57 protein-coding genes (2 of these 57 only partly in view) are annotated in these 56166 nt (G+C 60.2%); 31 read left to right on the top strand and 26 right to left on the bottom strand.

Translation table 11 applies throughout. The features are described 5' to 3' along the window. Together JOE29_RS23745 and JOE29_RS23740 are read left to right on the top strand one after the other, a co-directional pair. On the top strand, positions 1-1071 hold the 3' portion of the coding sequence (locus JOE29_RS23745) for a GspE/PulE family protein (RefSeq protein WP_003347463.1). Its footprint begins 714 nt before the window's first position; the window shows 1071 of its 1785 coding nt (coding positions 715-1785); its start codon lies beyond the left edge, outside the window; the stop codon is at positions 1069-1071. Between the two features lie 140 nt (positions 1072-1211). Beyond that, positions 1212-1532 carry a DUF2388 domain-containing protein gene (locus JOE29_RS23740; protein WP_002551535.1) on the top strand — a complete coding sequence of 107 codons (321 nt, stop codon included), beginning with the start codon at positions 1212-1214 and terminating at the stop codon, positions 1530-1532. A gap of 69 nt (positions 1533-1601) precedes the next feature. Here the strand turns inward: JOE29_RS23740 and gcvH are convergent, their stop codons facing one another. The 5 genes from gcvH to JOE29_RS23715 all read right to left on the bottom strand — a co-directional run bounded on the left by gcvH (position 1602) and on the right by JOE29_RS23715 (position 6980). Beyond that, positions 1602-1988, bottom strand: coding sequence for a glycine cleavage system protein GcvH (gcvH, locus tag JOE29_RS23735; protein WP_003425956.1), 387 nt, complete (start codon positions 1986-1988; stop codon positions 1602-1604). A 44-nt stretch (positions 1989-2032) separates the two neighbouring features. Then, positions 2033-3115, bottom strand: coding sequence for a glycine cleavage system aminomethyltransferase GcvT (gcvT, locus tag JOE29_RS23730; RefSeq protein WP_017278613.1), 1083 nt, complete (start codon positions 3113-3115; stop codon positions 2033-2035). A 154-nt stretch (positions 3116-3269) separates the two neighbouring features. After that, a complete protein-coding gene (locus tag JOE29_RS23725; protein WP_003347474.1) occupies positions 3270-4886 on the bottom strand; it encodes an iron ABC transporter permease in 1617 nt (538 codons plus the stop codon). A gap of 265 nt (positions 4887-5151) precedes the next feature. After that, positions 5152-6153, bottom strand: a complete 1002-nt coding sequence (locus JOE29_RS23720; RefSeq protein WP_057406514.1) for an extracellular solute-binding protein — start codon at positions 6151-6153, stop codon at positions 5152-5154. 116 nt (positions 6154-6269) lie between these two features. Next, complete coding sequence (locus JOE29_RS23715) at positions 6270-6980, bottom strand: Crp/Fnr family transcriptional regulator (RefSeq protein ID WP_137983708.1); 711 nt, start codon at positions 6978-6980, stop codon at positions 6270-6272. Positions 6981-7061: 81 nt separating this feature from the next. Here JOE29_RS23715 and JOE29_RS23710 point away from each other — a divergent pair, with 81 nt between their 5' ends. Further along, the gene (locus tag JOE29_RS23710) at positions 7062-7586 is read left to right on the top strand and encodes an Mpo1-like protein (protein WP_058445457.1); all 525 of its coding nucleotides are present in this window, start codon (positions 7062-7064) and stop codon (positions 7584-7586) included. 54 nt (positions 7587-7640) lie between these two features. Here the strand turns inward: JOE29_RS23710 and JOE29_RS23705 are convergent, their stop codons facing one another. The 6 genes from JOE29_RS23705 to dadA all read right to left on the bottom strand — a co-directional run bounded on the left by JOE29_RS23705 (position 7641) and on the right by dadA (position 13671). Continuing rightward, positions 7641-9572, bottom strand: coding sequence for an acetyl-CoA hydrolase/transferase family protein (locus tag JOE29_RS23705; protein WP_210079920.1), 1932 nt, complete (start codon positions 9570-9572; stop codon positions 7641-7643). Between the two features lie 301 nt (positions 9573-9873). Then, the gene (locus JOE29_RS23700) at positions 9874-10197 is read right to left on the bottom strand and encodes a c-type cytochrome (protein WP_058445461.1); all 324 of its coding nucleotides are present in this window, start codon (positions 10195-10197) and stop codon (positions 9874-9876) included. 25 nt (positions 10198-10222) lie between these two features. Further along, positions 10223-10771 carry a cupin domain-containing protein gene (locus JOE29_RS23695; protein WP_003314015.1) on the bottom strand — a complete coding sequence of 183 codons (549 nt, stop codon included), beginning with the start codon at positions 10769-10771 and terminating at the stop codon, positions 10223-10225. Positions 10772-10896: 125 nt separating this feature from the next. Further along, positions 10897-11970: an alanine racemase gene (gene alr, locus JOE29_RS23690; RefSeq protein WP_024692051.1), complete on the bottom strand. Its 1074-nt coding sequence runs from the start codon at positions 11968-11970 to the stop codon at positions 10897-10899. 74 nt (positions 11971-12044) lie between these two features. Then, entirely contained in the window at positions 12045-12398 is a 354-nt protein-coding gene (locus JOE29_RS23685) for a RidA family protein (protein WP_003392569.1), read from the bottom strand. Continuing rightward, positions 12370-13671, bottom strand: coding sequence for a D-amino acid dehydrogenase (gene dadA / locus JOE29_RS23680; protein WP_003392572.1), 1302 nt, complete (start codon positions 13669-13671; stop codon positions 12370-12372). The genes JOE29_RS23685 and dadA overlap by 29 nt, the downstream gene beginning before the upstream one ends. A 157-nt stretch (positions 13672-13828) precedes the next feature. Between dadA and dadR the strand changes: the two genes are divergently transcribed. Next, positions 13829-14317, top strand: coding sequence for a transcriptional regulator DadR (gene dadR / locus JOE29_RS23675; RefSeq protein WP_003314011.1), 489 nt, complete (start codon positions 13829-13831; stop codon positions 14315-14317). 7 nt (positions 14318-14324) lie between these two features. Here the strand turns inward: dadR and JOE29_RS23670 are convergent, their stop codons facing one another. After that, on the bottom strand, positions 14325-14678 hold the full coding sequence (locus tag JOE29_RS23670; RefSeq protein WP_074953776.1) for a YkgJ family cysteine cluster protein: 354 nt from the start codon (positions 14676-14678) through the stop codon (positions 14325-14327). Between the two features lie 105 nt (positions 14679-14783). On the opposite strand from JOE29_RS23670, the gene JOE29_RS23665 reads away from it, so the two are divergent. Next, positions 14784-16097: an FAD-binding oxidoreductase gene (locus JOE29_RS23665; protein WP_103362757.1), complete on the top strand. Its 1314-nt coding sequence runs from the start codon at positions 14784-14786 to the stop codon at positions 16095-16097. Between the two features lie 4 nt (positions 16098-16101). Here JOE29_RS23665 and JOE29_RS23660 read toward each other — a convergent pair whose 3' ends face one another. After that, positions 16102-16353 (bottom strand): DUF1127 domain-containing protein, encoded by a 252-nt coding sequence (locus JOE29_RS23660; protein WP_010413380.1) that lies wholly within the window; start codon positions 16351-16353, stop codon positions 16102-16104. 174 nt (positions 16354-16527) lie between these two features. On the opposite strand from JOE29_RS23660, the gene JOE29_RS23655 reads away from it, so the two are divergent. Continuing rightward, the gene (locus tag JOE29_RS23655; RefSeq protein ID WP_003414024.1) at positions 16528-17949 is read left to right on the top strand and encodes a PLP-dependent aminotransferase family protein; all 1422 of its coding nucleotides are present in this window, start codon (positions 16528-16530) and stop codon (positions 17947-17949) included. Between the two features lie 72 nt (positions 17950-18021). Further along, positions 18022-19602, top strand: coding sequence for a phospholipase D family protein (locus JOE29_RS23650; protein WP_210079919.1), 1581 nt, complete (start codon positions 18022-18024; stop codon positions 19600-19602). Here JOE29_RS23650 and JOE29_RS23645 read toward each other — a convergent pair. Both JOE29_RS23645 and JOE29_RS23640 read right to left on the bottom strand, forming a co-directional pair. Then, complete coding sequence (locus JOE29_RS23645) at positions 19599-20747, bottom strand: MFS transporter (protein ID WP_210079918.1); 1149 nt, start codon at positions 20745-20747, stop codon at positions 19599-19601. The two genes, JOE29_RS23650 and JOE29_RS23645, sit on opposite strands and share 4 nt — an antisense overlap. Positions 20748-20875: 128 nt before the next feature. Beyond that, positions 20876-22369 carry an aldehyde dehydrogenase gene (locus JOE29_RS23640; RefSeq protein WP_210079917.1) on the bottom strand — a complete coding sequence of 498 codons (1494 nt, stop codon included), beginning with the start codon at positions 22367-22369 and terminating at the stop codon, positions 20876-20878. Positions 22370-22608: 239 nt separating this feature from the next. On the opposite strand from JOE29_RS23640, the gene JOE29_RS23635 reads away from it, so the two are divergent. Continuing rightward, positions 22609-22977, top strand: coding sequence for a cupin domain-containing protein (locus tag JOE29_RS23635; RefSeq protein ID WP_003403970.1), 369 nt, complete (start codon positions 22609-22611; stop codon positions 22975-22977). Positions 22978-23058: 81 nt separating this feature from the next. On the opposite strand, the gene rpmG is transcribed toward JOE29_RS23635, so the two are convergent. Together rpmG and rpmB are read right to left on the bottom strand one after the other, a co-directional pair. Continuing rightward, entirely contained in the window at positions 23059-23214 is a 156-nt protein-coding gene (rpmG, locus tag JOE29_RS23630) for a 50S ribosomal protein L33 (RefSeq protein WP_002551515.1), read from the bottom strand. A gap of 11 nt (positions 23215-23225) precedes the next feature. Continuing rightward, positions 23226-23459, bottom strand: coding sequence for a 50S ribosomal protein L28 (rpmB, locus tag JOE29_RS23625; protein ID WP_002551514.1), 234 nt, complete (start codon positions 23457-23459; stop codon positions 23226-23228). Positions 23460-23823: 364 nt separating this feature from the next. Here rpmB and JOE29_RS23620 point away from each other — a divergent pair, with 364 nt between their 5' ends. Continuing rightward, on the top strand, positions 23824-25410 hold the full coding sequence (locus JOE29_RS23620; RefSeq protein WP_210079916.1) for an ABC transporter substrate-binding protein: 1587 nt from the start codon (positions 23824-23826) through the stop codon (positions 25408-25410). Positions 25411-25498: 88 nt separating this feature from the next. Here the strand turns inward: JOE29_RS23620 and radC are convergent, their stop codons facing one another. Then, on the bottom strand, positions 25499-26173 hold the full coding sequence (gene radC, locus JOE29_RS23615; RefSeq protein ID WP_003392593.1) for a DNA repair protein RadC: 675 nt from the start codon (positions 26171-26173) through the stop codon (positions 25499-25501). A 135-nt stretch (positions 26174-26308) separates the two neighbouring features. Here radC and coaBC point away from each other — a divergent pair, with 135 nt between their 5' ends. From coaBC to argB, 4 genes are read left to right on the top strand one after another with little or no spacing between them, the layout of a single operon-like run. Continuing rightward, positions 26309-27517 carry a bifunctional phosphopantothenoylcysteine decarboxylase/phosphopantothenate--cysteine ligase CoaBC gene (coaBC, locus tag JOE29_RS23610; protein WP_024959761.1) on the top strand — a complete coding sequence of 403 codons (1209 nt, stop codon included), beginning with the start codon at positions 26309-26311 and terminating at the stop codon, positions 27515-27517. Positions 27518-27523: 6 nt separating this feature from the next. Then, complete coding sequence (gene dut / locus JOE29_RS23605) at positions 27524-27979, top strand: dUTP diphosphatase (protein ID WP_003313999.1); 456 nt, start codon at positions 27524-27526, stop codon at positions 27977-27979. A 51-nt stretch (positions 27980-28030) separates the two neighbouring features. Next, positions 28031-30616, top strand: a complete 2586-nt coding sequence (locus JOE29_RS25680) for a phosphomannomutase/phosphoglucomutase (RefSeq protein WP_044312698.1) — start codon at positions 28031-28033, stop codon at positions 30614-30616. A 28-nt stretch (positions 30617-30644) separates the two neighbouring features. Further along, complete coding sequence (argB, locus tag JOE29_RS23595) at positions 30645-31550, top strand: acetylglutamate kinase (RefSeq protein WP_003344438.1); 906 nt, start codon at positions 30645-30647, stop codon at positions 31548-31550. Positions 31551-32075: 525 nt separating this feature from the next. Here the strand turns inward: argB and JOE29_RS23590 are convergent. Both JOE29_RS23590 and pyrE read right to left on the bottom strand, forming a co-directional pair. Then, positions 32076-32708 carry a DUF4124 domain-containing protein gene (locus JOE29_RS23590; RefSeq protein WP_210080035.1) on the bottom strand — a complete coding sequence of 211 codons (633 nt, stop codon included), beginning with the start codon at positions 32706-32708 and terminating at the stop codon, positions 32076-32078. 10 nt (positions 32709-32718) lie between these two features. Then, positions 32719-33360 carry an orotate phosphoribosyltransferase gene (pyrE, locus tag JOE29_RS23585; RefSeq protein ID WP_003313993.1) on the bottom strand — a complete coding sequence of 214 codons (642 nt, stop codon included), beginning with the start codon at positions 33358-33360 and terminating at the stop codon, positions 32719-32721. Positions 33361-33442: 82 nt separating this feature from the next. Here pyrE and JOE29_RS23580 point away from each other — a divergent pair, with 82 nt between their 5' ends. After that, complete coding sequence (locus JOE29_RS23580) at positions 33443-34222, top strand: exodeoxyribonuclease III (protein ID WP_002551505.1); 780 nt, start codon at positions 33443-33445, stop codon at positions 34220-34222. A gap of 69 nt (positions 34223-34291) precedes the next feature. Here the strand turns inward: JOE29_RS23580 and JOE29_RS23575 are convergent, their stop codons facing one another. Together JOE29_RS23575 and rph are read right to left on the bottom strand one after the other, a co-directional pair. Continuing rightward, entirely contained in the window at positions 34292-34660 is a 369-nt protein-coding gene (locus JOE29_RS23575; protein ID WP_003313990.1) for a DUF4870 domain-containing protein, read from the bottom strand. Positions 34661-34680: 20 nt separating this feature from the next. Continuing rightward, positions 34681-35403, bottom strand: a complete 723-nt coding sequence (gene rph, locus JOE29_RS23570) for a ribonuclease PH (protein ID WP_003313989.1) — start codon at positions 35401-35403, stop codon at positions 34681-34683. Positions 35404-35715: 312 nt separating this feature from the next. Here rph and JOE29_RS23565 point away from each other — a divergent pair, with 312 nt between their 5' ends. From JOE29_RS23565 to JOE29_RS23540, 6 genes are all read left to right on the top strand, one after another. Continuing rightward, complete coding sequence (locus tag JOE29_RS23565; protein ID WP_003344441.1) at positions 35716-36579, top strand: YicC/YloC family endoribonuclease; 864 nt, start codon at positions 35716-35718, stop codon at positions 36577-36579. A gap of 13 nt (positions 36580-36592) precedes the next feature. Continuing rightward, a complete protein-coding gene (gene gmk, locus JOE29_RS23560; protein ID WP_003344442.1) occupies positions 36593-37237 on the top strand; it encodes a guanylate kinase in 645 nt (214 codons plus the stop codon). Between the two features lie 147 nt (positions 37238-37384). Beyond that, positions 37385-37648 carry a DNA-directed RNA polymerase subunit omega gene (rpoZ, locus tag JOE29_RS23555; protein ID WP_003320174.1) on the top strand — a complete coding sequence of 88 codons (264 nt, stop codon included), beginning with the start codon at positions 37385-37387 and terminating at the stop codon, positions 37646-37648. 60 nt (positions 37649-37708) lie between these two features. Beyond that, entirely contained in the window at positions 37709-39814 is a 2106-nt protein-coding gene (gene spoT, locus JOE29_RS23550) for a bifunctional GTP diphosphokinase/guanosine-3',5'-bis pyrophosphate 3'-pyrophosphohydrolase (RefSeq protein WP_003313985.1), read from the top strand. A gap of 24 nt (positions 39815-39838) precedes the next feature. Beyond that, positions 39839-40219, top strand: coding sequence for a RidA family protein (locus tag JOE29_RS23545; protein WP_003313984.1), 381 nt, complete (start codon positions 39839-39841; stop codon positions 40217-40219). 54 nt (positions 40220-40273) lie between these two features. Beyond that, positions 40274-41011: a lipoprotein gene (locus JOE29_RS23540; protein WP_003313983.1), complete on the top strand. Its 738-nt coding sequence runs from the start codon at positions 40274-40276 to the stop codon at positions 41009-41011. Positions 41012-41063: 52 nt separating this feature from the next. Here JOE29_RS23540 and JOE29_RS23535 read toward each other — a convergent pair whose 3' ends face one another. After that, entirely contained in the window at positions 41064-41912 is an 849-nt protein-coding gene (locus JOE29_RS23535; protein WP_074953791.1) for an SDR family oxidoreductase, read from the bottom strand. A gap of 273 nt (positions 41913-42185) precedes the next feature. Between JOE29_RS23535 and JOE29_RS23530 the strand changes: the two genes are divergently transcribed. The 7 genes from JOE29_RS23530 (at position 42186) to JOE29_RS23500 (ending at position 49766) form a co-directional block, all read left to right on the top strand. Continuing rightward, the gene (locus JOE29_RS23530; RefSeq protein ID WP_024684047.1) at positions 42186-42626 is read left to right on the top strand and encodes a hypothetical protein; all 441 of its coding nucleotides are present in this window, start codon (positions 42186-42188) and stop codon (positions 42624-42626) included. Between the two features lie 427 nt (positions 42627-43053). Further along, positions 43054-44007 (top strand): tonB-system energizer ExbB, encoded by a 954-nt coding sequence (gene exbB / locus JOE29_RS23525; RefSeq protein ID WP_099315427.1) that lies wholly within the window; start codon positions 43054-43056, stop codon positions 44005-44007. A gap of 3 nt (positions 44008-44010) precedes the next feature. Continuing rightward, positions 44011-44436, top strand: a complete 426-nt coding sequence (gene exbD / locus JOE29_RS23520) for a TonB system transport protein ExbD (RefSeq protein WP_002551495.1) — start codon at positions 44011-44013, stop codon at positions 44434-44436. Beyond that, positions 44433-45179, top strand: a complete 747-nt coding sequence (locus JOE29_RS23515; RefSeq protein WP_003313979.1) for an energy transducer TonB — start codon at positions 44433-44435, stop codon at positions 45177-45179. The genes exbD and JOE29_RS23515 overlap by 4 nt, the downstream gene beginning before the upstream one ends. Before the next feature lie 92 nt (positions 45180-45271). Beyond that, positions 45272-46195 carry a hydrogen peroxide-inducible genes activator gene (locus tag JOE29_RS23510; RefSeq protein ID WP_002551493.1) on the top strand — a complete coding sequence of 308 codons (924 nt, stop codon included), beginning with the start codon at positions 45272-45274 and terminating at the stop codon, positions 46193-46195. Between the two features lie 11 nt (positions 46196-46206). Continuing rightward, complete coding sequence (gene recG, locus JOE29_RS23505) at positions 46207-48282, top strand: ATP-dependent DNA helicase RecG (protein WP_003425918.1); 2076 nt, start codon at positions 46207-46209, stop codon at positions 48280-48282. An 86-nt stretch (positions 48283-48368) separates the two neighbouring features. Beyond that, positions 48369-49766 carry an aminoacyl-tRNA deacylase and HDOD domain-containing protein gene (locus JOE29_RS23500; protein WP_096116782.1) on the top strand — a complete coding sequence of 466 codons (1398 nt, stop codon included), beginning with the start codon at positions 48369-48371 and terminating at the stop codon, positions 49764-49766. Positions 49767-49828: 62 nt separating this feature from the next. Here the strand turns inward: JOE29_RS23500 and JOE29_RS23495 are convergent, their stop codons facing one another. Continuing rightward, the gene (locus JOE29_RS23495) at positions 49829-50230 is read right to left on the bottom strand and encodes a GFA family protein (protein ID WP_044312692.1); all 402 of its coding nucleotides are present in this window, start codon (positions 50228-50230) and stop codon (positions 49829-49831) included. A 298-nt stretch (positions 50231-50528) separates the two neighbouring features. Here JOE29_RS23495 and JOE29_RS23490 point away from each other — a divergent pair, with 298 nt between their 5' ends. Continuing rightward, positions 50529-51836 carry a CitMHS family transporter gene (locus tag JOE29_RS23490; protein ID WP_003313973.1) on the top strand — a complete coding sequence of 436 codons (1308 nt, stop codon included), beginning with the start codon at positions 50529-50531 and terminating at the stop codon, positions 51834-51836. A gap of 69 nt (positions 51837-51905) precedes the next feature. Here the strand turns inward: JOE29_RS23490 and JOE29_RS23485 are convergent, their stop codons facing one another. Next, on the bottom strand, positions 51906-53399 hold the full coding sequence (locus tag JOE29_RS23485) for a YifB family Mg chelatase-like AAA ATPase (RefSeq protein WP_003413980.1): 1494 nt from the start codon (positions 53397-53399) through the stop codon (positions 51906-51908). 337 nt (positions 53400-53736) lie between these two features. Continuing rightward, the gene (locus JOE29_RS23480) at positions 53737-54192 is read right to left on the bottom strand and encodes a helix-turn-helix domain-containing protein (protein ID WP_024684046.1); all 456 of its coding nucleotides are present in this window, start codon (positions 54190-54192) and stop codon (positions 53737-53739) included. Between the two features lie 150 nt (positions 54193-54342). Here JOE29_RS23480 and JOE29_RS23475 point away from each other — a divergent pair, with 150 nt between their 5' ends. From JOE29_RS23475 to JOE29_RS23465, 3 genes are all read left to right on the top strand, one after another. Next, on the top strand, positions 54343-55599 hold the full coding sequence (locus tag JOE29_RS23475) for an MFS transporter (protein WP_044312690.1): 1257 nt from the start codon (positions 54343-54345) through the stop codon (positions 55597-55599). Between the two features lie 96 nt (positions 55600-55695). Continuing rightward, positions 55696-55992, top strand: a complete 297-nt coding sequence (locus JOE29_RS23470; protein WP_020308229.1) for a 2Fe-2S iron-sulfur cluster-binding protein — start codon at positions 55696-55698, stop codon at positions 55990-55992. Positions 55993-56058: 66 nt separating this feature from the next. Beyond that, positions 56059-56166, top strand: the start of a protein-coding gene (locus JOE29_RS23465; RefSeq protein ID WP_058447016.1) for a hypothetical protein. 645 nt of this gene lie beyond the right edge of the window; 108 of the gene's 753 nt are visible here — the first part of the coding sequence; it begins with the start codon at positions 56059-56061; the stop codon falls past the right edge of the window.

The following is a 56166-nucleotide window of genomic DNA, read 5'->3' as shown; positions in this document are numbered from 1 at the left end:
TTTCGCATCGACGGGGTGCTGCACAACGTTTACCAGTTTCCGGCGCAGGTGATCATGGCGATTGTCAGCCGCCTGAAAAGCCTGGGCCGGATGAACGTCGCCGAAAAACGCAAACCACAGGACGGGCGGGTCAAGACCACCACGCCTGAGAATCGCGAAGTGGAGTTGCGCCTGTCGACCCTGCCGACCGCGTTTGGCGAAAAAATGGTCATGCGGATCTTCGACCCCGAGGTATTGCTCAAGGACTTCGACCAGTTGGGCTTTTCCAGTGACGACCTGCGGCGCTGGCAGGAAATGACCCGCCAGCCCAACGGCATCATTCTGGTCACCGGCCCGACCGGTTCGGGCAAGACCACCACGCTGTACACCACCCTCAAGAAACTGGCGACCTCCGAGGTCAACCTGTGCACCATCGAAGACCCCATCGAGATGGTCGAACCGGCCTTCAACCAGATGCAGGTTCAACACAACATCGACCTGAGCTTTGCCGCCGGCGTGCGCGCACTGATGCGACAGGACCCGGACATCATCATGATCGGCGAGATTCGCGACCTGGAGACGGCAGAAATGGCGATTCAGGCGGCGCTCACCGGTCACCTGGTGCTGTCGACGCTGCACACCAACGATGCGCCCAGCGCCATCAGCCGGATGCTCGAGCTGGGTGTGCCGCACTACCTGCTCAAGGCGACCATCCTCGGCGTCATGGCCCAGCGTCTGGTGCGCACCCTTTGCCCACACTGCAAGGCGCCCATTAACCTCAACGAGACCGACTGGCAAACCCTGACGCGCCCCTGGCAGGCACCGGTGCCACCCGGCGCGCATCAGGCGGTTGGCTGCGTGGAGTGTCGCGATACCGGCTACCGGGGTCGGGCGGGTGTCTACGAGATCATGGTCATGTCCGACAACATCAAGGCATTGATCTCGGCGGACCTGGACCTGACCGCCATGCGTCGTCAGGCCTTCAAGGAAGGGACGCGCAGCCTGCGTCTGTCCGGCGCGCAGAAAGTCTCTGCGGGCCTGACTACACTTGAGGAAGTGCTGCGGGTAACACCGCAAAGCGAACAACGCTGATCAAGGTTGAAAGCGTTGTCCAGAAGCCCGCGCAGCATGGCGAGCCAGCTAAAGTGAACTACGCGGTACACCTTGATTGAACTAGTTCGTGGCTTTGGCTATCCAACCCCTCAGAACAACCACAGCTGGAGTAATTCATCATGCGTCTCAAGTTCGCTGTCGCCACCGTAGCCTTGCTTTCCATCCCAATGGGTTCAGCGATGGCTGACACCTTCTGGCGTAATGTGCTGTCTTCCGGTGCAACCACCGGCTCGACTTACCTGACCTTCAAGGATCACAAACTGATCGTTGCCGCCCAGGACGACGCAGGCAGCTTCGTCGCCAGCGACGGTGGCATCCGCGGTCCGTTCCTGGAAGCGGCCATCGAGCAGGTACGCAAAGACAATCCAGGCCTGAAAGCCACCGACATGGAACTGGCCAACGCGATCCTGGATAAGAATTTGGTCGCTGAAAACCAGTAAGTCTTGCCGATTAGCTTCGCGCATAAAAAATGCCGCTCCATGAGCGGCATTTTTGTGAGCGGCAATCGGTTATTCGCCGATGGCGCTCTTGTATCCATCGGCATCCAGCAGCTCGGCCAGATCGCCATTGGCGTCGCTTGGCTTGAGCTTGAAGATCCAGGCGCTGTACGGCTCGCTGTTGAGCAACTCGGGCGAACCGCTCAGTTCTTCATTGATCTCGATAACCTCGCCCGCAACCGGCGAGTAGATATCCGAAGCGGCCTTGACCGACTCGACAACACCGGCGGTGTCAGCGGCAGCGAACACCTTGCCGATTTCCGGTAATTCGACGAAGACCACATCGCCCAGTGCTTCCTGTGCATGGTCCGAGATGCCGACAGTCACGGTGCCGTCTGACTCCAGACGTGCCCATTCATGACTTTTGGCGAAACGCAGCTCGGCGGGAATATTGCTCATTTAGTCATCCTCAACATCGGGTCAGCGGAAAACCCGCCATTAGGTTAGATCAAGGTTTTGCCATGGCGCACGAACGCAGGCTGCACCACCCGCACCGGGTACCATTTGCCGCGGATTTCCACCTCGGCCCGGTCAGCGGTCGCCATCGGAACGCGAGCCAGTGCAATGGATTTGCTCAACGTAGGAGAGAAACTACCACTGGTGATCTCTCCTTCGCCAATTTCTGCGACACGTACCACCTGATGCGCCCGTAAAACGCCGCGCTCTTCGAGCACCAATCCCACGAGTTTGAAGGCGGTTCCTTCAGCACGTTCGCTCTCCAGCGCCTTGCGACCGATAAAATCACGGTCGGCAGGCTCCCAGGCGATGCTCCAGGCCATATTCGAGGCCAAGGGCGAAACATGTTCACCGATGTCCTGGCCATACAGGTTCATGCCGGCCTCGAGGCGCAGCGTGTCGCGAGCGCCCAGGCCGATCGGGGAAATACCCGCGCCGACCAATTCATTGAAAAAGCTTTGGGCCTCTTCGGCAGGCAGCATGATCTCCAGGCCGTCCTCACCGGTATAGCCGGTGCGCGCGATAAACCAGTCACCGTCATCAAGCCCTTCGAACGGCTTGAGCTGGTGGATCAGCTCGGCGCGGGCGCTTGAAACCAGCTCGGCAATACGGGTTCTGGCCTTGGGGCCTTGAATGGCGAGCATTGCCATTTCACTGCGCTCGACCAGTTGCACGTCGAAGTCGTCCAGTTGCGCCTGCATCCAGGCAAGATCCTTGACGCCGGTCGCCGCATTGACGACCAGCCGATAACCTTCGGGCGTGAGGTAGACGATCATGTCATCGATCACCCCGCCGCTCTCGTCCAGCATGGCGCTGTACAAGGCACGACCGGGGGTTTTGAGCTTGTCTACATCATTGGCCAGCAGACGGCGCAGCCAGACTCGGGCCTGAACGCCGAGCACATCGATCACGTTCATGTGAGAGACATCGAAGACCCCACAGTCGCGACGCACCTGATGGTGTTCCTCGACCTGCGATCCGTAATGCAACGGCATGTCCCAGCCACCAAAATCGACCATTTTCGCGCCAAGGGCGAGGTGCAGGTCGAACAGGGGGGTACGCTGTCCCATGGGTTTCTCCTTCCGGGCGTGGCGAAGGTGCGGGCAGACGAGATCGGCAAGCCCCCCAATAAACCGGAGTTTGCAGCACGTAACAGCTGACCGAATTATCTGACAGACCGCACCAATTGCGGCGCATTGTAGCCGCAAGGTGAGGCCCCCGCACCTAGCCAATCTGACGGGCAGAGCGACGAATCAGCCCAATGACAGGTAATAATCCTACAAGCACCAGCGACAAAGCTGGCAACGCAGCCCGTGCCCACTCGCCCTCGCTGGTCATTTCGAAGATGCGTACCGCCAGCGTATCCCAGCCAAACGGGCGCATGAGCAGGGTTGCCGGCATTTCCTTGAGCACATCGACGAACACCAGCAGTGCCGCGCTCAGCGCCCCTGGCACCAGCAACGGCAGATACACGTTGAGAAACAACTTTGGCCCGCTGACCCCCAAGCTGCGCGCGGCTTCAGGCAATGACGGGCGGATACGCGACAGGCTGTGTTCCAGCGGACCGAAGGCGACGGCGATGAAGCGCACCAGATACGCCAGCAGCAAGGCCGAGAGGCTACCGAGCAGCAAAGGCTTGCCTGCGCCGCCCAGCCAGCCGGACAGCGGAATGACCAGTTCGCGGTCCAGGTAACTGAACGCCAGCATGATTGAAACCGCCAGTACCGAGCCTGGCAATGCGTAGCCCAGGTTGGCGAGGCTGACGCCGGAGCGGATCGCAGGCGTGGGCGCCATACGTCGGGCAAACGCCAGAATCAGCGCCACACTGACAGTGATCAACGCCGCCATGCCGCCCAGATAGAGCGTGTGCAGAATCAGCCCGGTGTAGCGCTCATCCAGATCGAAGCGGCCACGCTGCCAGACCCAGACGATCAATTGCAGCATCGGCACCACGAAAGCACAGAGAAACACCAGCCCACACCAGAAGCTTGCGGCCAATGCCTTGATGCCGCGTAACCGGTAAAGCGCAGCGCCACGCGGACGCTCGTTGGCCGGTCGGCTTGCACCCCGAGCGCGGCGTTCGCCGTACAGCAGCACCAGCACGGCCAACAGCAGCAGGCTGGCCAGTTGCGCGGCGCTGGACAGGCTGAAGAAGCCGTACCAGGTCTTGTAGATGGCTGTGGTGAACGTGTCAAAGTTGAACACCGACACCGCGCCAAAGTCGGCCAGGGTCTCCATCAGCGCCAGCGCCACCCCCGCGCCGATGGCCGGACGCGCCATTGGCAGCGCCACGCGCCAGAACGCCTGCAGGGGCGTGTTGCCCAGCACTCGCGCAGCTTCCATCAGGCCCTTGCCCTGCGCCAGAAACGCCGTGCGCGCCAACAGGTAGACGTAGGGGTAGAAAACCAGCACCAGGACGATGATCACCCCACCGGTGGAACGCACCCGAGGCAGACGCAGACCGGAGCCGAACCATTCGCGCATCAGGGTCTGCACCGGGCCGGAAAAATCCAGCAGCCCGACAAACACGAACGCCAGCACATAGGCGGGGATCGCGAAAGGCAGCATCAGCGCCCAGTCCAGCCAGCGGCGACCGGGGAATTCACACAGGCTGGTGAGCCACGCCAGGCTCACCCCCAGCAGCGTCACGCCCACGCCGACACCCAGCACCAGGATCAGCGTATTGCCCAGCAGACGCGTCATCTGGGTTTCGAGCAGGTGCGACCATATCTGCTGGTCAACCGTCTCCCACGACAGCAGCAGAACGCTCAGCGGCAGCACGACCAGCGCAGCGATGGCAAAGACCAGGGGGTACCAGCGGCGTTGCACAGGATGGGCCAAGGAGGTTCTCGAAATGAGGGGGTTCAAGAGGGTAAGCAGAGCGTGCGCACAGGTCTGATTCTGGCTGAAAGCCGTAGGAGCGGACTTGTCCGCGAAAAGGCCGGTACATTCTCAGAAAATGCACTATCTGAACTGACGGCTTCGCGGACAAGTCCGCTCCTACGCCCTGCGGGCAGAAGCCTGAAAGCCACGCTTTTCGGGCTATTCAAGATTTGTGCAATGAGCGCGAAGCGTATCAACGAGAGTCAGGCACTTGGGTATTAAATCAATTCCAGCCCGCGCGATCCATCATGCGTATCGCTTCTGCCTGACGCTTGCCTGCCACTTCAACCGGGAGGGTGTCGGCCTTGAACGGCCCCCAGCTCGCCACTTCTTCTGAAGGCGCCACGTTCGGGTTGGCCGGGAACTCCTGATTGACGCTGGAAAAAATCTTCTGCGCCTCGGGGCCGGTCATCCACTCGACCAGCGCCTTGGCCGCTTCAGGGTGCGGGGCGTACTTGGTCAGACCGATACCCGACAGGTTGACGTGCACACCGCGATCAGCCTGGTTCGGCCAGAACAGCTTCACCGCCAGGTCGGGTTTTTCCTTATGCAGGCGACCGTAGTAATAGGAATTGACGATGCCCACGTCGCATTGCCCGGCATTGATCGCCTCAAGCACCGCGATGTCATCGGAGAACACGTCGGTGGACAGGTTGTTGACCCAGCCCTTGAGGATTTTCTCCGACGCTTCGGCGCCGTGGGTTTCGATCAGCGTAGCGGTCAGCGACTGGTTGTAGACCTTCTTCGCGGTACGCAGGCACAAGCGGCCTTCCCAGTTCTTGTCGGCCAGCGCCTCGTAGGTGCTCAGCTCGGCAGGCTTCACCCGGTCGGTGGAGTAGGCGATGGTGCGCGCGCGAAGGCTCAGACCGGTCCAGCCGTGGGTTGACGAGCGATACTGCGGCGGAATGTTGGCTTCGATCACCGGCGAGGTGAACGGCTGCAGGATACCCATCTGCTCGGCCTGCCAGAGGTTGCCCGCATCGACCGTCAGCAACAGGTCGGCGGTGGCATTCTGGCCCTCGGCCTTGATGCGCTGCATCAGCGGCGCTTCCTTGTCGGTGATGAATTTGATCCTCACCCCGGTACTGGCCGTGTACGCATCGAATACCGGCTTGATCAGCTCGTCGATTCTGGACGAATACACCACCACTTCATCGGCAGCCTGCGCGGCGCTGCCCAGTAAAGTCAGTGTCAGAGCAGCCAGAAGACGCTTGCTTGCCTGCATCGGGGTATCTCGCGTTCGCAAAGGAGGCGAAATGGTAGTGAATCCCATTTGCTATCTCAATCGAAGCGACAACGGAGCCGTTACCGGATGTTTCCAGGCTCGATGATGATCGCTGATCAGCACACAGCCCTGGCTCTGGAAAAGTTCGCCACCCTGCGCAGCTTGTCCACATCGAACACTTCCAGGTGCCCTTCTCCCAAGCGTACGATCCTGCGCTCATGCAGGTCCTGGAGCACTTCCAGCAAGGCCGGCGAGGCAAGCGCGAGACGCTCCGCCGCCTGAATATCGTCCAGCGCAATCAGGCGTCGTGCCTGGCTCAACGGGCCATACCCCTCGCTGAGCAGCAACAGGCGCCAGGCAACCCGCGCCCGCGGCGGCAGGCGACGCATTTTCTCGGGGTTCGGCAGTGGCAAGCCGACCTTCTGGCTGAGCAGCGCGGCAAACCAGCGCCAGTACTCGGGGTGCCTGTCGAGCAACCGGGCCAGGAATGGCTGGGGGATGTGCAGAAAGATGCTCTGCTCCAGCGAACAGACTTCGAAACGGCGCGGCAGCCCGTCAAACAGCGAGACTTCGCCAAACCAGCACGGCGCGCTCGTCGATTCCACCTGCGTCAGCAGCCGCTGCTCCTGGGCGCCGCCGATTCGCACGCTGCCCTCCAGCAGCACATAAACACCGCACGGCAGATCGCCCTTGTCGAACAGCCGCCTGCCGGGCGTCTTGCGGCGCTGGCGGGCAGCGTCCAGCAGGCTATCCTGCAGATTGGCAGGCAGATGGGAAAACCAGTAATCGGATAGCAATCGTGACCGCCACGACACTCCATTTGTCATTTTTGCTCCCTTCTCTTTCAGCCATGCATGTTGTACAAGAAATCTGGCTCAAGCCGGCCATCGTCTCAGGCAGGAATAATAATGAAAAACCTTGTCGATCATCTCAGCCAATACGCGGCTTATCACCGTGATTCACGCAATATCGTGACGCACTTCGTGGGTATTCCTCTGATCGTGCTGGCCGTGGCGGTGCTTCTCTCGCGACCGGGCTGGAATATAAGCGGATTGTGGCTTTCACCGGCGGCGCTGCTGGCCTTGGGTTCGACGATTTTTTACCTGCGACTCGACCGCGCCTTGGGCATCGTCATGGCGGTGTTACTGGCGCTGTGTCTCTGGGCCGGGGCCAACCTTGCGCAGCAGGCAACCATGGTCTGGCTGAGTGCGGGCGTCGGGCTCTTTGTGATTGGCTGGATCATCCAGTTCGTCGGCCATTACTACGAGGGGCGCAAACCGGCCTTCATCGATGACCTGACCGGGCTGATCATCGGCCCGTTGTTTGTGGTCGCGGAGCTGGCATTCCTGATGGGCCAGCGCAAGGCTCTGCAGCACGCCATCGAAGAGCGCGTCGGCCCGGTGGGGCGTGCGACCCGCAAGGCGACGACCTAGGCGCCTGACACCGGGTACCGATCGTCGCCAGCGGCAACGATCAGTGCCCGCCTCTTAGCCGGCAAGCCCGGTACTGTTCTGCAATCCGGCCAGCAACAATCGCTGATACAACTCTTCGCGCAAGCCCTGCGGCGCGTCGAGCTGCATGCGTTGCAAGTGCGCGAGGAAGGCTTCGGGGTCCGGAGCGTCGAGGGTCGCTTTGCCCAGCTCGAGGATTTCAGTGAGCTTGAGCTTGCTCTTCAGCCAGTTCAAGGCTCTGAGCAGGTCGCGCTCCTCGGCGGTAAAGTCGCAACCCAGCGGGTACTCGGTAAACAGTGACGGGTAGCGTGATGCAGTGTCCTTGAGGCGCTCGGGCGTGTTGTCGGTGAAGCGCGGATCGAGACGGAAGTCCTTGGGCAGCTTGCCAGCCTTTTGCGCCTGCTCGATCAGGCCCGATTGAAACCGCGAGTCCGTGATATTCAGAATTCGCTCGATCACCGTCGCGTCGGTCTGCCCGCGCAGATCGGCGATGCCGTATTCGGTCACGACAATGTCGCGCAAGTGTCGGGGGATGGTGGTGTGGCCGTACTGCCAGACGATGTTGGAGCTGACCTCGCCGCCCGACTCACGCCAGCTGCGCAGCATCAGGATCGAACGGGCGCCTTCCAGTGCATGAGCCTGCGCCACGAAGTTGTACTGACCGCCCACGCCACTGAGCACCCGGCCGTCTTCCAGCTGATCAGCCACTGCCGCGCCCATCAGGGTGACGGTAAACGCACTGTTGATGAAGCGCGCATCGCGGCGTTGCAGGCGCTTGAGTTCTTCCTGGCCGTAAAGCTCGTTGATGTAGCTGATGGCGGTCATGTTGAACTGCACCAGCCGCTCGGCGGGCAACTCGCGCAGCCGCGCGTAGAAACTCTGCGGACCGAGGAAAAAGCCGCCGTGCACGACCACGCCACCAGGATGGGCATCCTCATCCAGCGTGCCCATGTTGGCCAGCCGTTGCAGCTCTGCATCGGCGTACACCTTGCGCCGCACGATGCCGGCATCGGCGAGTACCAGCAGGCCGTTGACGAACATTTCGCTGCAACCGTAAAGGCCGCTGGCAAACGGCTGAACGCCGCCCTCCCGATCTATCAGGGTCTGCCAGTTACTCATGTTCAGCTCGGCCAGCAGGCCCCGCCAGGTTTCGTTATCGGCCTGGCGGGCCAGCAATGCGCCGGTCAGTGCATCGCCCATCGAGCCAATGCCGATCTGTAACGTGCCGCCGTCACGTACCAGCGTGCTGGCGTGCAGGCCGATCAGATGGTCCTGATAGCCCACCGGCATATTGGGGGTGGAAAACAGTGTACTGCGCTCGTCTTCGTCGATCAGCACATCGAAGGCGTCGACATCCAGCTCCGAGTCGCCCGGCATGTACGGCAGGTCGGCGTGCACCTGGCCGAGCATCAGAATGGTCTCCCCGGCGGCCCGGCGCTTGGCGATCATGGGCAACAGGTCGAGGGTCACGTCAGGGTTGCAGCTCAGGCTCAACGTGCCTGGGCGCTGCTCGTCACGGGCCACCAGTTGCGCGACCAGATTCAGGCCATTGGCGTTGATGTCGCGGGCGGCATGGCTGTAATTGCTGCTGACGTAGTCTTGCTGGGCTGACTGGCTATTGAGCAAACTGCCCGGCTGCATGAAGAATTGCTGCACACGGATATTGGCAGGGAGTTTGTCGCGGCGCAGTGCAGCGAGGAAATCGAGCTCCGGATAGTCAGCGAAGACGCGCTGCAGAAACGGTTCGAGAAAGCGCGCCTGCAAACCCTCCCCCGGCGTCGGCCGCCCGAGTGTCAGCGCGGTATAGATCGTCAGCCGTCGTTCGGGCAACTCGCTGATGCGCTGGTACAACGCGTTGACAAACCGGTTGGGCTTGCCCAGCCCCAGCGGCATGCCGAGGTGGATATGCTCGGGTAACTGCGCAAGAACGTGATCGAGGGCATGCTCGATGGAACAGGAATACGGCATCCCAGCTCTCCTGAATTGTTATTGGGTGCAGGTTGGACCGGCGACAACGCCAAAGTGCTGCATGCTCGCCACGCAGAGCATCATCGTTATACACAATCCCTGGAACGCCCGGAACAAAAGGCTTCCTGGCTTCTGCCCAAAGGGCGTAGGAGCGAACTTGTTCGCGAAAAGGGCGTGTACTATCGCCAAAAATGCATCGATCTAAACATCATCTTCGCGAGCAAGCGAAGCGTCGCCCGGCTCGCTCCCACAAAACGTATGCACAGCGCCGGTCGCTCAGGCCTGGGAACGAGGGTGCACCTCACTTCAGCCCGGACATACTCTGGACGGCGCTCTTCAGTTCGTCGTTTGTGCAATCGCCGCAGGTGCCTTTCGGGGGCATGATGCCGAGGCCTTTGATGGTGCTGGCCAGCAGTCCATCAAGGCCGCCTTTTTGCTGGGCGCGCTGTTCCCAGGCCGCCGTGTCACCGATCTTCGGCGCGTTGAGCAGGCCGACGCTGTGACAGGCGACGCAATGCGCCGCGATGATGTCGTCAGGGGCTCGGGCGCTATCGGCGGCTTGCACATTAAACGCCCACAACGTCAGAACGCCTGCGCTGCTCAGAATCTTCCAGGTCAGTTTCACGCGTCACTCATCGTAAGGGGACGGGTCAGAAATTGGCCGGGGTGGCCGCACTGATCAATCGTGCCGGGACATCGAACGGGTTACGAAAGCGATGCGGCCGGGTGCTTTCGAAATAATAGCTGTCACCTGCTTCGAGCACGTAGGTATCCAGCCCGACCACCAGCTCAAGCCGCCCCTCGACGAGGATGCCGGTCTCTTCACCTTCGTGAACGAGCATTTCTTCGCCGGTATCGGCACCCGGTGGGTAGGTCTCGGTGAGAAAGGCAATGGCACGGCCCTGATGCGATTTGCCGACCAGCTTCATGGTCACGGCACCGTCCGATATATCAATCAGCTCGCTGGCCTTGTACACCACTTGAGCCGCGTTTTCGGGCACGGATTCTTCCGAAAAAAATTCGACCATGGACATGGGGATGCCGCCGAGCACCTTGCGCAGCGAACTGATCGAGGGGCTGACGCTGTTTTTTTCGATCATGGAGATGGTGCTGTTGGTCACACCGGCGCGCTTGGCGAGTTCACGCTGGGACAAGCCTTTGAGCTTGCGAATCGATTGCAGTCGTTCACCCACGTCCAATGCGATATTCCCCCAGGTTTTGTCAGGTCTAGTCGGTCTGAACGCCATCATGGCAACAGCGTTCAATATTTACAACACTTCGACAGACACCCGACCCACTGCGGCCTGGGGCACAGGGAACTGAATTAGTCTTCGGAATAGATGCGCGGAACGCGACGCAGATTGCAGAAGATTTCGTAGGGGATGGTTTCTGCGCGCTGGGCCACTTCACTGGCGAGCACCTGCTTGCCCCACAGCTCGACTCGGCTGCCGAGCCCGGCCTGCGGCACATCGGTGAGGTCGACGCAGAGCATGTCCATGGACACGCGTCCGAGCAGCCTGGATGGCTGGCCGTCGATCTGCACGGGCGTGCCGGTGGGCGCGTGACGCGGATAGCCGTCGGCGTACCCCATCGCCACTACCCCGATACGCGACGGCCGGTCACAGACAAATGTCGCGCCATAGCCCACGGGTTCACCAACGGGCAGTTCACGCACGCTGATGATCTTCGATTCCAGGGTCATCACCGGTTGCAGGCGATCCGCCAGCGGGTGCGCCTGATCAAACGGCGTGGCACCGTAGAGCATGATGCCCGGGCGTGACCAGTCGCTGGGGATCTGTGGCCAGCCCAGCACCGCCGGGGAGTTTTTCAGACTGGTTTCTGCTGCCAGCCCCTTGCGAAAGGTCTCGAATACCGCGAGCTGCTCATCACTGCAGCCGCTGTTCAGCTCATCGGCGCGGGAGAAGTGGCTCATCAGCACGATTCTGGCCACTTTGCCGGTTGCCAGCAGACGCTGATAACCCGCCTGGTACTCGTGGGGATGCAGGCCGACCCGGTGCATGCCGGTGTCGAGCTTGAGCCATACCGTTATCGGCTTGCCCAGGCGCGCCTGCTCGATAGCTTCCAGTTGCCAGGTCGCATGTACAACGGTCCACAGGTCATGCTCGACAATCAGCGCCAACTCGTCGGCCTCGAAAAAACCTTCGAGCAGCAGAACGGGCGCACGGATACCTGCCGCACGCAGCTCTAGTGCTTCCTCAATGCAAGCCACTGCAAAACCGTCGGCCTGCGCTTGCAGTGCCTGCGCGACGCGCACCGCGCCGTGACCGTAGGCATCGGCCTTGACGACGGCGAGCGCTTTGCCGCCGCTGTTTTCACGGGCCAATTGGTAGTTGTGACGCAGTGCCTGAAGATCGATAAAGGCGCGGGCTGGACGCATGATGACGTTTACTTGCCTGAAAGGATGGAAGGGGAAGATCAACCCGACGCGGGGACGCGCCGGGCAAAAAGGGCTCAAGGCAGCGCGGCAACCACCGACAGTTCAACGAGGATTTCCGGCTCGCACAGCTTGGCCTCGACCGTTGCGCGTGCAGGCGCGAAACCCTTGGGCAGCCATTTGTCCCAGACGCTGTTCATGCCTGCGAAGTCGGCGTCGATGTCTTTCAGGTAAATGGTGACCGACAGGATACGCGTCTTGTCGGTGCCGGCCAGGTCGAGCAGGCGCTCGATGCTGTTCAGAACCTCTCGGGTCTGCTGCTCGACACCCGCAGTCATGTCATTGCCGACCTGGCCCGACAGATAGACGGTGCCATTGTGGACAACGACCTGACTCATGCGCTCATTGGTGAGCTGGCGCTGGATGGACATGCTGTGCATTCTCCTGAGTGTTGCCGTAACGAGAGATATCAAGGCCTTCAGCACTGATACGGGGTGTCTTGCGGGCAATGAGGTCTGCCAGCAAACGACCGGAACCACACGCCATCGTCCAGCCCAGGGTGCCATGGCCGGTATTGAGGAACAGGTTACGGAACGGTGTTGCACCCACAATCGGTGTGCCGTCGGGCGTGGTCGGACGCAACCCGGTCCAGAAATCGGCCTGGGTCAGGTCGCCGCCCTGAGGATAGAGGTCACCGACGATCATCTCCAGTGTTTCGCGTCGACGCGGATTGAGCGACAGGTCAAAACCGGCGATTTCCGCCATGCCGCCGACGCGGATCCGGTTGTCGAAACGGGTGATCGCGACTTTATAGGTTTCATCGAGAATGGTCGAAGTCGGCGCCATGTCCGGGTTGGTGATCGGCACGGTCAGCGAGTAGCCCTTCAGCGGATAGACCGGCGCCTTGATGCCCAGCGGCTTGAGCAACTGCGGCGAGTAACTGCCCAGCGCCAGCACGTAACGATCAGCGGTCTCGAGCTTGCCGTCGATCCACACGCCATTGATGCTGTCGCCTGCGTGATCGAGGCGTTCGATGTTTTGCCCGTAGCGGAACTCGACTCCCAACGCCACGGCCATTTCCGCCAGGCGCGTGGTGAACAACTGACAGTCACCCGTCTGGTCGTTGGGCAGGCGCAACGCGCCACTGAGGATGCCGGTCACACCGGCCAATGCGGGCTCGACCCGGGCAATGCCTTCGCGGTCCAGCAGTTCATAGGGCACACCGGACTGCTCGAGCACGGCGATGTCCTTGGCAGCGTTATCCAACTGGGCCTGGGTACGGAACAACTGTGTGGTGCCCAGGCTGCGCCCTTCGTAGGCAATGCCGGTCTCGAGGCGCAGTTCATCCAGGCAATCGCGGCTGTATTCGGACAGGCGTACCATGCGTTCTTTATTGATGGCATAGCGGCTGGCCGTGCAGTTGCGCAGCATTTGAGCCATCCACAGGTACTGATCGATATCCGCTGTTGCCTTGATCGCCAAAGGCGCGTGACGCTGCAGCAGCCATTTGAGCGCTTTGAGGGGAACACCCGGCGCAGCCCATGGCGAGGCATAGCCCGGAGAAACCTGGCCGGCATTGGCAAAACTGGTCTCCATGGCAGCAGCAGGCTGACGGTCAACGACAGTCACCTGGAAACCGGCACGCGCCAGATAATAAGCACTGGTTGTACCGATGACGCCACTACCCAGGACCAGAACGCGCATGTCGATGACCTCATCGCGGATATCCGCTGATAATTCGAAGTTTTAAGCAAGGATGTGCGCAGTATATTGAGCAATTGGCAGTGCTTCTCACTGTATAAAAGTCTATATTTAGTGTTTATTCGCGGCGATAAACGCTTTGCTAGAGGGGAAATAACCCGTGCGCACTCAACACCAGTCAAATCGTGAACTGGACAAGATAGATCGCAACATTCTGCGCATCCTGCAGGCCGACGGGCGCATCTCGTTCACCGAGCTTGGCGAACGGGTCGGCCTGTCTACCACGCCCTGTACGGAACGGGTGCGCAGGCTTGAACGCGAGGGGATCATCATGGGCTACACCGCCCGACTGAACCCGCAAAGCCTCAAGGCCAGCCTGCTGGTATTCGTGGAGATCAGCCTGGACTACAAGTCTGGCGACACCTTCGAAGAATTCCGCCGTGCCGTGCTGAAGCTTCCCCATGTGCTGGAGTGCCACCTGGTGTCAGGCGACTTCGACTATCTGGTCAAGGCACGGATTTCCGAGATGGCGTCCTACCGCAAACTGCTGGGCGATATCCTGCTCAAACTGCCGCACGTACGTGAGTCCAAGAGCTACATCGTTATGGAGGAAGTCAAAGAGAGCCTGAATCTGCCGATTCCCGACTGATTGCTCGCTATACCAGGACTTGCCGGGTCGAGGCCATATACTCATGAATCTGCTTTTCGACCCGTGGATGGATCAACTCGACCGGGCGACGTCCATTCGGGCAGGGCAGGCTTGCGGTGGTACCGAACAGGCGGCAGATCAGTGGGCGTTCTTCATACACTGTGCAGCCTTGCGGGCCAAGGTGTACGCAATTGAGTTCATCCAGCGCGGCGTCCTGTTCGGCGGCCGTCTTGCGCGGCAGCCGCGACATCTCTTCGGGCGACGTGGTCACCGGGCCACAGCAGTCGTGGCAGCCAGGCACACATTCGAACGAGGGGATCTGGCGACGCAGATCCGCTATTTTCTGACGGTTGCAGCTCATTGAATCGACCATTCCTACACAATGCCGAGAGTTTGCCCCAGTTGGCAGGCTCATGACAGCGGCTTATCCTCCCGATACGCCATCCGCCGCCAACAGGACACGCTCATGAACGCCCGCGTTCAGCACCCGCCACGTCACGATCAGCACGTTGCCTCCTATTACGCCGCCAGCAGTCATGCGCAAGCGGATCATCCTGCGCTGCAAGGTGAGGTGAAGGTGGATGTGTGCGTGGTAGGCGGTGGATTCTCGGGCCTCAATACCGCCATCGAACTGGCCGAGCGCGGGTTCAGCGTTGCGCTGCTCGAAGCGCGCAAGATCGGTTGGGGGGCCAGCGGACGCAATGGCGGCCAGCTGATTCGCGGCGTCGGTCATGGTGTCGAACAGTTCGCCAATGTCATCGGCAGCGAAGGCGTGCGGCAGCTCAAGCTGCTGGGCATCGAGGCCGTCGAGATCGTGCGTCAGCGCATCGAACGGCATGCTATCGATTGCGACCTGAAGTGGGGTTATTGCGATCTGGCCAACAAACCGCGCGACCTGCACAGCCTTGCCGAAGACGCAGAAGAGTTGCGCAGCCTGGGTTATCGCCATGCACTGCAGTTGCTGCAGCCCGAAGAGATGCACAGCGTGGTGGGCTCCTCGCGCTATGTCGGTGGCCTGATCGACATGGGCTCGGGGCATTTGCATCCGTTGAACCTGGCCTTGGGCGAAGCGGCTGTGGCGCAGTCGCTCGGCGTACGGCTGTTCGAACATTCAGCGGTCACGAAAATCGACTACGGCCCGCAGGTCAGGGTGCACACGGCTGGCGGTTCGGTGCAGGCGCAGACCCTGGTGCTGGGTTGCAACGCCTACCTTAATGACTTGAATCCGGAAATCAGCGGCAAGGTATTGCCTGCCGGCAGCTACATCATCGCCACCGAGCCGTTGAGCGAAGCGCAGGCCCGTGAAGTGTTGCCGCAGGACATGGCGGTCTGTGATCAGCGGGTCACGGTGGATTACTACAGGCTGTCTGCCGATCGCCGCTTGCTGTTCGGCGGTGCCTGCCATTACTCGGGGCGCGACCCTCAGGATATTGCCGCGTACATGCGACCGAAGATGCTCGATGTGTTCCCGCAACTGGCCGCCGTGAAGATTGATTACCAGTGGGGCGGGATGATCGGCATCGGCGCCAATCGCCTGCCGCAGATAGGCCGGCTCAAGCAACACCCCAACGTGTTTTATGCCCAGGCCTATTCGGGCCACGGTCTGAATGCCACGCATCTGGCGGGGCGGCTGCTGGCCGAAGCCATCGCCGGGCAACACAGCGATGGTTTCGAGTTGTTCGCCAAAGTGCCGCACATGACCTTTCCCGGCGGCAAGCACTTGCGCTCGCCTCTGCTGGCATTGGGCATGCTCTGGCACCGCCTCAAAGAGCTGCGCTAAAGGCTCAGGGCCTCCAGAACGGCTTCATGGCCTCGACCCGCGCCTGGCGGAAATCCAGGCCGATGTCGCGCAACTGATCGTCGGTCAGTGTCAGCAAGCTGCGGCGCGACGCCCAGCGATGGCGATACAGCGCCCAGCGACCCATGCCTGCCAACAGATCGGCCTTGTTCGAGCGGACGGTTCTGATCGTCGCGGGCCGATACTCATTCAATTCATGGCTGTGAAGCGCAAGGCGCACATCGCTGAACCCGTTCATGTCCTGTTCCCTCATCCTGGGTGACTGTGGGTCCATGATGAAGCGAACGGCAAAACCGATACAGATTCAAAAGTATTTTATATCTTCCATACAGATGATCAAAAAACGCCACTGAATGCTATATTTCCGGCCAATCTGTATTGCTTTACCGCAGCCACTTCCTGAGAGTACGCCATGACGCTCTACGTCAACCTCGCCGAACTGCTCGGCTCGCGCATCGAAAACGGCTTCTACCGCCCCGGCGACCGCCTGCCCTCGGTCCGCGCGTTGAGCGTCGAACATGGTGTCAGCCTGAGTACCGTGCAGCAGGCGTATCGGGTACTGGAAGACAATGGGCTGGCCGCGCCGAAACCCAAATCCGGCTATTTCGTCTCGGTCAGCCGAAAAGCCCCTGCACTGCCAGCGGTCGGCAGGCCTGTGCAGCGGCCTGTGGATATCTCTCAATGGGATCAGGTGCTGGACCTGATTCGCGTGGCCCCTCTTGAAGCCGTCACGCAACTGGGGCGCGGCATGCCGGATGTCACCAGCCCGACCCTGAAGCCGCTGATGCGCGCGCTGAGTCAGTTGAGTCGCCATCAGGACATGCCGGGCCTGTATTACGACAACATCTATGGCGTGCGCAGGCTGCGCGAGCAGATTGCCAGGCTGATGCTCGACTCGGGCTGCAACCTGACCGCCAATGACCTGATCGTCACCAATGGCTGTCATGAAGCCCTGTCAGCCAGTGTCCGGGCCATCTGCTCGCCGGGGGACATCGTGGCGGTGGACTCGCCAAGCTTCTTCGGCGCCATGCAGACGCTAAAGGGCGTGGGCATGAAAGCCATGGAAATCCCTACCGACCCGTTGACCGGCATCAGCCTCGAAGCGCTGGAACTGGCGCTGGAGCAATGGCCGATCAAGGTCATTCAGCTGACGCCCAACTGCAACAACCCGCTGGGTTATGTCATGCCCGAAGCACGCAAGCGGGCACTGCTGACCCTGGCGCAGCGCTTCGACGTGGCGATCATCGAGGATGATGTGTATGGCGACCTGGCCTATAACTACCCTCGCCCGCGCACCATCAAATCCTTCGACGAGGACGGTCGCGTCCTGCTGTGCAGCTCGTTCTCCAAGACATTGGCACCGGGGCTGCGGATCGGCTGGGTAGCGCCGGGCCGTTATCTGGAGCAGGTGCTGCACATGAAATACATCGGCACCGGCTCGACCGCCCCGCAGCCACAATTGGCCATCGCCGATTTCATCGAAGGCGGCCATTACGAGCCTCACGTACGACGCATGCGTAGCCAATACCAGCGCAGCCGAGATCAGATGATCGACTGGGTGATGCGCTACTTTCCCGAGGGCACCCGCGCCAGCCGGCCACAAGGCGGCTTCATGCTGTGGGTGGAACTGGCCGAAGGTTTCGACACCCTGCGCCTGAACCGCGCCTTGCTGGGCAAGGGTGTGCAGATCGCGGTGGGGAGTATCTTTTCGGCATCGGGCAAGTACCGTAACTGCATGCGCATGAACTTCGCGGCCAAACCCAACCGCGAAATCGAGAATGCTGTGCGTATCGTGGGCGAGACAATTGCCCTACTGAATGCGCAAACTGACTGATGCGGGCAAATCTTTCCCGGTTTTGTGGGTCATATCGCCAAGTCGAGCCATGTCCAGACGCGGAAGATCAATTTGAATAACTCATGGGCCTTGCCCTTTTGCTTGCTGGTTGCGTTGTGCGTCAGCGGTTGTGCGCATCAACAGGTCACCAGTGAGCCAAGCCAGGCCATGCCGTCTTCAGGCTCCGCGTTCGGCCGCTCGATCCAGGCCATGGCCGTGCCGCACGAGGGACGTTCGGGCTTTCGTCTGCTGCCTGACAGCAGTGACGCTTTCAAGGCTCGCGCCGAACTGATCCGCAACGCCAAAAGCAGCCTTGATCTGCAGTATTACATCGTCCATGACGGCCTGAGCACGCGCGCCCTGATCGATGAGCTGCTCAAGGCGGCAGACCGTGGCGTTCGTGTGCGCATCCTGCTGGACGACACCACCAGCGACGGCCTGGATCAGGCCATCGCCACCCTCGCCGCTCACCCGAACATTCAGATTCGCCTGTTCAATCCGCAAAACCTGGGGCGCGAGACCGGCATCACCCGCAGCCTCGGGCGCCTGATGAACCTGTCGCGCCAGCACCGGCGCATGCACAACAAGCTATGGCTGGCCGACAGCAGTGTGGCCATCGTCGGCGGGCGCAACCTGGGCGATGAATACTTCGATGCCGAGCCGAACCTGAACTTCACCGATATCGACATGCTCAGCGTGGGGCCGGTGGCCGAGCAGCTCGGCCACAGCTTCGACCAGTACTGGAACAGCACGCTCAGCAAGCCTATCGGTGAATTCATCTATTTCCTGCCCGACGGCGAGGATCTGGCCGAGGCCCGGCGCAAGCTGGATGATTCTCTGGAGCAGGCGCATCAGCAGCACAAGGCGCTGTACGAGCGACTGATGGCCTATAAGACCCAGCCGCGCATGAAAACCTGGCTTAACGAGCTGGTCTGGGCATACAACCAGGCGCTGTGGGACGCACCGACCAAGGTACTGGCGCAGGGCGAGCCTGACCCGCACCTGCTGCTGACCACGCAACTGGCGCCTGAACTGCTGAACACTCACAAGGAACTGATGCTGATCTCGGCCTACTTTGTACCCGGCCAGGAAGGCTTGCTGTACTTGACCGGCCGGGCCGATGCCGGCGTCAATGTCAGCCTGCTGACCAACTCTCTGGAAGCCACCGACGTGCCTGCCGTGCATGGCGGCTATGCGCCGTACCGCAAGGCACTGCTGGAGCATGGCGTGAAGCTGTTCGAGCTGCGCCGGCAGCCTGGCGATACCGAGACGATGCGCGGCAGCGGTCCGCATCTGTTCAAGAAAAGCCATTCTCTGGTCAGTTCCGAATCAAGCCTGCACAGCAAGGCGATGATCTTCGATCGACAGAAAGTCTTTGTCGGCTCATTCAACTTCGACCCGCGCTCTGTGCTGTGGAATACCGAAGTGGGCGTATTGGTCGACAGCCCGCAGCTGGCCGAACAACTGCGCGAACTGACCTTGCAGGGCATGGCCCCGTCGCTCACCTACGAAGCGCGGCTGGAGGACGGCAAAGTGGTGTGGGTAACCGAAGACAACGGCCAGCTCCACACCCTGCATACCGAACCGGGCGACTGGTGGCGACGTTTCAACGCATGGATGAGCCGCGCCATCGGCCTGGAAAGAATGCTTTAGGCGGGCGCAGCCTGCGCATCCCCGAACGCCCCGCGTCGCCGGATCAGTATCAACAGGCCCAAGGCACCTGCAGCCATCATCAGCGGCAAGGCCTCACCGCTGACCCACTGGGTGCCCGCGCCGGCTATCAACGGGCCGAGCAGACAGCCGATGCCCCACAGTTGCGCAACATGCGCGTTGGCGCGGACCAGCGAGTCATCGCGATAGCGTTCGCCGATCAGAATCAGCGAGAGGGTAAACAGCCCGCCGGCACTGGCACCGAACACGGTCCAAAGCGGCCAGATCAGAACAGTGTCGATCAGCAATGGCACCAGCAGGCTGGACGCCAGCAGCAAGGCGGCGCAGCCGGTGAACATCGCGCGACGTGAAATGCGGTCGGCGAGCATGCCGATCGGCAGTTGCAGCAGTGCGTCACCGACCACCACCACGCTGACCATGATCAGGGCGATTTCCGGGGTGAAGCCGTGGCGTATGCAGTACAGCGGCAACAGGGTGAGGATCAGCGCTTCGAACGCAGCGAACAGGGCGACCGCCCAGGCTATGGCAGGCATGCCGCGACAGAAGCCGGACAGATCGGCAAACGTCACGTTGCAGGATTCGGTCGATGGCGCACCGGTACGCCCCAGCAGCAGAAACGGTGAGCCGACCAGCAGCGCTACGCCAATCCAGAAACCATAGTCGGCCTGGGTGCCGATCACGCCCAGCAGCAACGGACCTGCCAGTTGGCTCAATGCGTAGGTGCTGCCATACAGCGCCACCAGACGCCCGCGAAGGCGCTCGATGACCAACTGATTGATCCAGCTTTCACCCAGCACGAAGACGATGGTCAGAATCACCCCAAGCGTCAGGCGCAAGACCAGCCAGATCCAGTAATACGGCAGCAGCGCCAGCGCGCCGACCGAAACCGCCCCGGCCCATAAGCACAGGCGCATGAGATTGGCCGTGCCGAAGCGCGCCGCCAGACGACTGGCCAGCGCCGCGCCGAGCAGCACGCCCACCGCAGGCATCGCCGCCATGATGCCAATGGCAAACGAGCCATAGCCCCAGCCTGCCAGCCGCAATGAAACCAGCGGCATGCTGACGCCCATTGCCAGACCGACACCCAGTACGGACGCCAGCACAGCAAAATAAGTACCCCAACGCATTTCCACGCTCCTGCCCGGCGCGGCGCTACGCGCTCATCGCCTTGTACAAATCCCGTGTGGAGCGATGATCTTGAGACCCCATCGTGCCAATGCTCCGAGGGCAGAGCCTGGGAGCAACACGCAAATGACTACAGCTTGATCCAGGTCGACTTCAGCTCGGTGTATTTGTCGAACGCATGCAGCGACTTGTCACGACCGTTGCCCGACTGTTTGAAGCCGCCGAACGGTGCGGTCATGTCGCCGCCATCGTACTGGTTGACCCATACGCTGCCTGCGCGCAAAGCCTTGGCGGTCAGGTGCGCCTTGGAGATGTTCGCGGTCCATACGGCAGCCGCCAGGCCATACTGCGTGTCGTTGGCGATCTGGATCGCCTCTTCGGCAGTATCGAACGTCAGCACCGAAAGCACCGGGCCGAAGATTTCTTCCTGAGCGATTTTCATCGCGTTGTTCACACCATCGAAAATGGTCGGCTCGACATAGGTGCCGCCGGTTTCCTGCAGGATGCGCTTGCCGCCCGCAACCAGCTTGGCGCCATCGGTGTGGCCTGCTTCGATATAGGACAAAACAGTGTTCATCTGTTGGGTATCAACCAGCGCGCCCACAGTGGTCGCAGGGTCCAGCGGATTGCCGGGCTTCCAGGCACTGAGCGCCTCGATCACCATCGGCAGGAAGCGATCCTTGATGGAGCGCTCGACCAGCAGGCGCGAACCGGCGGTACACACTTCGCCTTGGTTGAAGGCAATCGCGCTGGCGGCTGCGCTGGCGGCGGCCTGCAAATCAGGCGCGTCGGCAAAGACGATATTCGGGCTCTTGCCGCCGGCTTCCAGCCAGACACGCTTCATGTTCGATTCGCCCGCATAGATCATCAGTTGCTTGGCGATCTTGGTCGAGCCGGTGAACACCACAGTGTCCACATCCATATGCAGGGCAAGTGCCTTGCCGACGGTGTGGCCATAGCCAGGCAGTACGTTGAGCACGCCCGCAGGAATACCAGCCTCAATGGCAAGTTGTGCGATACGAACGGCCGTCAGCGGAGATTTTTCCGAGGGCTTGAGGATGACCGAGTTGCCGGTGGACAGCGCAGGACCCAGCTTCCAGCAGGCCATCATCAGCGGAAAATTCCACGGTACGATGGCGGCCACGACACCCACCGGCTCGCGCGTTACCAGGCCCAGTTGGTCATGAGGCGTTGCCGCGACTTCGTCATACAGCTTATCGATGGCCTCGCCGCTCCAGCTCAGGGCTCTGGCGGCACCGGGAATGTCGACACCGAACGAGTCGCCAATCGGCTTGCCCATGTCCAGCGTCTCAAGCAGCGCCAGCTCTTCGGCATTGTGTTTGAGCAGCTCGGCGAAACGGATCATCGTTTCCTTGCGCTTTGCCGGAGCCAGTCGCGACCAGGCACCGGAGTTGAAGGCGCTGCGCGCACTGTCGACCGCGCGTTGTGCGTCAGCGGTGTCGCAGCTGGCAACCTTGGCAAGCATCCGGCCATCGACCGGGCTGATGCAGTCAAACGTCTCGCCGGAGGAGGCTGCGGTGTATTCACCTTGAATGAAGGCACGGCCTTCGATCTTCAAATTCTGGGCGCGTTGCTCCCAGCCAGCACGAGTCAGGGTGGTCATTTGCATGTCCTCCTCTTGTTGAATGTGGGTGTGTCATGGTTGATTAAAGACACAATCTGAAATTTTTCAGGACGGCCGTTACCCTAAACCAGCGGCCCGACAAAACCAATATATTTGACATAAATAGCCGCTACGGTGCTTTTATGTTGATTTTATTAAACAGCTCCGCACGCGCGCCGAGGCACTAACGCACTGCACGCACGTCAAACCTTCAACGCATTCAGGACAAGGGGCCCATCATGAGCATCGAAAGCATCGTCGACTTCAGTGAAGCCAGCACCGCCGCCGAGCACTATCGCCCTGCACCGGAAAAGGTCTTCAAGGGCGATCCGGCACAAACCCTCTACAACCACTACAACAGCCCCTGCGGACAAATGAGCGCGGGCGTCTGGAATGGCGAGCCCGGGCAGTGGCAGGTAAATTATTCAGAGCATGAGTATTGCGAGATTGTGCAGGGTGTTTCAGTCCTGCGCGACGAGCAGGGCCACGCGAAAACCCTGCGCGCAGGCGACCGTTTCGTGATCCCGGCAGGCTTCAAGGGTACCTGGGAGGTGCTGGAAACATGCCGCAAGATTTATGTGGTGTTTGAGGCGGCTGCAGATAAATAAATACCGCCCTGGCAGCGACGCCAGGAGCGCAGGCACAAAAAAACCCGCCAGAGCGGGTTTTTTTGTAGCCGACAGAATCAATTACTTGATTTTGCCTTCTTTGTAGATCACGTGCTTGCGTACAACCGGATCGAATTTTTTGATTTCGATTTTATCCGGGGTAGTACGTTTGTTCTTGTCGGTGGTGTAGAAATGGCCTGTACCAGCGCTCGACACCAAACGGATCAATTCACGCATGATTTTCTCCCTTAAATTTTGCCGTCGCGACGCAGTTCAGCGAGCACAACTTCAATGCCACGCTTGTCGATGATACGCATGCCTTTAGCAGATACGCGCAGACGAACAAAACGCTTCTCGCCTTCAACCCAGAAGCGGTGATGCTGCAGGTTTGGCAGGAAACGACGACGGGTTTTGTTGTTTGCGTGGGAAATGTTATTCCCAGTCACCGGACCCTTACCGGTAACTTGACATACTCTCGACATGCCTCAGCCCTCTAAAACCACATGCCCAACCCGGCATGGGTTGGCCGCTTAATCTCTCAGTCATTTGGCGCCAGGCGCCGCGTTTCTTTAAGGGTCTTACCGGCTACACCTACAGTGAAGGAACCGGGCCCCTAGAAAAGAGCGCTGCTTTATACCAGAAAGCCTTGGGTACAACAACAGGCAAAGCACTTTGACCCGAATGATCACGCCTCGCGCAGCGGTATGCTCAAGCACTGCGGGGGCACAGGCAAATCGACCGCTCGTCGCTCCATGACGATTGTTCTGCGCCAGTACATGGTCTAGGGTTAGTCCCTCACCAGACTGCGCCGGCAGATGGGGCCCTTTCTGAACAGGAAATAACGCCATGCGCCTAGCTGCACTCCCTTTTTTACTCGTTCCACTCCTGCTTCCCGTCGCTGCCCAGGCATCGAACCTTGTGGTCTGCACCGAAGCCAGCCCCGAGGGTTTCGACGTTGTACAGTACAACTCGCTGACCACCACCAACGCATCGGCCGACGTGCTGATGAACCGCCTTGTGGACTTCGATGCCAAGAGCGGCAAGCTGGTGCCGAGCCTGGCAGAAAGCTGGACCGTATCCAAAGACGGCCTGACTTACGACTTCAAGCTGCGCTCCGGAGTGAAATTCCATACCACCGATTATTTCAAGCCAACTCGCGAGCTGAGCGCGGATGACGTGCTGTTCAGCTTCCAGCGCATGCTCGACCCGCAGAACCCATGGCACAAGATCGCCCAGAGCGGCTTCCCGCATGCGCAGTCCATGCAGTTGCCCGCGTTGATCAAGAGCATCGAAGCGCCTGATGCACACACCGTGCGCTTCACGCTCGACCATGCGGACTCGACCTTCCTGGCTACGCTGAGCATGGGTTTCGCCTCGATCTATTCAGCCGAATATACTGCGCAGCTGTTGAAAGCGGGCACACCGGAGAAACTCAACAGCCAGCCGATCGGCACCGGGCCGTTCGTCTTCAAGCGCTTCCAGAAAGATGCCGTGGTGCGCTATGAGGCGTTCGACGACTACTTCGCCGGCAAGTCTGATATCGACACACTGGTGTATGCCATCACCCCGGACGCCAATGTGCGCTTGCAGAAAATCCGTCAGGACGAGTGCCAGATAGCGCTCTCGCCCAAACCTCTGGATATTCAGGCAGCCAGCAAGGACGACTCGCTCAAGGTCGAGAAGACTGAAGCATTCATGACCGCGTTTGTCGCGATCAACAGCCAGCACCCGCCGTTCGACAAGCCGGAAGTTCGCCAGGCCATCAACCTGGCGTTCGACAGGGACAATTACCTGAAGGCCGTGTTCGAAGGCACCGCTGAAAAGGCCAATGGTCCTTATCCGCCTAACACCTGGAGTTACGCCAAGGACCTGCCTGGCTATCAGCACGATGTTGCCAAGGCCAAGGCGCTGCTGGCCAAGGCCGGTGTAAAGGAAGGCTTGAAGACCACCATCTGGACGCGGCCTTCCGGAAGCCTGCTGAACCCGAACCCGAGCCTGGGCGCGCAATTGCTGCAGGCTGACTTGAAACAGATCGGCATCGATGCCGAGATCAAGATCATTGAATGGGGCGAGCTGATTCGCCGCGCCAAGGCTGGCGAGCATGACCTGCTGTTCATGGGCTGGGCGGGCGACAATGGCGACCCGGATAACTTCCTGACCCCGCAGTTCTCGTGTGCGGCCGTTACATCGGGCACCAACTTCGCCCGCTATTGCGACAAGACACTGGACAAGCTGATCGCAGACGGCAAATCAGTCAGTGACCAGACCGAGCGCAGCAAGCTGTATCACCAGGCTCAGCAACAGATTCAACAGCAGGCACTGTGGCTCCCCCTCGCCCACCCGACGGCTGCAGCTCTGGTACGCAAGGACGTCACTGGCTATCAGGTCAGCCCGTTCGGCAGGCAGGATTTCTACAAGGTGCAGGTCAAGTAAGTCGCTAGACTGACCTTGGCTTCTGTGTGTGTGATGTCGTGCCAATGCCTGCATTGGCACGACCCACCTCAAGACCGGGAAGAGCTCGCTACATCAACCCGCGCTCCACCATCGACAGTGGCTCGCCGTCTCCCACGATCACGTGATCAAGCACATGAACATCCACCAGCATCAGTGCTTCCTTGAGGCGCTTGGTCAGGTCGATGTCGGAACGGCTGGGCGTGGTGATACCGGAAGGATGGTTGTGGCATAGGATCAGGCTCGCGGCGTTGTGCGCCATCGCTCGCTTCACCACTTGGCGCGGGTGCACGTAGGACGCATTGATTGTCCCGCGAAACAATATCTCGAAGGTCATGACCCGGTGTTTGTTATCGAGAAACAGACAGCCGAAGACTTCGTGCGGCTCATGCCGCAGCAAGGCCTTGAGATAGCCGCGAACCTGGGTGGGGTTTTCCAGCGCTGACTCACGGCGCAAGGACTCGGCCATGTGCCGACGCGCCATTTCCATGACCGCCTGCAACTGAGCGAACTTGGCGGGCCCGAGCCCCAGTTGCGAGGTGAATACCGACAGATCCGCATCCAGTAACGGTCTGAGCCCGTCAAATTGCTTCAGCAGATGACGCGCGAGGTCTACAGCGCTTTTTCCGGCCACGCCGGTGCGTAAAAAGATAGCCAGCAACTCGGCGTCGGAAAGGCTCGCCGCCCCCAACTCCAACAAGCGTTCCCGGGGGCGTTCAGCCGCGGGCCAACTGCGAATACTCATAGCACCTCCATGTGATTGGGCACCGCTGTTCCGGTGCGGTCGCTGTGCTATCTTAGCCCATCTTTTTTGCACGACGATCTGGCCTGGGGAGGCGTCATGGCCGTCGTGTGTTCACTCGACCAAAAAGGCAGGTCTATGCAGCGGCTGTATCGAAAACGCATCGTTCTTGGCGTCGGCGGCGGCATCGCGGCCTACAAGAGCGCTGAGCTGGTCCGCCGCCTGCGCGATCAGGGCGCTGAAGTGCGTGTGGTCATGACCCGGGGCGGCGCAGAGTTCATCACCCCGCTGACCATGCAGGCCCTGTCCGGGCACCCTGTGCACCTGGACCTTCTCGACCCGGCCGCCGAGGCCGCGATGGGCCATATCGAACTGGCCAAATGGGCCGACCTGATCCTCATCGCACCGGCCACCGCCGACCTCATCGCACGCCTGGCGCAAGGCATCGCCAACGACCTGCTGACCACCATCGTGCTGGCCACCGACGCGACTGTCGCCATCGCCCCGGCGATGAACCAGGCGATGTGGCGTGACGCCTCGGTGCAGGCCAATACCCGTCTGCTCGAAGACCGCGATTTTCGCGTGTTCGGGCCGGCGTCCGGCAGTCAAGCGTGTGGCGATGTCGGCTTCGGGCGCATGCTGGAGGCCGACGACCTGGCCCAGTGCGCGGCCGACTGCTTCCAGCGCCTTACCCTGACCGGCAAGCATGTGCTGATCACCGCAGGCCCGACCCAGGAAAACATCGACCCGGTGCGCTACATCACCAACCACAGCTCGGGAAAAATGGGCTTTGCCCTGGCCGAAGCGGCGGTGGAAGCCGGCGCTCGCGTCACGCTGATCACCGGGCCGGTCAACCTGCCTACGCCTGATCGCGTCTCGCGCATCGACGTGGTCAGCGCCCGCGACATGCTGGCAGCGTGCGAGGCGGCCATCCCCTGCGACCTGTTCATCGCCTCGGCAGCCGTGGCCGACTACCGCCCGGAAGTCGTTGCCCCGCACAAATTGAAGAAAGATCCTTCAAACGGTGACGGCTTGCTGCTGCAGATGGTGCGCAATCCGGATATTCTGGCGACCATCGCAACCCGCCCGGATCGCCCCTTCAGTGTCGGCTTTGCCGCCGAGACCGAACACCTGCTCGACTACGCTGCCCGCAAGCTCAAGGACAAGAACCTCGACCTGATTGTCGCCAACGATGTCGCTAACCCGAGCATCGGCTTCAACAGCGAGGAAAACGCCTGCAGCGTGATTGACCGAGCGTTGCACGCAACGCTTTTCGCCCAGACCAGCAAGGCCAAGATCGCTCGCCAGCTGGTCACTTTTATCGCCGACCGCATGAATCAGGTTTAACTACGAATGCACGCTCTACAAGCCAAGATCCTCGACCCTCGCATTGGCAACGAATTCCCGCTGCCGGCCTACGCTACTGTCGGCTCGGCTGGCCTGGACCTGCGCGCCATGCTCAAAGAGGACACGCTCCTCGAGCCCGGCCAGACCCTGCTGATCCCTACCGGCCTGTCGATTTACATTGGCGATCCGGGCCTTGCCGCGCTGATCCTGCCGCGCTCCGGCCTGGGCCATAAACACGGCATCGTGCTGGGCAATCTGGTGGGCCTGATCGACTCCGATTATCAAGGCGAACTGATGGTCTCCTGCTGGAACCGCGGCCAGACGGCTTTCAACATCGCCGTCGGCGAGCGCATCGCCCAATTGGTACTGGTGCCGGTCGTACAGGCGCATTTCGAGCTGGTTGAAACGTTCGACGAAAGTCAGCGTGGCGCTGGCGGCTTCGGTCATTCCGGCAGCCATTGATCGCCATTCGGCACATAATCCGGGTTCGGGACAAGGCTCAGGGAGAGGTCGGTGAAAGGTAGTCAGCACAGCGCTTCACAGCACGCCGTACCCGCCGATAACTCGCCTCCGGCTGCGAGCCTCAAAGGCCTCGCGCCCGGCCTGGTGCCTGCCGCCATCGGCCTGCTCATTGCTGCGGCACTGGTCTGGACGGCTCTGGCCACCGGCCCCCAGCAACAGGACCAGCTTATTCAGGCCTGGGGCGGCAGTCAGGCGGCAGCGGCGGGTGTAGCGCTGCGTCAGATCAACGCGGACACTCAGTCGGCCGCCTCCGGTGCAGCGCTTGTGCAGGCGCTGCAGAGCAATGATGCCGCTGCCCTGCTGGCCGCTCAGGATCGATTCACCCGCTGGGACGGTCTCGCAGGCGCTCGGCTTTACCCCAAGGGGCTGGCCGACGTGGATACGCAAGGCGCACTGCCCGTCAGCTTCGCCACCCTGGACATGCTCAACAAGGCCGCACAAGGTGAGGCCGTTGCCCCGGAGGCGCGCAAGGTCGGTGAGCGCTGGTTGATCTACAGCGCCGCGCCGGTGCGTGCCGCTGCCAGTCAGCCTGTGGTGGGTACGTTGCTGTTGGCCTTTGATCTGCAGCGTTTGCTCAATGCCTTACCGGCGCTGCCTGCCGATGCCGGGCAAGTGGTGCTCAGCCAGCAGTTCGGCAGCGGACCTGCTCAGGTTTTCCTGCAGCGCGGTCAGGCCGATGAAGGCAAAGCCCAGGCCTTCGATACCGGTTATCCCGGCTGGAAACTCGAATTCACGCCCGGTCCCGGCCTGAAAACCTCTCCGTCCGCGGTGCTTCTGCTGCTGGCACTGATTATCGCTGCAGCAGGCGTGCTGCTTGGCTTGCACCGTAATGAGCGGGCCCTGCAGAAGCGTATTTGCGCCGACGCACGGCAACTGGATCAGTTGCTCCAAGAACTCTCACGCGGAAAAGCCGTCAAACCCTTCGGTTTGAGCCTCCCGGCCCTTAGTGGCCTGGCTCAGGCCCTTGCTCGTGTCTCGCTTCGTAGTCAGCCTCAGGCAGCGCCTGCCCTGGCTGCAGGCGAGCAGCGCGATGCAGATATTGCCAAAGGCAGTGCTTCGTCCACCGTGGCTGCATCACGCACCGACTGGACCGATCCGCTGTTTCAAGATACCGATATCCTTGATATCGACCTTCTCGACGAAAACCAGGACTTCCTGAGATCGGAGCATAACCTCGCTATGAACAGCCCAGCATCCGTGGCACCCAACCTTCCCGAGACTATTTTCCGTGCCTACGACATTCGTGGCGTGGTCGGGGACACCCTCAACGCTGAAACGGCTTACTGGATCGGCCGCGCCATTGGCTCCGAAAGCCTGGCGCAGAACGAACCCAACGTCAGCGTTGGCCGCGATGGTCGCCTTTCCGGTCCTGAACTGGTACAGCAACTGATTCAAGGCCTGCACGATAGCGGCTGCCACGTCAGCGATGTGGGCCTGGTGCCAACGCCTGCGCTGTATTACGCAGCCAACGTGCTGGCCGGCAAAACCGGCGTCATGCTGACCGGCAGCCATAACCCGAAGGACTACAACGGCTTCAAGATCGTCATCGCTGGCGACACCCTCGCCAACGAGCAGATCCAGGCGCTGCACGAGCGCATCAAGACCAACAACCTGACGTCGCAGAAAGGCAGCATCACCCAGGTCGACATCCTTGAGCGCTACTTCCAGCAGATCAAGAATGACATCGTCATGGCGCGCAAGCTGAAGGTCGTGGTCGACTGCGGCAACGGCGCGGCAGGCGTGATCGCTCCGCAACTGATCGAAGCGCTGGGCTGCGAAGTGATTTCCCTGTTCGCGGAAGTCGACGGCAACTTCCCTAACCACCACCCGGATCCGGGCAAGCTGGAAAACCTGCAGGACCTGATCGCCAAGGTCAAGGAAACCGGTGCCGACCTGGGCCTGGCTTTTGACGGTGACGGCGACCGTGTCGGTGTCGTGACCAACGCAGGCAACGTGGTGTACCCGGACCGCCTGTTGATGCTGTTCGCGCTGGACGTGCTCAAGCGCAATCCGGGTGCCGACATCATTTTCGACGTCAAATGCACACGCCGCCTGACTCCGCTGATCAGCGAACATGGCGGTCGTCCGGTGATGTGGAAAACCGGTCACTCGCTGATCAAGAAAGAAATGAAGAAAAGCGGTGCGCTGCTGGCAGGCGAAATGAGCGGCCACATCTTCTTCAAGGAACGCTGGTTCGGTTTCGACGACGGTATCTACAGCGCAGCACGCCTGCTGGAGATCCTCAGCCAGGAGTCGGCCAACGCCGAAGATTTGTTCGAAACCTTCCCGAACGATATTTCGACGCCTGAAATCAACATCAAGGTGACGGATGTCACCAAGTTCAGCATCATCGAGGCCCTTGAGACGGATGCACAGTGGGGCGACGCCAAACTGACCACCATCGACGGTGTCCGTGTGGATTATCCGAAGGGCTGGGGTCTGGTTCGCGCTTCCAATACCACGCCGGTACTGGTGCTACGCTTCGAAGCCGAGACCGAGGCCGAATTGCAGCGTATCAAGGACGTGTTCCACGCAGAATTGAAGAAAGTTGCGCCGGACCTCGACCTGCCATTTTGATTGTTTTTCCTTTTGACTGGAGCCCTGAATGACCCTCGAACGCGATGCCGCCTCTAATGTAGCCAAGGTCCTTTCCGAAGCGCTGCCTTACATTCGCCGCTTTGTCGGCAAGACGCTGGTTATCAAGTACGGCGGCAACGCCATGGAGAGCGAAGAGCTGAAAACCGGCTTTGCGCGCGACATCGTGTTGATGAAAGCAGTGGGCATCAACCCGGTGGTGGTTCACGGCGGCGGCCCGCAGATCGGTGATCTGCTCAAGCGCCTGTCCATCGAAAGCCACTTCATCGACGGCATGCGTGTTACCGATGCGCAAACCATGGATGTCGTGGAGATGGTACTGGGCGGCCAGGTCAACAAGGACATCGTCAACCTGATCAACCGTCATGGCGGCAGCGCGATCGGTCTGACCGGCAAGGACGCTGAGCTGATTCGTGCGAAGAAGCTCACCGTCACGCGCCAGACGCCGGAAATGACCAAGCCAGAAATCATCGACATCGGTCAGGTCGGTGAAGTGGTCGGGGTCAATATCGGGCTGCTCAACATGCTGGTCAAAGGGGATTTCATTCCGGTCATCGCACCTATCGGTGTGGGCCCGGACGGCGAGTCGTACAACATCAACGCCGACCTGGTCGCAGGCAAGGTTGCCGAAGCCCTCAAGGCCGAGAAGCTGATTCTGCTGACCAACATCGCCGGCCTGATGAACAAGCAGGGCGAAGTGCTGACCGGCCTGACCACCGAGCAGGTCGACGGCCTGATCGCCGATGGCACCATCTACGGCGGCATGCTGCCGAAGATTCGTTGCGCGCTGGAAGCGGTTCAGGGCGGGGTCAACAGCTCGCACATCATCGACGGTCGAGTGCCCAACGCGGTCTTGCTGGAGATCTTCACCGACAGCGGTGTAGGTACCCAGATCACCAACCGCAAGCGGCACTGATGCATACGTAACACCCAAAGGCCCCGTGAGCTGACACTCACGGGGCCTTTTTTGTTGGCTGATGCTCGAGAACACTATCGTGTTCATGCTCCGCGCTCAGCGTCATATACAAGTCTGCTCTTGATTCTGGCCGCAGGCTGTGGGAGCGAGCTTGCTCGCGAAGAGGCCGGTAAAGCCCCTGAAAATGGGGCGTCTGGACCATCGTATTCGTGAGCATTGCGGATCGCCGCCCGGTCACTCCCACGCACTTCGGGCAGAAGCCGGAAAGTCACGTTTCACGGGCTCTTCAAGATTTATGTATAACGTTGAGTGCTCCGTGTGGGTATGCCGTTCTGGACGCTCTGCGTCCTGTCCTGAATATGTGGCGCGGCGCAGATTCGTGACGCGGAGCGTCACGACAGGCATTCCCACGCTGGAGCGTGAGGAACGATAGGTGTCTGGCGGCGGCTCCTTTCGCGAACAAGTTCGCTCCTACGGCCTTCGGCCAGAATCAAAAACAGACCCGGGCATGACGATAGTGTCCGGTCATTGAGTCAGCCGCTGGACGCGGGCGCGATCGACGGCGAAGTCTGCTTCGGCCTTTACCCGTGCGGCCTGATACCCGGCGATATCGGCCTGCAGTTTCTGCTGCTGATCGCGCAGGTCGTTCAATTGATCGACAAGTGCTTGTTGAACCGGACGCCCTGCGCGCTCAAGGTCGGCGGCCTGGCCTTGCAGACTGCGCTGCTGCGCCGCCAGCCCCTGAATATTGCCTTGGGCAACGCCAACCAGCGCGTCCAGCTCGGCCAGTTTGCGGGCCTTCATGCGGTCCACTTCAGCGACGCTGCTGTACAGGCTCAGCAGCTGTGCATCGGCGGCGGCCTGACGTTTGTCCGCATCGGACTGGCGAATCTGCTCAGCCGTAGGCGCAGGTGGTACGACCTGAACCACCCGGCCACGGCTGTTGAGTACTTCATAGCCTTTGGCAACGTAGTCGGGCGGCACGCCTTGCGTGTCGATCACTGTCACCCCGCGGCTGTCGACGTAGCGATAAAGCCGTGGCTCAGGTGCGTCGGCCGCTTGGGCGAGCATGGGCGCAAGCATGACGACAGCCAGCAAGGCCCGAAAAACGCTCAGCGCGTCTGAAACCGATCCCAAAGACCTGCCGCCGACCGCCATAGGCACGTCCTCAGATTCCGAATTGCGCGCGATAGGCTTCGACGGCAGGCAGATGCTGCTTGAGCTGCGGATCGTCGGCCAGGAACTCGAGTACCTGATTCAGCGACACGATACTCACCACCGGAATCCCGAAGTCACGCTCGACTTCCTGAATTGCCGACAGCTCGCCATTGCCCCGCTCCTGACGATTGAGCGCGATCAGCACGCCCGCAGCTGTCGCGTTCTGGTCCTTGATGATCTGCATGACCTCACGGATCGCAGTGCCCGCAGTGATCACGTCGTCGATAATCAGCACATTACCCGCCAGCGGGGAGCCCACCAGACTGCCGCCCTCGCCGTGCGCCTTGGCTTCCTTGCGGTTGAAACACCACGGCAGATCACGGTCATGATGCTCGGCCAACGCCACAGCAGTGGCCGACGCGAGCGGAATGCCCTTGTAGGCCGGACCGAACAGAACGTCGAAGGCAATACCGCTTTCAACCACGGCTGCTGCGTAGAAACGCCCCAGTTGTGCCAGTGCGGAACCGGTGTTGAACAGCCCGGCATTGAAGAAGTACGGGCTGGTGCGCCCGGACTTTAGAGTGAACTCACCGAAGCGCAGAACACCGCGATCGATGGCAAAACGAATGAAATCGCGTTGATACGCTTGCATGAAAAAAGCTCCGAATACCACGGATTTAGCTAATTAGGTAGAGCTCGGGTATCATACACGCACGTGATTTTTGGGGCCATTTATGCGGATCATCAGTGTGAACGTAAATGGCATTCAGGCTGCGGTCGAGCGTGGTTTGCTCAGCTGGCTGCAAGCTCAGAATGCCGACGTCATCTGCTTACAGGACACCCGCGCCTCCACCTTTGAACTGGACGATCCAGCCTTTCAGCTGGATGGTTACTTCCTCTATGCCTGCGAAGCCGAGGTTCCCGCTCAGGGTGGTGTGGCGCTGTATTCGCGGTTGCAGCCGAAGGCGGTAATCAGCGGCCTCGGCTTCGAGACAGCCGACCGCTACGGGCGCTACCTGCAAGCAGATTTCGACAAGGTCAGTATCGCTACCCTGCTCTTTCCGTCGGGGATGAATGGCGATGAAGACCTGAATCAGAAATTCAAGCTCATGGACGATTTCGGCAAGTACATGGACAAGCAGCGCCGCAAGCGTCGCGAATACATCTACTGCGGATCGCTCTATGTGGCGCAGCAGAAGCTCGATATCAAAAACTGGCGCGACAGCCAGCAGTCACCCGGCTTCCTCGCGCCCGAGCGCGCCTGGATGGACGAGATCGTCGGCACCATGGGCTACGTCGATGCCCTGCGTGAAGTCAGCCGTGAAGGTGACCAGTACAGCTGGTGGCCGGACAACGAGCAGGCCGAGATGCTGAATCTGGGTTGGCGCTTCGATTATCAGATCCTGACCCCAGGCCTGCGCCGCTTCGTGCGCAGCGCCCGTCTGCCACGCCAGCCGCGCTTCTCGCAGCATGCGCCGTTGATCGTGGATTACGACTGGACCCTGACTATCTGATAGCCAGGCAAGGCAGCGAACACGAAAAAGCCGACTTGAAGTCGGCTTTTTGCGTTGCCTGAAGTGATGCTACTTGATCAGGCGCAAGGTGAACGGATAGCGATAATCGACGCCGTCATTGGCTTTTATCCCGGCAATGATCGCCAGCACTGCGGCACCGATCCCCACCAGCGTCAGTAACGCAAAGCCGATGATGAGCAGCACCAGCAGCATGCTGACGGTGGCCGCAATGGCGACCGTGATCTGAAAATTCAGCGCTTCCTTGCCTTGCGCGTCGATAAACGGATCGGAATCTTTCTTCAACTGCCAGATAATCAGCGGGCCCAGCAGATTGCCGAACGGAAACATGAGTCCGGCAAACGCCGACAAGTGACAGAACATCGCCCACTGGCGAGCGCTTTGCGGCGGTTTGCTGAACGGTTGCAAGCTGTCACTCATTATCGGACCCCTTCTGGGTATCAGTCGGCCAACGCGGCGCGCTGCAATTCAAACAACTCGGTCATGCCCTTCTGCGCCAGCGCGAGCATCGCGTTCAGCTCTTCAGGCTGGAATGGCGCGCCTTCGGCAGTGCCCTGAACTTCAATGAAACCGCCTGCACTGGTCATGACCACGTTCAGGTCGGTTTCGGCAGCCGAGTCTTCGAGGTAGTCCAGGTCGAGCACCGGCTCACCCTGATACATGCCGACCGAAACGGCCGCGATCATCTGCTTGAGCGGGTCGCCGCCTTTCAGGCCGCCGCGCTTCTTGATCACCTTCAGCGCATCTGCCAGAGCAACCATCGCACCGGTAATAGAAGCCGTACGAGTGCCACCGTCAGCCTGAATAACATCGCAGTCGACGTACAAGGTGACGTCGCCCAGCTTGGACATGTCCAGCGCAGCGCGCAGCGAACGACCGATCAGGCGCTGGATTTCGAGTGTACGACCACCCTGCTTGCCGCGGCTGGCTTCGCGCTGATTACGCTCGCCGGTAGCGCGTGGCAGCATGCCGTATTCGGCGGTCAGCCAACCCTGGCCCTGCCCTTTGAGAAAGCGTGGCACGCCGTTTTCGACGCTGACGGTGCAAATCACCTTGGTATCACCAAACTCGACCAGTACAGAACCCTCGGCGTGTTTGGTGTAGTTGCGGGTGATGCGGATCGAGCGGAGCTGATCGGCGGCGCGACCACTTGGACGTTTCATCTGGGATACCTGTACTGAGACGGAAAACTGCTGGGCATTATAGAGGCCACAGCTGCCGCTGGGCATCTCTAAAAGCCGCCAATGCCGATCCGGCGCAAACAGAAGGCCCTGAATCAAGGCTTTCGACGCGCAGATGTCGGTCAAAACAACGCCTTGCGTCACTTGTCACACTGTCGGATTGGGAGCCTGCGCTGCACTGCGCTACAATCCTGCGCCTCTACAGCCAGCCGGCTTTCACGACGCCCATGACCGCCACTTCTGCGCGTTCATGAACCGAACCACGCTTTGAAAGCGAACCAAGAGGTATTTCCCATGGTGCACAGCATGACTGCCTTTGCCCGAGTAGAGCGGGCCGGTGCCCAGGGCACACTGAGCTGGGAACTGCGCTCGGTCAACCACCGCTATCTTGAGCCACACCTGCGCCTGCCGGAGTCGTTCCGCGATCTGGAAGGCGCGATTCGCGAAGCGCTGCGTCAGGGCCTGTCGCGCGGCAAGGTCGAGTGCACATTGCGCTTTGTCGAAGAAACCGCCGGCAAGCCGCTGCAGGTGGACCTTGAACGCGCAGGCCAATTGATCGCCGCAGCCGAGTCGGTTGCCGGCTTGATCAAACAGCCCGCTGCATTGAACCCGCTCGAGGTGCTGGCATGGCCGGGCGTGCTGGTCGCCGATGCCAACGATCCGCAGGTGTTGAACACCGAGGCCCTGAAACTGTTCAATGATGCGCTGACCGAATTGAAAAGCGGGCGCGGACGCGAAGGCGCAGATCTGGCGCGGCTGCTCGACGAGCGTCTGTCCTCCATCGTCGAAGAAGTCGCCACCTTGCGCACGCTGGTGCCACAGATGCTCGCAACCCAGCGGCAGAAGGTGCTCGATCGCTTTGCCGACATGAAAGCCGAACTCGACCCTCAGCGCCTGGAGCAGGAAATGGTCCTGCTGGCACAGAAAAGCGATGTCGCCGAAGAACTGGACCGCCTCAGCACCCACGTCACTGAAGTGCGTCGCGTACTCAAGGCTGGCGGCCAGGCAGGACGCCGTCTTGATTTCCTGATGCAAGAGCTTAACCGCGAAGCGAATACACTGGGCTCCAAGGCCTTTGACCCACGCAGCACGCAGGCTGCCGTCAACCTTAAAGTGTTGATCGAGCAGATGCGTGAGCAAGTGCAGAATATTGAGTAAGGCTAAACCTGACATGACCCATATCACTGGCACCCTGTACATCATTTCCGCTCCGTCCGGCGCGGGCAAGACCAGCCTGGTCAAGGCGCTGATGGACGCTCAGCAAGAGCCTCAGCACGGCGCGCAGGCAAAGATTCGCGTCTCTGTCTCGCACACCACGCGCGCCATGCGCCCAGGCGAAGTGGACGGTGTGAACTACAACTTCGTCGATCGTGCCACGTTCCTGAGCATGATCGAGCACGGCGACTTTCTCGAGCAGGCCGAGGTCTTCGGCAACCTGTACGGCACGTCGCAGAGCCACCTGCAGCAGACGCTGGACGAAGGCCACGACCTGATTCTGGAAATCGACTGGCAGGGTGCGCGTCAGGTTCGTGCGCAGATGCCGCAGGCCCGCTCCATCTTCATTTTGCCGCCGACCCAGCAGGCCTTGCGCCAGCGCCTGACCAATCGCGGCCAGGACAGCGACGAGATCATCGAAGCGCGGATGCGTGAAGCGGTCAGCGAAATGAGCCACTACAACGAGTATGAGTACGTCGTGGTCAATGACGACTTTGCCGGCGCGCTGGAAGACCTCAAGGCGATTTTCCGCGCCAACCGCCTGACTCAACAGCACCAGCAAGAGCAATACAGCGAGCTTTTTCAGGAGTTGCTGGCTTGATCGAAACGTTTCCAGACATCAGGCAACAGGTTAAAAACATGCCGTTGGTGGCATGCCGCTTGATGACTGGTGCTGTCCGCTTGTAAACTACCGAGTCCGCTCGCCCATCCGGGCATCGCGCATCCGCATTTGCTACGAGGAATACCCATGGCCCGCGTAACCGTTGAAGACTGCCTAGAACACGTGGATAACCGCTTTGAGCTGGTCATGCTCTCTACCAAGCGTGCCCGTCAACTGGCAACCGGCGGCAAAGAACCAAAGCTGGCCTGGGAAAACGACAAGCCTACCGTTATGGCCCTGCGTGAAATCGCGGCTGGCGTAATGGATTACTCTGTAATCGCAGAAGCTGAAATCGTTGAAGATGAGCCATTGTTCGCAGCGTTCGAGGACGAGTCCAACGAGGCCGTCTAAGCCTATGCCAGGTCGACGTAGTACGGCGCAGGGTAAAAGCCATTGGCAAGGGGTAGCGCCTTGCCGAGCATAGACGCCCTCGCCGACAGACTGTCGGCCTACCTCGGCAAGGACCAGGTCAATCTGGTCCGCCGGGCGTATTTCTACGCCGAACAAGCCCACGATGGCCAACGCCGTCGCAGCGGTGAAGCCTACGTCACCCATCCTCTTGCGGTGGCGAACATTCTTGCCGACATGCACATGGACCATCAGAGCCTGATGGCTGCGATGCTGCATGACGTCATCGAAGACACCGGAATTGCCAAGGAAGCGCTCAGCGCCCAATTTGGCGAGACCGTCGCGGAACTGGTCGACGGGGTCAGCAAACTGACCCAGATGAATTTCGAGACCAAGGCCGAAGCCCAGGCGGAAAACTTCCAGAAAATGGCCATGGCCATGGCGCGCGACATTCGCGTCATCCTGGTCAAGCTCGCCGATCGCCTGCACAACATGCGCACGCTGGAAGTCCTGTCCGGCGAAAAGCGCCGGCGCATCGCCAAGGAAACCCTCGAAATCTATGCCCCCATCGCCAATCGCCTGGGCATGCACAGTGTGCGCATCGAATTCGAGGACCTGGGCTTCAAGGCGATGTACCCGATGCGCTCCTCGCGAATCAACCAGGCGGTCAAGCGCGCCAGGGGCAATCGCAAGGAACTGGTCAACAAGATCGAAGAGTCCCTGAGTCATTGCCTGGCCGTCGATGGCATCGAAGGCGACGTCAGTGGGCGGCAGAAACATCTGTATGGCATCTACAAGAAGATGCGCGGCAAGCGTCGCGCCTTCAACGAGATCATGGATGTCTACGCGTTCCGCATCATCGTCGACAAGGTCGACACCTGCTATCGCGTGCTCGGCGCTGTACATAATTTGTACAAGCCACTGCCCGGTCGCTTCAAGGATTACATCGCGATCCCAAAGGCCAACGGCTATCAGTCCCTGCATACCACCTTGTTCGGTATGCATGGCGTGCCTATCGAGATCCAGATTCGCACTCGCGAAATGGAAGAAATGGCCAACAACGGCATCGCAGCGCACTGGCTATACAAATCCAGCGACGACGAGCAGCCCAAGGGCACTCATGCTCGAGCCCGACAGTGGGTCAAGGGCGTGCTGGAAATGCAGCAGCGTGCTGGCAACTCCCTGGAATTCATCGAAAGCGTCAAGATCGATCTGTTCCCGGACGAGGTTTACGTTTTCACGCCCAAAGGCCGAATCATGGAGCTGCCCAAAGGCTCCACAGCGGTGGATTTCGCCTACGCGGTACACACCGATGTCGGCAACAGCTGCATTGCCTGCCGGATCAACCGCCGACTGGCGCCGCTTTCCGAACCGCTGCAAAGTGGCTCGACCGTCGAGATTGTCAGCGCCCCCGGCGCACGTCCGAATCCGGCCTGGCTGAACTTCGTCGTCACCGGCAAGGCGCGCACCCACATTCGTCACGCGCTCAAGCTGCAACGCCGCTCCGAGTCGATCAATCTGGGCGAGCGCCTGCTGAACAAGGTGCTCAACGGCTTTGAATGCAACCTCGACAAGATCGGTCAGGAGCGCATTCAACTGGTGCTCAACGAATACCGGGTCGAAGTGCTGGAAGACCTGCTCGAAGACATCGGCCTGGGTAATCGCATGGCTTATGTCGTTGCCCGCCGCCTGCTGGGCGAAGGCGATCAGTTGCCAAGCCCTGAAGGCCCGCTGGCGATTCGTGGCACCGAAGGTCTGGTGCTCAGCTACGCCAAATGCTGTACACCAATCCCGGGCGACCCGATTGTCGGCCACCTGTCTGCAGGCAAGGGCATGGTTGTACACCTGGACAACTGCCGCAACATCAGCGAAATCCGCCACAACCCGGAAAAATGTATCCAGCTGTCCTGGGCCAAGGACGTGACGGGCGAATTCAACGTCGAGCTGCGTGTCGAACTCGAGCATCAGCGCGGCCTGATCGCGCTGCTGGCCAGCAGCGTCAACGCGGCGGACGGCAATATCGAAAAAATCAGCATGGACGAACGCGATGGTCGCATCAGCGTGGTCCAACTGGTGGTCAGCGTGCACGATCGCGTGCACCTGGCTCGTGTGATCAAGAAACTGCGCGCCCTGACCGGTGTCACACGCATCACCCGGATGCGCGCGTAGGCCATCCCATTATCAGGAGTTCTCATGACCAAGACTGTCATCACCAGCGATAAAGCCCCTGCGGCCATCGGCCCTTACTCACAGGCCATCAAAGCTGGCAATACCGTCTACATGTCCGGACAGATCCCGTTGGACCCGAGCACCATGGAACTGGTCGAGGGCATCGAAGCCCAGATCACTCAGGTTTTCGAAAACCTCAAGTCGGTTGCCGAAGCAGCGGGCGGATCTTTCAAGGACATCGTCAAACTGAACATCTTTCTGACCGATCTGGGCCACTTTGCCAAGGTCAACGAGCTGATGAGCGCCTACTTCACTCAGCCTTATCCGGCCCGCGCAGCTATCGGCGTTGCGGCCTTGCCGCGTGGCGCCCAGGTTGAAATGGACGCGATTCTCGTCATCGAATAAATCCCCGACGGAGCGCGCCTTGCGCTCCGTTCTCCCTGAAGGAAGGAATCCGTTATGCGCTCCGCGCTCGCCATCTCGCTGCTCGCCGTCATTCTAGGCGGCTGCGCCAGCCACGCCGACCGCAATCCGGACGGCACGTGGATCAACCAGACCGCCATCGACGCCGCCGTCAAGCAAGGCAACTTGCGTCAGGCCCTGCTCGCCAACGGTCCCAACCTGGAGTGGAAAATCAACTCCAAGGCCAACCAGGCCATTTACTCCAATGGCTTCGAGTTGGGCGAAGGCAAAATTGTCAGCGCTGCCGAAGGCAAGCTGCACGTCGACTTCTACGGCAACTTCTTCGAAGACCTGAGCGTCAAGGGTGACGAACTGGTCCAGGCGGCCAGCGAGTCAGGCCCTGAACAGCACTTCCAGAAGCCCGAAGATCCGGCCCCGGACGGCGCTCAGCCAGGCAGCAGCTTCGAGAAAGCTCTATATGGCGCCTACATGGGCGGCAAGTGGACGGTCGTCGAGGGTGACGGTCAGGGCAGCACTGTGCAATTCATGCCTGATGGCAGTGTGCAGGGGCTTCCGGAAAACGATCGTTACGCGCTCTGCCTGGCAGGCGATTGTGCCGCCATGAGCGGCGAATACGACAGCATGTGGCTGGAGAAAGCCGAGAAAGGCAACCCGTGGATTTTCGCCCGCAAAGGCAAGCAGCTGGAGATATTCCAGGCTGTGAACAACGCCGGCGCGGACCAGATGCCCGAGCTGCGTCCCGGCCCACGTCGCTGGTTGCTCGAACAGCAGTAAGCGATTCAGGCATCAGGAGCGCCCTTCACAGCGCTCCTGATCGACCGCTGTTTTAGCCCAGCAAAGCCGCATAACCTGCTTTATAGTCAGGGTAAATCGGCGACCATCCTAATGCCCGCGCCCTGGCATTACTGCAACGCTTGCTGCCCACGCGCTGCACGCTGACCTCCTCCGACCATTCGGTCACCCCCAGATACGCACGGATCCACGCCACCACATCGGCCAGCGCGGCCGGATCGTCGTCGACGCCCAGGTAGCAACTCTCCAGCGCAACGCCGCGTTGATCCGCCAGCAGCACGTGCTCCAGCAGACCGGCCGCATCGTCGGCATGAATGCGATTGGCGTAGACCGGCGGATCGATCCTCACGCTGTGCCCCTGACGGACACGGTTCGACAAGTCACTGCGACCTGGGCCGTAAATACCGGTCAGTCTTACCGCCGTGGCCGGAAACCCGCTGTTCAGCGCGACCTGCTCGGCTTCCAGCATCACCGTGCCGGTGTAGTTGCCGGGCTCGGTGGCGGAGGTTTCATCCACCCACTCCCCATCCTGCTGACCGTAGACACCGCTGCTTGAAACGAAGATCAAGCGCTTTGGCCGCTGCCCGGTCTGCTCGAGCCAGCTCAACACATTACGCAGGCCCTCGACGTAAGCCATCCGGTAACCCGCTTCGTCACGCTGCGAGGGGGTCGCGCAATACACCACATAGTCCAGTGCCGCATCAGGCCACTGGGCAGGTTTGGGCGTCTTGAACAGATCGCCCGCCACACCGTGAACACCGGCAGGAAGCTCGGAAACAGTGCGCCGCAGCCCATGCACGGTCCAGCCGTGAGGCAGCAGGCGAGTAGCGAGTCGCGAACCAATGTCGCCACAGCCGGCGATCAGAAGCGAAGGTGCAGTCATTCGGTATCTCCAGAAAAGGCGGTGTCAGTATCGTTAAAAACGCTCATCGAAACGCGACACTCGAAACAAAGCTGTAAACAGATGTAAGCATCCAGCGCTGTGCCCCTATGCGATCACGCTGGTGACTCGTCGTTCCCGAACCTGGGGTTCGAGCATTTTCAGACGACCCCGTGTTAAGCGCAAATCACGCGGCTACAATGCGCGCCTTCAACAGGATTGGCGAAGATTCACATGCGATGGAAAGACATAAAAATAGGAGACCGGACATTCTCCATGGCGCACCTTCAGCCTTTTGATCTGGTGTTTAACGTTGCGCAGGAACAGGTCACCGTCAAATTCGAGTTCGGTTTGCACTGTTTTACAGATGACAAGGGCAATGGCCACCTCATCCATTACAGAGGGGAGCGCCGTTACTTTTGCAGCGAGCGCTACAATTGCAGCACCCAGTTGGTGGAGTACATCCAGAAACGCTTTTTTCAGGGGCTGGCCGTTCCGTTTTATACGGAAAACAGCCAAAGGTATTTTTGCCTCGACCTGCATGACTATGCGATTTTTTTCTCGATCAGCAAGCCACAAGACACCGCCAACCTTCTGAAGCTTCGCGTTATCTCAGCGTATGAAGTCGCTACATGGGGTCGGTCTACCCTGCCGAAAGGGAAGCCTCATAACGTTCGCTACATCCTTGAGATGCGCAACGCCGGAAAACCCGTATAGCGAAAAGCAAAAAGCCCCGTTGACGAAGCAACGGGGCTTTTTGTGAATCTCAATATCGGCCTGTCCTTTTGCAGTTGCCTGCTTATCCCGCTCACTGGCTGGGAGTGACGTGAGTCACCGAAATCGACACCCCTTGCTGCCAAGGTTCCGGTCTGTGTCGACAGCGCAATGTTAACGCTCGCATCAAATTTGATCAACCGATGCTTTCGCAGCTTCCCTTGGCTTCTTCTCGTAGCCGAAGCCATTCGTGCCTAAAAACGCTCATCGACAGGCAAGCGTTCGGGCGAATATGTAAAAAAGATACTGTATTACTTTTGTTAACAAGAACGATTTGCAATAATGGCGGCCCATTCGTTCCCCGTGAGCGTCGACAGCACCACGCGACGCACTGGAACCATCCCCTTTTTTCCTCTCAGGTCCGGCCAGCATGAAACGCATTCAATCAATCGCTTCGCCTACCCAGATGCCTCGCCTGCCTCGTGCATGGCGCAGTATCGCAGCCCTTGTCTTGAGCCTGATGTTCGTCCCCATGGCACTCGCGGATCAATCGGCTCCGACCGCGGCCCCTGCGACCTCCACCGCACCTGCGGCAACGGCACCTGCCGCACCTGACGCAGCAGCCCCGGTGCAGACCATGGAACCCGCCGCCGAAGACAACAGCCTGGGCATGGCGCATGACCTGTCGCCGTGGGGCATGTATCAGAATGCCGACGTGGTGGTCAAAGCGGTCATGATCGGTCTGGCCATCGCCTCGATCATTACGTGGACCATCTGGATCTCCAAGGGTTTCGAGCTGCTGGGCGCCAAGCGCCGGTTGCGCGGCGAAATTGCCAACCTGAAAAAAGCCCGCTCCCTGTCTGAAGCGAGCGCCACCGCCAGCACGGAAGGCACCCTCGCCCACTTGTTGGTGCACGACGCCCTCGAAGAGATGCGTCTGTCGGCCAACAGCCGCGAGCGTGAAGGGATCAAGGAGCGTGTCAGCTTCCGCCTCGAGCGCCTGGTCGCCGCCTGTGGCCGCAACATGAGCATGGGCACCGGCGTGCTGGCGACCATCGGTTCGACTGCGCCGTTCGTGGGTCTGTTCGGTACGGTATGGGGCATCATGAACAGCTTCATCGGCATCGCCAAGACCCAGACCACCAACCTCGCCGTGGTCGCACCCGGCATCGCCGAAGCCCTTCTGGCCACGGCGCTGGGCCTGGTCGCGGCGATCCCTGCGGTGGTGATCTACAACGTCTTCGCCCGCTCCATCGCCGGTTACAAGGCTCAGGTGTCCGATGCCTCGGCACACGTCCTGCTGCTGGTCAGCCGCGATCTGGATCATCTGCCAGAGCCGTCCGAGCGCAATCAACAACAACCGCACATGGTCAAGGTGGGCTAACACGTGGGCCTGCATCTTAACGAAGGCGGCGACGATCTCGCCGAGAACCATGAAATCAACGTGACGCCGTTCATCGACGTCATGCTGGTGCTGCTGATCATCTTCATGGTGGCTGCGCCGCTGGCGACCGTAGACATCAAAGTCGATCTGCCAGCGTCTACCGCCACACCGCAGCCCAGACCCGAGAAGCCGATCTTTCTCAGCGTGAAAACCGACAAGAGCCTGTACCTGGGCGAAGAGAAGGTTGCCCGCGAGCAGATCGGCCAGGTGCTGGACGCCCGCACCAAGGGCAAGAAAGACACCACGATCTTCTTCCAGGCCGACAAGGGCGTGGATTACGGCGATCTGATGGAGGTCATGAACACGCTTCGGGGTGCGGGTTACCTGAAGGTCGGTCTGGTGGGTCTTGAGACGGCTGGTAAGAAATGATCAGTACGCGCCAAAAACTGACGCGCTATAGCGGTAGTCTGTTGTTGGTGCTGGCCGTGCACGCCATCGCAATCATTGTTGCCGTTCGCTGGCCTGCCCCGCAGCCTGTCGAATTGCCACCGGCCGCCATGATGGTCGAACTTGCGCCAGTGCCCGAACCCGCTCCGCCACCACCGCCCAAGGTCGTTCAGCCGCCTCCGCCGCCAGCCCCGGAGGAGCCGACACCGGTGCCGGAAGTCGTGCAGGCGCCGAAGCCGGAAATCGTGGTGCCCAAGAAGGTCGAGAAGCCCAAGCCCAAACCGCAGCCGCCAAAGCCGCAGAAGAAGCCTGAGCCGCCCAAGGAAAAGCCTGCCGACGAAAAGCCGGTCGATACACCGCCGACCACGGCGCAACCGGCAAAGCCGGTGGCTCCCAAGCCTGCTCCTGCACCTTCGCCACCCAGCAACGCATTGCCGAACTGGCAGGGTGATTTGCTCGGTCATCTGAGCAAGTACAAGAAGTACCCTGAGGATGCACGCCGTCGTGGCATGCAGGGTGTTGCTCGTTTGCGCTTCGTGGTGGACGCTGACGGCAACGTGCTGTCCTACTCGATTGCCAACAGTTCAGGCAGCTCGGCGCTGGATCGAGCGACCATGGAAATGATCCGTCGCGCTCAGCCATTGCCCAAGCCGCCTAAGGAAATCCTCAATAACGGCACCATTGAAATCCTCGCACCGTTCGTTTATTCGCTGGATAAACGCTGAATTGTACTTTTGTTACTCATAAGTACTTCTGATAACGTGCGTCTATCGATTGCACCCGCTATGCTGGGGTCGCAACTTCATGGACGCACGTTATGACTCTTACAGAATTGCGCTACATCGTTACGCTCGCCCAGGAGCAGCACTTTGGCCATGCGGCGGAACGCTGTCATGTCAGCCAGCCAACGCTGTCGGTGGGTGTCAAAAAACTCGAAGACGAACTCGGCGTGCTCATTTTCGAGCGCAGCAAGAGCGCTGTGCGCCTGACACCGGTCGGTGAAGGCATCGTTGCACAGGCGCAGAAAGTGCTTGAGCAGGCCCAGGGTATTCGCGAACTGGCCCAGGCCGGCAAGAACCAGCTGACCGCCCCGCTGAAAGTCGGCGCGATCTACACCGTCGGTCCTTACCTGTTTCCTCACCTGATCCCGCAACTGCACCGGGTCGCCCCGCAGATGCCGTTGTACATCGAAGAAAACTTCACGCATGTGCTGCGCGACAAGCTGCGTAACGGTGAGCTGGATGCCGTCATCATTGCCTTGCCGTTCAACGAAGCCGACGTGCTGACCCTGCCGCTTTACGACGAACCGTTCTCTGTCCTGATGCCGGCCGACCATCCCTGGACTCAGAAAGAGACCATCGATGCCTCGGCGCTCAACGACAAGAGCCTGCTATTGCTGGGCGAAGGTCACTGCTTCCGTGATCAGGTCCTGGAAGCCTGCCCGACGCTGGGCAAAGGCAACGAAGGCGCCAAGCACACGACAGTAGAGTCCAGCTCGCTGGAAACCATTCGGCACATGGTCGCCTCCGGGTTGGGCATTTCGATCCTGCCGCTGTCGGCAGTCGACAGCCACCACTACGCGCCCGGCGTGATCGAAGTCCGCCCGCTGACGCCGCCCGTGCCTTTCCGCACGGTCGCCATCGCCTGGCGTGCAAGCTTCCCGAGACCCAAAGCCATCGAAATCCTCGCTGACTCTGCACGTCTGTGCTCGGTGGCACGTCCGAAAACAGTCGCTAGCTAGGCAGAACAGAAATGAGCGAGCTTTCCAGGGTCTCGGTCACGGCGCTCAAGGGTGTCGGCGAAGCGATGGCAGAAAAGCTGGCCAAGGTCGGCCTGGAAACCCTGCAGGATGTGCTGTTCCATCTGCCGCTGCGTTATCAGGACCGCACGCGCATCGTACCGATCGGTGCGTTGCGTCCTGGTCAGGATGCCGTCATCGAAGGCGTGGTCAGCGGTGCCGATGTGGTGATGGGCAAGCGCCGCAGCCTGCTGGTCCGGCTGGGCGATGGCACCGGCGTCGTCAGTCTGCGCTTCTACCATTTCAGCAACGCCCAGAAAGAAAGCATGAAGCGTGGCACGCACCTGCGTTGCTTCGGCGAAGCGCGTCCCGGAGCTTCAGGACTGGAAATCTATCACCCGGAATATCGGGCGATTACCGGTGATGAGCCCGCGCCCGTCGAACAGACCCTCACGCCGATCTACCCGACGACCGAAGGCCTGACCCAACAGCGTCTGCGCCAGCTGTGCCAGCAAAGCCTGGCCATGCTCGGCCCCAAAAGTCTGCCGGACTGGCTGCCTGAAGAGCTGGCCCGAGATTATCAGTTGGCCCCGCTGGATGATGCGATCCGTTACCTGCATCACCCGCCGGCCGATGCCGACGTGGAGGAGCTGGCCCTCGGGCATCACTGGGCGCAGCACCGACTGGCTTTCGAAGAACTGCTGACTCACCAGCTTTCCCAGCAACGCCTGCGTGAAAGCCTGCGTTCACAGCGCGCACCGGCATTGCCCGTTGCGAAAAAACTGCCGAAACAGTTTCTCGCCAACCTCGGCTTTGCCCCCACCGGCGCGCAGCAGCGTGTCGGCAAGGAAGTCGCCTATGACCTCAGTCAGCCTGAGCCGATGCTGCGGCTGATTCAGGGCGACGTAGGGTCGGGCAAGACCGTGGTTGCTGCGCTGGCTGCATTGCAGGCACTGGAAGCGGGTTATCAAGTGGCGCTGATGGCGCCCACCGAGATTCTCGCCGAGCAGCACTACATCAACTTCCAGCGCTGGCTTGAGCCCTTGGGCGTGGGTGTGGCATGGCTGGCGGGCAAGCTCAAAGGCAAGGCGCGCGTCGCGTCTCTGGAGCAGATCGCCGGCGGCACACCCATGGTGGTCGGCACCCATGCGCTGTTTCAGGACGAAGTGCAGTTCAAGAACCTGGCGCTGGTGATCATCGACGAGCAGCACCGGTTCGGCGTGCAGCAACGCTTGGCGCTGCGCAAAAAGGGCGTTGGTGGCCTGATGTGCCCGCATCAATTGATCATGACCGCCACACCGATCCCGCGCACGCTGGCCATGAGTGCCTACGCCGACCTGGATACTTCGATCCTCGACGAACTGCCGCCGGGCCGGACTCCGGTCAATACCGTGCTGGTTGCCGACAGTCGCCGCCTTGAAGTCGTGGAGCGTGTGCGCGCCGCCTGCGCAGAAGGTCGCCAGGCCTACTGGGTGTGCACGCTGATCGAAGAATCCGAAGAGCTGACCTGCAAGGCCGCTGAAACCACGTACGAAGAATTGAGCAGCGCGTTGGGTGATGTGCGCGTCGGGCTGATTCACGGGCGCATGAAACCCGCAGAAAAAGCCGCGATCATGGCCGAGTTCAAGCAAGGTGCGCTGCAATTGCTGGTGGCGACGACGGTCATCGAAGTCGGTGTCGACGTGCCGAACTCCAGCCTGATGATCATCGAGAACCCCGAGCGCCTCGGCCTGGCGCAATTGCACCAGTTGCGCGGCCGCGTCGGGCGCGGCAGCGCGGTGAGTCATTGTGTGCTGCTCTACCATCCGCCGCTTTCACAGATCGGACGGCAGCGGCTGGGCATCATGCGCGAAACCAACGACGGTTTCGTCATCGCCGAAAAAGACCTCGAACTGCGCGGCCCTGGCGAAATGCTAGGTACCCGACAAACGGGCCTTCTGCAGTTCAAGGTCGCCGACCTGATGCGCGACGCAGACCTGCTACCGGCCGTACGCGACGCGGCTCAGGCGCTGTTGGAGCGCTGGCCGCAACACGTCAGCCCGCTGCTCGACAGGTGGCTGCGTCATGGCCAGCAGTATGGTCAGGTGTGATGCAGACTATGCTTTGCAAACCGCGTGCGACCCAAATCGAATAACGTGGTTATACTTCAGAAAATGTAGGAATTTGGACATAGCTCATGACAGAAGTCGCCCAAGTCAATGATCCGCACCATGCGCCGTCGGTAATCCGGCAGTTGCTTGAAAAATTGGCTATCAGCTACAACGAAGTCGTGGACGAAAAAAACCTCCCTCCAGCGCGCAAGGTGCAGGCTGTGCTGGTCGAGGACGCTGTCGGTGCATTGCTTATCCTGTTCCCGCAAAGCCAGTTGCTCGACCTCTCTCGCATCACCGAGCTGACCGGCCGCAAACTGACCGCCGTGCCGCACGAGCGGCTGGCGCGCATGCTCACCAAGCACAACCTGCGCGTACTGCCAGGTCTCCCGGCGCTGACCAGCTCACCGTGCCTTTACGACGAGCGCTTGCTTCAGGAGCCAACCCTGTTGGTGGGTTCGGGCGAGCCTGGGGTCCTGCTGGAAATCAGCAGCGACGACTTCAAGGGCATGCTGAGCAAGGCCAGCGCCGCGCACTTTGGTCAACCGGTGGCGACGATCCGGCCAAACCTCGATCGTCCTGACGACGATCCTGCAGAAATCACTCAGGCCATGCATGCCTTTACAGCGCGCCGCATCCAGCAGCGTCTGGAGGCGACCCTGGAGATTCCGCCGCTGGCCGGCACTGCGCAAAAAATCATCAAACTGCGTGTCGACCCCGATGCGACCATCGATGACATCACCGGCGTCGTCGAAACCGATCCAGCGCTGGCCGCTCAGGTCGTCAGCTGGGCCGCTTCGCCGTATTACGCGTCGACCGGCAAGATTCGTTCGGTCGAAGACGCAATCGTCCGCGTACTGGGCTTCGATCTGGTGATCAATCTGGCACTGGGCCTCGCACTGGGCAAAACCCTGAGCCTGCCCAAGGATCAGCCACAACAGACCACGCCGTACTGGCAGCAATCCATCTATACCGCTGCCGTCATCGAAGGCCTGACCCGCGCCATTCCGCGCGCCAGCCGGCCGGAGGGTGGTCTGAGCTACCTCGCCGGCTTGCTGCATAACTTCGGTTACCTGCTGCTGGCGCACGTGTTTCCACCGCACTTCACCCTGATCTGCCGGCAACTGGAAGTGAACCCGCATTTGCACCACAGCTTTATCGAGCAGCACCTGCTGGGTATCAGCCGCGAGCAGATCGGTGCGTGGCTGATGCGCTATTGGGACATGCCGGATGAGCTCTCCATCGCATTGCGTTTCCAGCACGACCCGCACTACAAGGGTGAGCATCACGTCTATGCCAACCTGGTCTATCTGGCAGTGCGCCTGCTGCGAGCCAACGGTATCGGCTCCGGTCCCGAGCAGGATATCCCGGACGAACTGTTCGACCGCCTGGGACTGACGCGCGACAAAGCCAACGAATCAGTGAAAAAAGTGCTCGAGGCCGAAGTGCTGCTGCGTGAACTGGCGTCGCAGTTCAGCAAGTAACCTGCGGATGTAACGTACGAATAGTGCCGAAGGCTACGGCCTTGGCACTCTCCCCTCAAACCTTAGAAAGGCTCGCCTTCAACCCCCGGCAGGTGCGCATCCAGGCGTAGCCATGGAAGCCGGTTCTCTATCCAGATGTGTCGAGAGGGCGCAGCCAGCTCAGGTTGGTCAAGCGTCGCAATGGTGACGTCGATCTCGTCAGGGCTGTTGCGCGTGAACAACGCCAGATGAGCGCCGCACTTGCCGCAGAAATAGCGGACGCAGCTGGGTGCAGAGTCATAAGCGCAGGGGCTGCCCGTCAGCCACGTGAACGAAGCCAGCGGCACACTTATCCAGGTGACGACCGTTGCACCCGAGGTGCGTCGACAGATGGAGCAATGACAGTGAGCGATGTCCCGCAACGGCGCATCGAACTGGTAACGAAGCCCGCCGCAATGGCAGCCACCCGAGTGTATCTCGCTCATCCGTGCTTCTCCCCCGTTCATGCCCATATCCCTTCGGACAATAAAATTCCCGCAACTGCCGAATGAAAGGTCGGTGAAAGCTTGGCCAATTAGCATCAGCCCACTTCCGGCAAAAAGACCGGTTAGCCAGGAACGGACTCCGAGGTGTTTCAGGCCCAATTAACAACAATAATGGTGATTCCGATGCTTCCTGACTTCTCGCTCCACACTCTCCTTGCGCCCCCACTCCACGTACCGATCTGCTGAGCTGACTCGTTCATTTCACGTTCTGTAGCCGTATTACGTCTGGAGTATTCCCATGCTGACTTTCCTTGGCTTTGCCATGGTTATTGCGTTCATGTACCTGATCATGAGCAAGCGCCTGACTGCGCTGATCGCCTTGATCCTGGTCCCGATCATCTTCGCCCTGTTTGGTGGCTTCGCGTCGCAGATCGGCCCGATGATGCTGGCAGGTATCACCAAACTGGCGCCGACCGGCGTGATGCTGATGTTCGCCATTCTGTACTTTGCGCTGATGATCGACTCCGGTCTGTTCGACCCGGCCGTGCGCAAGATCCTGAAAATGGTCAAGGGCGACCCGATGCGCATTTCGGTCGGCACCGCCGTACTGGCGCTGGTGGTGTCCCTCGACGGTGACGGCGCGACCACCTACATGATCTGCGTTGCCGCCATGCTGCCGCTGTACAGCCGCATCGGCATGAGCCCGCGCATCATGGCCGGCCTGATCATTCTGGCCGGCGGCGTGATGAACATGACGCCCTGGGGCGGCCCCACCGCTCGTGCGGCCAGTGCCCTGCACGTCGATGCCTCCGACATCTTCGTACCGATGATCCCGGCCATGCTGGCAGGTGTGATCGCGATCCTGGCGATTGCCTACTTCTACGGCAAACGCGAGCGTGCCCGTCTGGGTGAGCTGCACCTGCAGGGTGATGAAGTCGACCACAGCGAAATCAGCGTCTCGCAATTCCCCGACGCGCGCCGTCCAAAGCTGATCTGGTTCAACGCTGCCCTGACCCTGACACTGATGGTCGCCCTGATCATGGGCCTCCTGCCGCTGCCGGTTCTGTTCATGATCGCGTTCAGTATCGCGATGATCATCAACTACCCGAACCTGCAGGACCAGAAGGACCGCGTATCGGCCCACGCCGGTAGCGTGCTGGCGGTGGTCGGCCTGATCTTCGCCGCGGGTATCTTCACCGGCATCCTGTCCGGCACCGGCATGGTCGACGCGATGTCGAAAAGCCTGCTGGCAGTGATCCCGGATGCGCTGGGCCCCTACCTCGCCGTGATCACCGCGCTGGTGAGCATGCCGTTCACCTTCTTCATGTCCAACGACGCGTTCTACTACGGCGTACTGCCAGTGCTGTCCGAAGCCGCTGCCCACTACGGCATCAGCCCGGTGGAAATGGCCCGCGCTTCGATCGTCGGTCAGCCGGTCCACCTGCTCAGCCCGTTGGTGCCTTCGACCTACCTGCTGGTGGCACTGGCCGGTATCGAGTTCGGCGACCACCAGCGCTTCACCCTGAAATGGGCGATTCTGGTGTGCATGTGCATCCTGGTTGCCGCGCTGCTGATGGGGATCTTCCCGTTCTATAGCAGCATGTAAGCGTCTTTAGCTGTCCCAAAACTCGCCGTCGACTTGATCGTTGACGGCGAGTTTTTGCGTTTGCGGCCATCAATTGGTTGAAGGCCGATACTGCAAGGCCTCGGCCAGATGACTGCGGTTGATCGCGTCCACCTGCTCCAGATCCGCCAAAGTCCGCGCCACCTTCAGCAATCGATGCGCCGAGCGTAATGAGAGGGTCAGACGCTCGCACGCGGTCTCCAGCCAGCTTTCATCGACACTGGACAGCGCGCAGTACTCGCGCAGCCCCGGCAGATCGAGAAACGCATTGGCACAGCCCTGACGGCGTTGCTGACGGTCTCTCGCCTCAGCGACCACAGCTGCGGCACTGGCGGTGTTTTCACTGGTGGTCGGGTCAGGGTTGAGGGCGGTGGCTTCGCGAGCGACGGTCAGGTGCAGGTCGATCCGGTCCAACAGCGGGCCGGACAACTTGTTGCGATAGCGCTGCACCTGCTCGGTGGAACAACGGCAGCGCCCGGTCGGCTCACCGAGATAGCCACAGGGACACGGGTTCATCGCCGCCACCAACTGGAACCGCGCCGGAAAGCGCACGCGATCCCGCGCCCGGGAAATCACGATATGCCCGGACTCCAGCGGCTCACGCAAAACCTCCAGCACGCGGCGATCAAACTCCGGCAGCTCATCAAGGAATAGAACACCGTGATGCGCCAACGTGATCTCGCCAGGTTGCGGACGACTGCCACCGCCGACCAACGCAGGCCCGGACGCCGAATGATGCGGCTGCCGAAACGGCCGCTGCGGCCAACTGGTCAGCGGCACCTGGCTGGCAACCGACTGAATCGCCGCTACCTCCAGCGCTTCATGCTCGTCCAGCGGAGGCAACAAACCCGGCAGGCGACTGGCGAGCAGCGTCTTGCCAGTGCCGGGTGGCCCGCTGAACAGCAGGTTATGCGCCCCGGCAGCGGCGATCACCAGCGCCCGCTTCGCAGCGGTCTGGCCCTGCACTTCGCTTAAATCCGGATACGGCTTGGGCTGATGCAGCAGACCGCTGGACTGATACGGCGCAATCACCGTACGCCCGTTGAAATGCGCGACCAGCTCCAGCAAGTGACTCACCGCAATCACCCGCAGCCCCGACGCCAGGCACGCTTCCTCGGCGTTCACCGCCGGAATGATCAGCGTCCGCTCCGCAGCACGTGCCGCGAGTGCAGCAGGCAGCACACCCTGAATCGGCCGAATCGCCCCCGACAACGCCAACTCGCCCAAGCATTCAACGTCCTGCAACGCCACCAACGGCACCTGCCCGCTGGCGGCCAGCAAACCCAGCGCAATCGCCAGATCGAACCGCCCGCCATCCTTGGGTAAGTCAGCCGGGGCAAGATTGAGCGTGATCCGCCGCGCCGGAAAGTCCAGCCCGGAATTGAGAATGGCACTGCGCACCCGGTCCTTGCTCTCCTTGACCGCCCCCTCCGGCAACCCCACCAGCGTCAGGGCCGGCAGGCCGTTGGCCAGATGCGCTTCAACAGTAACCGCCGGGGCTTCCACCCCGACCTGGGCACGACTATGGACGATAGCCAGCGACATGGATCATTCCTTGATATGAGCGATGGGCGGGTATCGTGCTTTATTTACGGGGTGGGGGTGAGGGGGGAATGGATACAGGGTGTGAGTGGGGTCACTGCACTCTCTATCCTGACAAATTGGCTGAAGCTGCTGGAAGTCCCGCCTTATCTTCTGTCAGCTTTAAGCTGAAAGCGATAAGACGCCGCAGTATTCTGATGTCAATTTGAATTGCCTTTCATCGCTAGCAGCACTGCCAGTAAAGAGCAGGTTGGCATGCGGTCAGGTATACGTTCGATGCAGCGCTTCGGACCAACTTGATCGACAATCCGTTGATGTCGACCAGTCGTTTCGACTCGCGTCAACCCCAATGCTTGACGACCCGCCGATGACAATCGGCCGGTGTCAGCACCTTGCCCGTCCTGGAACGTACGGCGATGGTTTCTACCGGCTCTGACAACTCATTGTCGAGCAGCACCGAGTAGCTCTCCCCTGCGTTGAACAAGTAGCGCTCCCCCCACTGGCGCATGCTGACGACGATGGGAAACACCGCGCGGCCCATATCAGTAAGCACATATTCTTTGTAGGCACTGCCGTCGGAGGCCGGCTGAATGTTGAATACGCCCAACTCGACGAGCATTTTGAGCTTGACCGTGAGGATGTTCTTGGCGAGACCAAGACGTTTCTGAAATTCACTGAAGCGGCGAACGTCGTCGAACGCGTCGCGTATGATCATTAACACCCAGCGATCTCCGATTGCTTCAAGCGTGCGGGCGACAGGGCATTCGCTCTGCGCCAATAATTGCTGTTTGGCCATGGGTCTCCTGGAGGCGAGTCAGTAGGAAATTTAAAAAGTTCTATCGTCATACGAAAATGTTTTACAGATGTTGTTGCATTTAACAACAGGACTTGCTAAAAAGTTCACACATGGTTTTCTTTTAAAACCACATATTCCAAGGATGGAGCGATGCCGTTCAAGTCTGGTACCCCGCTAAAGATGGACATCGAAGCCGAAAAATCCAGCGGTGGGTACACGCAAGCCCCTCACCCCCAGGACACCTCCAAGCTCAGTCGCTATCAGACTTTTCTTTTTGCAATTACCTGCGCCATGGCGGTCGCAAACGTCTACTTCGCTCAGCCTTTGCTGGAATCGATGGCTGCCAGCCTGTCGGTTTCACCGGGTACGATTGGTGTTGTAGTGACCGCGACACAAGCGGGTTATGCCGTCGGATTGTTGTTCATCGTTCCTCTGGGTGATTTGCTCAATCGCAAGAAACTTATCCTTACACAAATGCTGCTGTCGGCTCTGGCCCTGTGCGCAGTTGGCTTGTCGCAGGATTGGGGAATGTTGCTCGGCGCGATGGTGCTCGTGGGCCTGATGGCGGTCGTGGTGCAGGTGGTGGTTGCCTACGCCGCTTCGCTGGCGAGTCCCGAGCAGCGTGGCGAAGCCGTCGGCACAGTGACCAGCGGCGTGGTGCTGGGAATTCTACTGGCCCGCTTCGTCTCCGGTGCAGTGGCTGATCTGGCCGGCTGGCGCGGTGTTTATTTTGTCTCGGCCGCCCTGATGATCGGCATGGCACTGGTGCTGATGCGCACCATGCCTGCCTCAACGCCGCCACCGACAAAAGGCGGCTACTGGCAATTGCTGCGATCGGTGTTCCAGTTGTACCTGACCGAACGCACATTGCGTGTCCGGGGCACCTTCGCGCTGCTGATCTTCGCCGCGTTCAGTGTATTGTGGACGTCGATGGTATTGCCGCTCAGCGCGCCTCCGTTGTCGCTGTCACACACCCAGATTGGTTTGTTCGGACTCGCCGGTGTAGCCGGTGCGCTGGCAGCGGCACGGGCCGGACGGCTCGCCGACCAGGGGCTCGGCAATCGCACCACCGGCGTCGCGCTGGCACTGTTGACCTTGTCCTGGCTGCCTACGGCGTTCGTTGAACACTCATTGTTCGCCATGGTGGTGGGTGTAGTGTTACTGGATTTCGCCGTGCAAGCCGTCCATGTCACCAATCAGAGCCTGATCTTTGCCGCACGGCCCGATGCACAAAGCCGACTGGTGGGTGCCTACATGTGTTTCTACTCGGCGGGCAGTGGTCTGGGTGCCATAGCCGCTACTTATACATATGCACACTTTGGCTGGGTCGCCGTTTGTAGTTTAGGTGCCGCCATCAGCGCAGTTGCCCTGCTGTACTGGATCTACCTGGAACTGACGTCCAAATAACGTTCAACTCTGAATACATTTCTCGCGATCATCTGTTAACGGATAGCGTGAAACAGTGGGCCTGCCACACACACTTTATTATCAACCGAGGTCAGTATGGCGTTGCACACACTCACTATTGCGCCGCATCAACTTGAGTTTCAATTACCGGGTAACTCGCCTATTACCGATATCGAGTGGGAAGCCGGTGGCAAGAACGTCATCCCGCTGGGCTGCCGCGTCGGTTCCTGCGGCGCCTGTCTGATCAAAGTCAAGTCGGGTCTTGAGGCGTTAAACCCTCGGGACAGCGATGAAGAAGCGTTTATCGAAGTACTGGGCTACACCGGCGAAGAATACCGTCTGGCGTGCCAGTGCCTGATAAGAGGTGAATTAGCCATTGAAGTCATTGGCTGAAAGTTGCAGTTGAAGTCGGTTTATTGATTAACGCTTTAAAAACAAACCCACAACAGAGGCTTGATTATGCTTAACCGTGTAAAGAATGTTGGCTATGGTGATCGCACTCCTTTTCTCAATGCTGCCGCGTCGTTAAACCTGCGTGGGGAAATTGACCGGATTATCGATATACAA

Origin of the sequence: Pseudomonas sp. PvP009 (genome assembly GCF_017832995.1) — a bacterium.
Lineage (GTDB): Bacteria > Pseudomonadota > Gammaproteobacteria > Pseudomonadales > Pseudomonadaceae > Aquipseudomonas > Aquipseudomonas syringae.
Note: the sequence above shows the minus strand (reverse complement) of the source record. Positions and strands in the feature narration are given on the sequence as shown.

Bases quoted from the DNA above. Each gene is read 5' to 3' on its own strand.
- JOE29_RS23535 (WP_074953791.1), bottom strand. From the start codon at position 41,912: ATGACTGCACCTTCGCTTCTGATCGCCGGCTGTGGCGACATTGGTTCG.
- rpmB (WP_002551514.1), bottom strand. From the start codon at position 23,459: ATGTCGAGAGTATGTCAAGTTACCGGTAAGGGTCCGGTGACTGGGAAT.
- JOE29_RS23670 (WP_074953776.1), bottom strand. From the start codon at position 14,678: ATGAGCTGCAACCGTCAGAAAATAGCGGATCTGCGTCGCCAGATCCCC.
- gmk (WP_003344442.1), top strand. From the start codon at position 36,593: ATGACCCATATCACTGGCACCCTGTACATCATTTCCGCTCCGTCCGGC.
- JOE29_RS23545 (WP_003313984.1), top strand. From the start codon at position 39,839: ATGACCAAGACTGTCATCACCAGCGATAAAGCCCCTGCGGCCATCGGC.
- JOE29_RS23565 (WP_003344441.1), top strand. From the start codon at position 35,716: ATGGTGCACAGCATGACTGCCTTTGCCCGAGTAGAGCGGGCCGGTGCC.
- JOE29_RS23665 (WP_103362757.1), top strand. From the start codon at position 14,784: ATGAACGCCCGCGTTCAGCACCCGCCACGTCACGATCAGCACGTTGCC.
- JOE29_RS23740 (WP_002551535.1), top strand. From the start codon at position 1,212: ATGCGTCTCAAGTTCGCTGTCGCCACCGTAGCCTTGCTTTCCATCCCA.
- JOE29_RS23540 (WP_003313983.1), top strand. From the start codon at position 40,274: ATGCGCTCCGCGCTCGCCATCTCGCTGCTCGCCGTCATTCTAGGCGGC.
- argB (WP_003344438.1), top strand. From the start codon at position 30,645: ATGACCCTCGAACGCGATGCCGCCTCTAATGTAGCCAAGGTCCTTTCC.
- coaBC (WP_024959761.1), top strand. From the start codon at position 26,309: ATGCAGCGGCTGTATCGAAAACGCATCGTTCTTGGCGTCGGCGGCGGC.
- JOE29_RS23500 (WP_096116782.1), top strand. From the start codon at position 48,369: ATGACAGAAGTCGCCCAAGTCAATGATCCGCACCATGCGCCGTCGGTA.
- rpoZ (WP_003320174.1), top strand. From the start codon at position 37,385: ATGGCCCGCGTAACCGTTGAAGACTGCCTAGAACACGTGGATAACCGC.
- dadA (WP_003392572.1), bottom strand. From the start codon at position 13,671: ATGCGCGTTCTGGTCCTGGGTAGTGGCGTCATCGGTACAACCAGTGCT.
- JOE29_RS23645 (WP_210079918.1), bottom strand. From the start codon at position 20,747: ATGCGTTGGGGTACTTATTTTGCTGTGCTGGCGTCCGTACTGGGTGTC.
- JOE29_RS23660 (WP_010413380.1), bottom strand. From the start codon at position 16,353: ATGAACGGGTTCAGCGATGTGCGCCTTGCGCTTCACAGCCATGAATTG.
- JOE29_RS23580 (WP_002551505.1), top strand. From the start codon at position 33,443: ATGCGGATCATCAGTGTGAACGTAAATGGCATTCAGGCTGCGGTCGAG.
- JOE29_RS23530 (WP_024684047.1), top strand. From the start codon at position 42,186: ATGGCGCACCTTCAGCCTTTTGATCTGGTGTTTAACGTTGCGCAGGAA.
- alr (WP_024692051.1), bottom strand. From the start codon at position 11,970: ATGCGTCCAGCCCGCGCCTTTATCGATCTTCAGGCACTGCGTCACAAC.
- JOE29_RS23470 (WP_020308229.1), top strand. From the start codon at position 55,696: ATGGCGTTGCACACACTCACTATTGCGCCGCATCAACTTGAGTTTCAA.
- rph (WP_003313989.1), bottom strand. From the start codon at position 35,403: ATGAAACGTCCAAGTGGTCGCGCCGCCGATCAGCTCCGCTCGATCCGC.
- JOE29_RS23685 (WP_003392569.1), bottom strand. From the start codon at position 12,398: ATGTCCATCCAGCGCCAGCTCACCAATGAGCGCATGAGTCAGGTCGTT.
- JOE29_RS23510 (WP_002551493.1), top strand. From the start codon at position 45,272: ATGACTCTTACAGAATTGCGCTACATCGTTACGCTCGCCCAGGAGCAG.
- JOE29_RS23515 (WP_003313979.1), top strand. From the start codon at position 44,433: ATGATCAGTACGCGCCAAAAACTGACGCGCTATAGCGGTAGTCTGTTG.
- JOE29_RS23640 (WP_210079917.1), bottom strand. From the start codon at position 22,369: ATGACCACCCTGACTCGTGCTGGCTGGGAGCAACGCGCCCAGAATTTG.
- JOE29_RS23480 (WP_024684046.1), bottom strand. From the start codon at position 54,192: ATGGCCAAACAGCAATTATTGGCGCAGAGCGAATGCCCTGTCGCCCGC.
- JOE29_RS23655 (WP_003414024.1), top strand. From the start codon at position 16,528: ATGACGCTCTACGTCAACCTCGCCGAACTGCTCGGCTCGCGCATCGAA.
- JOE29_RS23590 (WP_210080035.1), bottom strand. From the start codon at position 32,708: ATGGCGGTCGGCGGCAGGTCTTTGGGATCGGTTTCAGACGCGCTGAGC.
- exbB (WP_099315427.1), top strand. From the start codon at position 43,054: ATGAAACGCATTCAATCAATCGCTTCGCCTACCCAGATGCCTCGCCTG.
- pyrE (WP_003313993.1), bottom strand. From the start codon at position 33,360: ATGCAAGCGTATCAACGCGATTTCATTCGTTTTGCCATCGATCGCGGT.
- gcvH (WP_003425956.1), bottom strand. From the start codon at position 1,988: ATGAGCAATATTCCCGCCGAGCTGCGTTTCGCCAAAAGTCATGAATGG.
- JOE29_RS23490 (WP_003313973.1), top strand. From the start codon at position 50,529: ATGCTGACTTTCCTTGGCTTTGCCATGGTTATTGCGTTCATGTACCTG.
- JOE29_RS23485 (WP_003413980.1), bottom strand. From the start codon at position 53,399: ATGTCGCTGGCTATCGTCCATAGTCGTGCCCAGGTCGGGGTGGAAGCC.
- JOE29_RS23475 (WP_044312690.1), top strand. From the start codon at position 54,343: ATGCCGTTCAAGTCTGGTACCCCGCTAAAGATGGACATCGAAGCCGAA.
- recG (WP_003425918.1), top strand. From the start codon at position 46,207: ATGAGCGAGCTTTCCAGGGTCTCGGTCACGGCGCTCAAGGGTGTCGGC.
- JOE29_RS23620 (WP_210079916.1), top strand. From the start codon at position 23,824: ATGCGCCTAGCTGCACTCCCTTTTTTACTCGTTCCACTCCTGCTTCCC.
- JOE29_RS23705 (WP_210079920.1), bottom strand. From the start codon at position 9,572: ATGCCGTATTCCTGTTCCATCGAGCATGCCCTCGATCACGTTCTTGCG.
- dut (WP_003313999.1), top strand. From the start codon at position 27,524: ATGCACGCTCTACAAGCCAAGATCCTCGACCCTCGCATTGGCAACGAA.
- rpmG (WP_002551515.1), bottom strand. From the start codon at position 23,214: ATGCGTGAATTGATCCGTTTGGTGTCGAGCGCTGGTACAGGCCATTTC.
- radC (WP_003392593.1), bottom strand. From the start codon at position 26,173: ATGAGTATTCGCAGTTGGCCCGCGGCTGAACGCCCCCGGGAACGCTTG.
- JOE29_RS23715 (WP_137983708.1), bottom strand. From the start codon at position 6,980: ATGACAAATGGAGTGTCGTGGCGGTCACGATTGCTATCCGATTACTGG.
- JOE29_RS23635 (WP_003403970.1), top strand. From the start codon at position 22,609: ATGAGCATCGAAAGCATCGTCGACTTCAGTGAAGCCAGCACCGCCGCC.
- JOE29_RS23710 (WP_058445457.1), top strand. From the start codon at position 7,062: ATGAAAAACCTTGTCGATCATCTCAGCCAATACGCGGCTTATCACCGT.
- gcvT (WP_017278613.1), bottom strand. From the start codon at position 3,115: ATGGGACAGCGTACCCCCCTGTTCGACCTGCACCTCGCCCTTGGCGCG.
- JOE29_RS23495 (WP_044312692.1), bottom strand. From the start codon at position 50,230: ATGAGCGAGATACACTCGGGTGGCTGCCATTGCGGCGGGCTTCGTTAC.
- JOE29_RS23575 (WP_003313990.1), bottom strand. From the start codon at position 34,660: ATGAGTGACAGCTTGCAACCGTTCAGCAAACCGCCGCAAAGCGCTCGC.
- JOE29_RS23720 (WP_057406514.1), bottom strand. From the start codon at position 6,153: ATGCAGGCAAGCAAGCGTCTTCTGGCTGCTCTGACACTGACTTTACTG.